Here is a 41,888-nt window from a genome sequence, read left to right as displayed (position 1 = left end):
ACAGCAAATCACCATAAGTAGGGAAAGGCCAGTATTTTTTCGCTGTCACTGTTTCTGCCTCATCGCAGGCCAGTCTCAATTCACACATTTTAACCAGAACCATATCTCTGATTACATTTGCTTCTTCCTGAACATCTTTTACATCACCCAACTTCAGAAGAATTTCTTCCAATGCATCAGTCGCTTCTGCCATACGGTCTGTCAGCCCGGAAAGTTTTTTTACCATGCCTGTTTCATATCTGCATGGCACACCTAAACCAAGTTCTTTTTTCGCGGAGGCTGTTTTCGCTAATTCCAGTGTATATTCTTCCACTGCAGGAATGATTTCGTTTTTCGCCATATCAACCATGGTACTTGCTTCGATGATGACAGTTTTACTGTAGTTTTCCAGAGTGATCTCATATCTGGAGCGAAGTTCTGCATAAGAAAAAACCTGATGATTTGTCAGCATATCTACATTTTTCTGATCCAGTACATGTACAACACAGTCAGGAGTCGTTCGATAGTTGCTCAACCCTCTTCGTTCTGCTTCAGCGATCCATGCGTCATCATAACCATTACCGTTGAAAATGATTCGTTTATGCTCTTTGATCGTCTTTTGGATCAACCCATGAAGAGCCGTTTCAAAATCTTGCTTGCCCTCCAGTTCATCTGCAAAAATCTTCAAACTTTCCGCCACTGCTGTATTCAGCATTATGTTTGCGCAAGCAATACTATCAGAAGAACCAACCATGCGAAATTCAAATTTATTTCCTGTAAATGCAAAAGGAGAAGTTCTGTTTCTGTCTGTTGTATCTTTACTGAATCTTGGCAGAACATTGACACCCAGCTTCATTTTTGTTTTTTCCACACCACTGTAAGGCATATCCATTTCAATTGCTTCCAGAATCGCATTCAGTTCATCACCAAGGAAAATAGATACAATAGCGGGTGGTGCTTCATTTGCTCCCAGACGATGATCGTTGCCAGCAGTAGCAACCGAAATACGTAACAAATCCTGATAATCATCCACCGCTTGAATTACTGCGCAAAGAAACAACAAAAACTGTGCATTTTCATAAGGGGTATCTCCGGGAGAAAGCAGATTCATGCCTTGATCTGTAGAAATAGACCAGTTATTATGTTTACCGCTGCCATTAACCCCCGCAAAAGGCTTCTCATGGAGCACGCAAACCAAACCATGTTTTTCTGCCACTTTCTGCATGATTTCCATCGTTAACTGATTATGGTCTGTTGCAATATTGGTTGTAGTATAAATAGGTGCCAGTTCATGTTGAGCGGGAGCAACCTCGTTATGCTCTGTTTTTGCAAGAATTCCCATTTTCCAAAGTTCTTCATTTAAATCTTCCATATAAGCCGCTACTTTTGGTTTAATAACGCCAAAATAATGATCATCCAATTCCTGACCCTTTGGTGGTTTTGCGCCAAATAGCGTTCTGCCTGTAAAACAAAGATCACGGCGTTTTTCATACATTTTTTTATCAATCAGAAAATATTCCTGTTCGGGTCCTACAGCTGTATGGATGTATTTTACGTCATTATTTCCAAACAGACGCAGAATACGAAGGGCCTGTTTGTTCAAAGCTTGCATGGAACGAAGCAAAGGAGTCTTCTTATCCAGCGCTTCCCCGCCATAAGAACAGAATGCAGTAGGAATACAAAGTGTTTTTCCTTTAATGAATGCACAGGAAGTAGGATCCCACGCCGTGTACCCTCTAGCTTCAAAAGTAGCTCTCAGACCGCCGGAAGGGAAAGAAGATGCATCCGGTTCCCCTTTAACCAGTTCCTTGCCGGAAAATTCCATAATGACGCCGCCATCAGGAGAAGGTGTAATAAAACTGTCATGTTTTTCCGCAGTGATTCCTGTCAACGGTTGGAACCAGTGTGTATAGTGGGTAGCCCCATTCGCAATTGCCCAATCTTTCATTGCAATCGCTACAGCATTTGCAACACCACTTTCCAGTTTTGCACCTTCATCAATTGTTTTTTTCAAAGAGTTGTATACATCAGCAGAAAGCCTTGCTTTCATCACTCTGTCATCAAATACCATACTGCCAAAATAGGCAGGAACTACTTCTTTATTCTTCATAATAATTTCCTCTCTTTCTAACTAAAAAGCTAAAAAGACAAAGGCATTTATCCTATGTAACCATAAGATAGACGCCTTTGCCCAAAAACAATAGTTCATTGAGGTATGAACAGGTAAAAAGAAAAAGCGCCTTTGAGAGTATTGTTCTCAAAGACGCCTTTGCCTTTATGGATGCTATAATACACCGTTCAAAAAACATTTGTCAATGCTACGCACTATAATTCTTTCTGAGATTAGGTATCAGAAATTCTGAATTTACAAAGATGCTATGCAGGATTATACTTTAGATGAGCAAAGACGTTCATTTTCATGCAGTTTCTGTATCAAAATGACGTCTTTTCCCATTATTTCTAGTATATCTGAAAAGGAGGAGTGTCCATGAAAAAACGCACCTATAATGTTATGCTTTTATCTTCTTCCTCAACGTTTCATGCTGTTATAAAATCTCTTCTTGCTCCCTCCAATTATCCTTCTATCTGCTCTGCTTACAGTGTGCAGATTGCAAAAGAGTTTTTACAGAAACAGCACTTTGACCTAGTTCTTGTGGATACTCCTCTGTCAGATGCCTCCGGGAAATTATTTGCTCTGGAAGCATGCAAAGAAAAAAGTACGATCGTTTTACTTTTTGTAAAACAGGATCTTTTAGACGAAGTCAACAACGAAGTGATCGAACATGGCATTTTTACCCTTGCCAAACCAACTTCCAAAGCAGCTATTGCACAGGCTCTGGCATGGATGACCAGCGCAAGAGAACATTTACGGATCTCTGAAAATAAAACATACCTGCTTGAACAGAAAATAGATGATATCCGTATCATCAACCGTGCAAAATGGCTTCTCATCAGCGAACTGAAACTAAGCGAATCTGATGCTCATCATTATATTGAAAAACAGGCAATGGATCGCTGTACTTCAAAACGAGAAATCGCAGAAGATATCATAAAAACGTACTCTCTTTGAAATACTTCGCTTATTCTACACTTACGAAGGTGTAGCAGAAGAAGCATACTTGTATATCTGTCCTAAAAAGTCCACTTTTTCAGACACCTTCCCTATAAATAAAAAACAGGAGAATCATCTCCTGTTAAATAATCTCTTTCAATTGTTCTTTTAACACTACAAAATCTTCTTTAACTGTAGTATACACATCTTCCCTTCTTAATGTCTGATATGTATGAGCGGTGATATCTCTCATACCAGCCGCTGCTTTCCAGGGGATTCCGGAATACTCTTTACGGATTTCTTCCGTAACATTCTTCACCAGTTCACCAATGTTGATTACAGTCATGCCTAATTAGCACTGTATCTTCATACACTTTAATTCTCGTCTTGCCTCCGCAAAACGGACATCGTACCCAAACAGATTCCTCCCTGTTATCTTTCAAATTTATACACTCCTAATCACAGCGTTGCTCTGCATCAAGTGACTGGCTTTGCTCATATTTTTTTAAATATAAGTGATTCAACATTGATTTATCATTGTGTTTTGCCGTTTATACTAAGAAAGTCAACAACAACTTTCTTTTATGGCAAAGACGAAAAAGATTTTAAAATCAATCTACCTTTACAGTCCAATTATAAGGATCTTTCTTGATACCCCACTGGATTCCTGTCAAAGTATCATAAATTTTCCGTGTCATTTCACCAATTTTATTATAATTAACTACCACCTTTTCTTCTCCCCATGCAAAACCACCGATGGGGGTAACTACAGCCGCAGTGCCACACATAAACGCCTCTTGCACCTCTCCATTCTTACACGCTTCCAGAAGTTCATCCACAGTAATTTTCCGTTCTTCAACTTTCATTCCCCAGTCTTGTGCTATAGTAAGAATCGATCGTCTTGTTACGCCAGGCAGAATCGAACCGTTCAATTCCGGAGTGACCAGTTTTCCATCCCACACAAACATCACATTCATTCCGCCGCCTTCTTCTACATACTTTCTTTCTACACCATCTACCCAAAGCACCTGAGAATACCCCTTAGCTTCGGCTTTTTCTCCGGCCCTTGCTGCTGCCGCATAATTGCCTCCGCACTTCGCATAGCCAGTACCTCCGCGAACCGCACGCACATCATCTTTTTCAATCAGAAGTTCCACAGGCTGCAGCCCGTTTTTATAATAACTGCCTACTACACAGGCAATAATCATAAATGTAGCATGATGAATCCCATGCAAAGAAAGATCCTCATCCGTAGCAAACAGAACAGGTCTTATATATAAAGAGGTACCATACTGGTCGGGAACCCATTCTTTTTCTACAGAAAGAAAGAGTTTCAGAGCAGTCATGACCATTTCCTCATTCAATTGGGGCAAACAGAGTCTTTCTGCCGAATCATTCATACGGGAAATGTTTGCATCCGGTCGGAACATCTGCACCTGCCCGTCCGGTGTACGATAAGCCTTTAGTCCTTCAAATACTTCCGCACCATAATGGAAAACCACTGCCGCCGGTGATAATGCAATGTTGTCAAACGGAACAATACGGGCATCATGCCATCCTTTTTCATCATCATATTCCATCAGAAACATATGGTCTGTAAAAGCTACCCCAAAAGGTACTTTTGAAGGATCCGGCTTTGTTTTAGGATTCTTTGTTTCTCTTACTTGCACTTTCATAAAATCATCCTTTTCTTTTGTATTTTCTAAATTTATTCTTCTGTATAGGAAAAGCCCGGCATCAGCTTCAGTTTGAACAGATTCTTTTCATGAAGCCAGTCGATCTTTGCTTTCTTTTCCTGATCTTCAATTTTGCCTGTACGAATATAACGATCCAGTTCATCATAAGTAAACCCGAGGTTTTCCTCATCTGTTTTCCCACTCAGCCCATCAACAGGGACTTTATGGGTCAGAGTTTCTGGTAATCCCAGTATTTCTCCTATTTTTTTCACTTCTGTTACCGTCAACTCGCACAGGGGACTAAAATCCCCTGCCGCATCGCCATATCTTGTGGAATAACCCACCCAATCCTCTGAAAGATTGCAGGTATTTGCCACTCTGCCATTCATGCTCTGAGAAACCGCATAAAGTGTTGCCATACGGATACGGGCAGGAAGATTTGTTCTGCTCTGTACAGAGGGTTCAAATCCATGCAATTCTCCCAGAATCCCATCCACGGCTGCTTTGATATTGATTTCATAATGCTTAATACCCAAATGACGCACAAGAAGATATGCCATATCAATATCCGCTTGTTCTCCACAAGGCATCAGTACGCCGATCACCCTCTCTTTCCCCAATGCTTCCACGCAAAGGGCAGCTGTAACAGAGCTGTCTTTTCCACCGGAGATGCCAACAACAGCGTTGCAGTTTCTCCCATTTTCTTCAAAAAAACTTCTGATCCATGCAACACATTGGTCTTTTACTTTTTCCGCATCAAACATTCTTCCACCTTCTTCCTTCAGTCATTGATCAGGCTGATCTTCATTGTACGTTCTTCCAGAACATCCAGCAAAACCCGAACCGTATCCAGTGATGTGAACATCGTCACATTGTTTTCACTGGCACAGCGGCGAATCGCTGCGCCATCCTCATTATGAATACCAGAAAGGATCGCTCTGGTATTGATCACATAGCTGACATAACCTGCACGAATAGATTCCAGCACATCTTTACTGCCTTCACTCAGTTTTCCGCGCATTCTGGTACGAATACCATTTCCTTTCAGAAAATTCGCCGTACCAATGGTAGCCTCTATATTGAAGCCCATATCATAAAAACGACGAATCAGCGGTAATGCTTCTTCCTTATCCTCATCCGCCAGTGTAACCAATACCGTGCCATAGTTTTGCACCTTAATCCCCGACGCCACCATCGCCTTATACATAGCACGATGCAGTTTATTATCATAACCAATCGCTTCCCCCGTAGATTTCATTTCAGGAGAAAGATATGCATCCATCCCTTTCAGTTTGGAGAAGGAAAATGCAGGAGCTTTTATATAATAGCGTTTCTTTTCTTCGCCATAAGTTTTGAAAAATCCCTGCTCTGCAAGGCTTTTCCCAAGGATCACATTGGTAGCCATATCTGCAAGGGGGTATCCTGTTGCCTTGGAAAGGAATGGCACCGTTCTGGAAGAACGGGGATTTACCTCGATAATATATACATTCTCTTCCTTATCCACAATAAACTGAATATTAAACAAACCAACGATACCGATTCCCATGCCCATTCTTTTTGTATAATCAATGAGTTTTTCTTTCACTTTTTCAGAAATACTGAAAGGCGGATAAACACTGATGGAGTCACCGGAATGAATACCAGTCCGTTCTACCAGTTCCATAATCCCGGGAATAAAAACCCGTTCCCCATCACAGATGGCGTCCACTTCCACTTCCTTTCCCTGAATGTATTTATCCACCAGCACGGGCTTGTCCGCATCGATGGCCACTGCAGTCTCAAGATAATGGCATAAATCCGCCTCTTTGGAAACGATACGCATGGCTCTGCCCCCCAGAACAAAACTGGGGCGTACCAGAACTGGATAACCAATCTCCTCCGCAGCCCGGATACCATCTTCGATACTGGTCACTGCCCGTCCTTTTGGCTGAGGAATATGCAGTTCAGAAAGCAACTTTTCAAAAACATCTCTGTTCTCTGCTCGTTCAATTGCATCGCAGTCTGTGCCAATGATCCTGACACCTCTCTGGCAAAGAGGCTCAGCCAGATTGACAGCAGTCTGTCCGCCTAATGTAGCAATCACGCCTTCCGGCTGTTCCAGTTCAATAATATGCATGACATCCTCTACACAGAGCGGTTCAAAATACAGCTTATCGGAACAGGTATAATCTGTGGAAACTGTTTCCGGATTGTTATTGATGATGATCGCTTCGTAGCCTGCTTCCTGAATGGTCTGCACCGCATGAACAGTGGAATAATCAAACTCCACCCCCTGCCCGATACGGATAGGGCCTGAGCCAAGAACGATGATCTTTTTCTTTTCTGAAATGATCGATTCGTTTTCTTCTTCGTAGGTAGAATAAAAATAAGGAATATAGCTGTCAAATTCAGAAGCACAGGTATCGATCATTTTATAAACAGGGAAAATATTTTGCTGTTTCCGCAAATGATAGATCTCGATTTCTTCTCTGGCCCAAAGTTCTGCGATTGTTTTATCTGCGAACCCCATTTTCTTTGCTTCTTTCAGCATTTCCATATTTCCGTAGTTTTCTCTGATTTCTTTTTCCTTTTCTGCAATATTCTTTAATTTTCTCAGGAAAAACCGATCAATGGCAGTGGCATTATAGATCATTTCCACATCACAACCCAAACGCAGCAGCTGTGCAATGGCATAAATGCGATCATCAGTGCCAATTTGGATATAATCCAACAGTTCTTCCTCTGCCATTTTATCGAATTTGCTGTTATAGAGATGATATAAACCGATTTCCAGAGAACGAATGGCTTTCAGCAAACTTTCTTCAAAGGTTCTGCCAATGCTCATCACCTCTCCGGTAGCTTTCATCTGGGTGCTTAAAGTATTATTTGCATCCGTAAACTTATCAAAGGGGAAACGAGGCATTTTTGTTACCACATAATCCAGTGCCGGTTCAAAAGAAGCAGGTGTATTGGCGATTCGGATCTCATCCAGCGTCATGCCCACACCGATTTTTGCAGAAACACGGGCAATGGGATAGCCACTGGCTTTGGACGCCAGTGCAGACGAACGGGATACACGCGGATTGACCTCAATCAGATAATACCGGAAGGATGCTGGATCTAATGCAAACTGCACATTACATCCGCCTTCGATCTTCAGAGCACGGATGATCTTCAGCGCACTGTCTCGCAGCATATGGTACTCCTTATTGGTAAGCGTCTGTGAGGGACAGACTACGATGGAATCTCCTGTGTGGATCCCCACCGGATCCAGATTTTCCATATTACAGATGGTGATCGCTGTATCATTGCTGTCACGCATTACCTCATATTCAATTTCCTTATAACCCTTGATGCTCTTTTCAATCAGCACCTGATGAACGGGGGAAAGGGATAGTGCATTTCGCATCAGGGGAATCAATTCCCTCTGATTATCTGCAAAACCACCACCGGTTCCACCCAGCGTAAAGGCAGGACGCAATACCACAGGATACCCGATGGTTTCTGCTATTTTCATACCTTCCTCCAAAGAATTGGCTACATCAGAAGGCAGAACCGGCTCATCCAGTTCCTTGCAGAGTTCTTTGAATAATTCACGATCCTCTGCCCGTTCTATGCTGCTGCTTTTCGTTCCAAGCAGTTCTACCTGACATTCCTGCAAAACACCTTTTTTCTCCAACTGCATCGCAAGATTCAGACCTGTCTGTCCACCAATTCCCGGCAAAATGGCATCAGGGCGTTCAAAACGAATGATCTTTGCCATATATTCCAAAGTCAAAGGCTCCATATAAACTTTATCTGCAACAGAGGTATCTGTCATGATCGTTGCAGGGTTGGAATTGCAGAGAATAACCTGATACCCCTCCTCCTTCAGCGCCAGACATGCCTGTGTGCCGGCATAATCAAATTCCGCTGCCTGTCCGATCACGATTGGACCAGAACCAATGACCAGTATCTTTTTTATGTCAGTTCTTTTCGGCATTGTCTTTCCCCTCCTCCATCATTTTGATAAATATATCGAACAGATACCCGCTGTCCTGTGGTCCAGGCGCACTTTCCGGATGATATTGCACACTAAATATACAATCTCTCTCGCATTTTACACCTTCTGCCGTGCCATCCAGCAGATTGATATGTGTGATCGTTAAATCTGTACCTTTCAAACTTTCCAGATCCACAGCGTAGGAATGATTCTGAGAGGTGATTTCGATTTTATTCGTCTCCAGATTTCGCACAGGATGATTCCCGCCGCGATGACCAAATTTCATTTTGTAGGTTTTTGCACCATAAGCCAGAGAAATGACCTGATGTCCCAGACAAATCCCAAAAATCGGCAGTTTTCCGCGCAGTTTTCGAACTGTTTCGATCACAGGCTGTACTTCTTCCGGATTACCCGGACCATTGGATAAAAACACACCATCTGGAGAGAGTTTTTCAATCTGTTCAGCAGGAGTATTCCAGGGTACAACGATCACATCGCAACCTCTTTTATTCAGAGAACGGATAATATTATGCTTCATGCCACAATCGATCGCAACAACACGATATTTCCCGTCATTTACCTTTGCATACCACAATTCTTTGCAGCTGACCCTTGCCACCTCGCCGGAAGGCATCGGGCTTTCCGAAAGAATCCGCAGACCATCTTCCAATGACAATGCCGCATCTGCCAGCAAAGCTTTTCTGCTGCCATGATCGCGGATAGAACGAGTCAGTTTTCTGGTATCGATGCCGGAAATACCAACGATACCATACTCTTTCATTACTTCTGAGAGTGTTTCCCTACTTCTGAAATTGGACGGCTCATGATTATACTCCCGTACGATCAATCCGCCGATCGTAGGAATATTCGTCTCATAATCATCCTTCGCCATACCGTAGTTTCCGATAAGAGGATATGTCATCACCACCGCCTGATCTGTATAGGAAGGGTCAGAAAGAATTTCCTGATAGCCCACAACCGATGTATTGAACACGATTTCACATACTTTCTGTCCTGATGCCCCAAAGGAATATCCATAATATTCACTGCCATCCTCTAAGATGATTTTTCTGTCAAAGGTTTTCATGTTTGCTGCTCCTTTCCTCTCCATTGATTTTATGTATTTCGGAAAGTTTCTGTTCAAATCTGTTTTTCCCTGTATCTTTTGGTATTTCTGTGGGATATGCGCCGCTGAAGCATGCATTGCAGTAATAACAGTTCCCCGATAATTCCCGCAGGCTTTCCATAGGCAGATACCCCAGAGAATCCGCCCCAATCATCTGACAGATTTCTGTTTCTGAATGATGACAGGCAATCAGGTGGTCTTCAGAATCAATATCCGTTCCATAATAGCAGGGATGCAGGAACGGAGGTGCAGAAATACGAACATGGATCTCCTTTGCACCGGCATCCCGTAAAAGCTTAACGATACGACCACTGGTAGTTCCTCTGACAATGGAATCGTCGATCATGATCACTCTCTTCCCCTTCACACTTTCTTCCACAGCACTCAGCTTGATCTTTACCTGATCGATCCTTGCATCCTGCCCAGGCGAAATAAAGGTTCTGCCAATATATTTATTTTTGATCAAACCAATACCATAGGGGATACCCGAAGCCTGACTGTAGCCCAAGGCCGCATCCAGCCCGGAATCCGGCACACCAATCACAATATCCGCCTCTGTCGGATATGTTTTTGCCAGAATTTCTCCAGCCCGCAGTCTTGCCTTATGCACAGAAATACCATCGATAACAGAATCCGGTCTGGAAAAATAGATATATTCAAAAATGCACAGGTGTTTCTTTTTTGTTCCGCAATGTTCTCGTCTGGAAACCATCCCGTCTCTGCTGAAAACAAGGATTTCTCCCGGTTCTACATCCCGAATAAAATTTGCACCAACAGCCTGTAGGGCACAACTTTCTGACGCCACCACATAGGCACCGTCTGCCCTTCTGCCAAAACAAAGGGGACGAAAGCCATAAGGATCTCTTGCACAAATCAGCTTCTGGGGAGACATCAGTACAAGAGAATAGGCTCCCTCCAGCACATTCATGGCTCGACTGAGCGCTTCCTCGATAGAATTGGTTTTCAATCGTTCTTTTGTAATGATATAAGCAATCGTTTCCGTATCACTGGTACTGTGAAAAATCGCACCATTCAGTTCCAGTTCATTTCGCAGAACTTCAGCATTGCATAGATTGCCATTATGCGCCAGCGCCATTCTTCCCTTCTGGTGATTCACCTCAATAGGCTGGCAGTTGTTGCGGTTTGTTGCTCCCGTTGTACCATACCGTACATGGCCAACCGCCATGGTTCCTTTCGGAAACTGCTGCAGAATATCCTTTGTAAAAACTTCATTGACCAGACCAAGATCCTTATGGGAGAAAAACAATCCATCCTCACCTACGACAATCCCGCAGCTTTCCTGCCCACGGTGCTGCAGCGCATATAATCCATAATAGGAGATACCTGCCACATCCATCGGCTTTTCCGACAGCACGCCAAACACACCGCATTCTTCTCTGATACTCATTCTTCTCCCTCCTTTTTCTGTTTCATCATTTCTGAGATGCTCCTTCTGCCATTTCAGCCTTTCCAAGCAATTTGCAAAGCAGGCCCGCAGCCGCTTCTGTATCCGCCGGATCACCAAAAGCAGAAAAACGGAAATACCCTTTCCCACAGGCACCAAATCCTTCTCCGGGAATACCAACTACCTGTATTTTCTGCAGCAGATAATCGAAAAATTCCCATCCGCCCATGCCATCCGGGCATTTGATCCAGATATAAGGAGAATTTTTGCCGCCGGTATACCAGATCCCTGCCTGATCAAAGGCATCCATCAGCATCCTTGCATTTTTCTGATAAACCTGAATATCCTGTCTGGTCTGTGCATAGCCTTCCGGTGTAAAAACTGCTGCTGCACCTTTCTGAAGAATATAAGAAACACCATTCGTTCTGGTTTCTCTGTTTCGCGCCCACATAGTATTCAGATTCATTTCCATTCGGATCAATGCCTCCGGCACAACAGTGTATCCCAGCCTTGTTCCTGTAAATCCCGCCATCTTTGAAAGAGAGCATATTTCAATCGCACAGGTATCGGCTCCTTCGATCTCATAGATACTATGAGGAACGGAAGGATCCGAAATAAACACTTCATAGGCCGCATCAAAAAGAATGACTGCTCCCTGCGCATTGGCATAATCTACCCATGCCTGCAGTTTTTCCCTGTCAAAGGCCGCCCCAGTCGGATTGTTGGGAGAACAGATATAAATGATGTCCGCCGTAATATCTGCAGGAGGTGCAGGTAAAAATCCGTTTTCTTCGCCGGAATTCAGGTGAACAACCTTTCTGCCTGCCAGAATATTGGTATCCACATATTCCGGATAAGCAGGTTCCAGAACCAGCACCGTGTTGTCTTTAGCAAATAGTTCCAGAATATCTCCCAGATCATCGCACGCACCACTGGATATAAATATCTCATTCGGTGAAATCGCAACATGATACCTGCGGTAATAGGCGGAAATCGCTTCCCGCAGTTCCGCTGCCCCTCTCTCAGGCATATATCCCTGAAAGTTTTGCATCGTTGCCTGATCTTCTACTGCCTGATGCAAGGCCTGAATCACCGCTTCGCAAAGCGGACGGGAAACATCCCCAACCCCCATAAGATATATTTTTTTATCCGGATGTGACTGTCGATATTCATCTGTTTTACGATAAATTGTATTAAAAAGGTAAGTATCCTTTAATTCCTGATACTGTTTATTCGGAGTCAGCATGATATAATCCCTCCTTCTTGTCCATAATAAGTATTTCATTCATGTTATCTTTCTGCAGACAGCGACTTTTCCACCTGCCGTTTTAAAGCTGCATCAATAAACCCTTTGAACAGGGGATGAGGTTTGTTCGGTCTGCTTTTAAATTCCGGATGATACTGCACACCAATATAAAAATCTCTATCTGTCAGTTCAACAGCTTCCACCAGGCTTCCATCCGGAGAAGTCCCACTGATCGTCAGTCCCTTTGCCTGCAGCAATTTGCGATAATGATTGTTAAATTCATAGCGATGACGATGACGCTCACTGATCTCCGTCATTCCATAGCACCGCTTCATGGTCGTTCCCTCTTTGATTTCGCAGGGATACGAACCCAAACGGAGTGTACCGCCCTTATCCACTTCGTCACTTTGCCCCGACATAAAATCAATGACTTTATGCAGACACTCCGTATCGAATTCACCGGAATTGGCATCAGCCAGTCCTGCTACATTTCTTGCATATTCGATCACAGCAATCTGCATACCAAGGCAGATACCAAAATAAGGCACTTTGTTCTCTCTGGCGTATTTTGCAGTCAGGATCATACCTTCAATCCCACGGCTGCCGAATCCTCCGGGCACAATGATGCCATCTACCACAGAAAGTATTTCATCAACCGTTTCTGCCGTCATTTTTTCTGCATCCAGCCAGCGGATTTTTACATGGGAATTATAACAATAACCCGCATGACGCAACGCTTCTGCCACAGAAAGATAGGCATCATGCAGTTCCACATATTTCCCTACCAATCCAATCGTGACTGTCATAGGCCTGTTTTTGATCCGCTCCACCATCTGTATCCATTCACCGAGCTCTGGTACAGCTGTTTCCAGATGCAGTTCTCTGCACACTACTGCAGAAAAATTTGATTTTTCCAGCATCAGAGGTGCTTCATACAGATTGGGCAGCGTAATGTTTTCAATCACACAATCAGGTTTTACATTACAGAACAGAGCAATTTTCTGAAAAATCGTTTTTTCCAAAGGTTCATCGCATCGAAGAACGATAATATCAGGATTAACACCCATTCCTCTTAATTCTTTTACGGAATGTTGCGTTGGCTTCGATTTGTGTTCTTCAGATCCTTTCAAAAAAGGCACCAGTGTTACATGGATAAAGAGACTGTTTTCCTGCCCCACTTCCAAAGAAATCTGACGAACCGCCTCAATAAATGGCTGAGATTCAATATCGCCGATGGTACCGCCAATTTCAGTGATGACCACATCAGCATCGGTGGTTTTCCCCAGACGATAGACGAACTCTTTGATCTCATTGGTGATATGAGGGATAACCTGCACCGTTGAGCCCAGATATTCTCCTCGTCTTTCTTTATTCAGAACATTCCAATAAACCTTACCTGTGGTAAGGTTGGAAAATCTATTCAGGTCTTCATCAATGAAGCGTTCATAATGTCCCAGATCAAGATCCGTTTCTGCCCCATCCTCTGTCACATACACCTCTCCGTGCTGATAGGGACTCATAGTTCCTGGATCAACGTTAATATATGGATCCAGTTTCTGGGCAGCCACCTTCAGCCCTCTGGCTTTCAGCAATCTGCCAAGAGATGCTGCGGTAATGCCTTTGCCCAAACCGGAAACCACACCTCCCGTTACAAAAATATATTTCGTCATCATAGGATTCCTCCTGTTTTTTACTCCCATTCTACTGTTGCAGGCGGTTTTGATGTAATATCATAAACAACTCTGGTGATGCCTGCCACTTCGTTCGTAATACGATTGCTGACTTTTTCCAGAACTTCATAAGGCAATCTTGTCCATTCCGCTGTCATAAAATCATCCGTAGTAACTGCTCTGAGAGCAACGGTATACCCATATGTTCTGGCATCTCCCTTCACGCCCACGCTACGCAGGTCTGTTAGCACTGCAAAATACTGATTGGTCATGTTTTCCAGCCCATCCCCGGCAACTTCTTCGCAGAAAATGGCATCCACCTCTCTTAGAATATCCAGTTTTTCTTTTGTAACCTCACCAATCACTCTTACCGCAAGGCCAGGACCCGGAAATGGCTGTCTCCACACCAACTGATGCGGAAGTCCCATCCGCTCTCCCAGTTTTCGCACCTCGTCCTTGAACAGTTCCCGCAGAGGTTCCACAATCGCCTCGAAAGCGATCACATCAGGAAGTCCCCCAACATTGTGATGGCTCTTGATGGCCGCCGCATCCCCTTTGCCGCTTTCCACCACATCCGGATAGATCGTACCCTGTGCCAAAATGTCCATTTTGCCCAGTTTCTTCCCTTCGTCTTCAAATACACGAATGAATTCTTCACCAATAATCTTTCTCTTTTTTTCAGGTTCTGTTATCCCTTTCAGCTTTGTCAGAAACCGTGCTTCCGCATCAATGCGGATCAGATTCATACCAAAGGTTTCCCGAAAAGTCTTTTCCACGAAGTCGCCTTCATTTTTTCGCAGCAGCCCATGATCCACAAATACACAGGTCAGATCATCTCCGATGGCTTTCTGCAGCAGCACTGCTGCCACAGAAGAATCCACGCCTCCGGATAACGCCAGAAGGACCTTTTTTCCTGCCAGTTCTCTGCGGTACCGTTCGATACTGTGCTCCAGATAATCCTCCATTTTCCAGTCACCTCGACAGCCACAGATTTCAAACAGAAAATTATACAGCATTTGCTTCCCATAAACTGTATGATTCACCTCCGGATGGAACTGTACGCCATATAGCTTTCGTTTCGCATCCTCCATTGCCGCACAGGTGCATTTTTCCGTCACGGCAACCGTCCGAAAGCCCTCCGGCAGCTCTGCAATATAGTCCGTATGACTCATCCAGCAGACGTTTTCCTCAGGAATGCCTTCAAACAACATACTTCCTGTCACAAAAACTCTCGTCTTCCCATATTCGCTGCAGGCTTCTGAACTTTTCACCTGACCTCCCAGAAGATGTGCCATCAGCTGATCCCCATAGCAAATACCCAGAATAGGGATACCTAACTCAAAAATCACCGGATCACATTGGGGAGAGTTTTCTTCATAAACACTATTGGGACCTCCGGTAAAAATGATCCCTTTATATCCGTTTTCTTCTATTTCATCAGCAGTAATATGGTCATATCCTCTGATCTCCGCATATACATGCTGTTCTCTCACTCTTCTTGCAATCAGCTGGTCATATTGACCCCCAAAATCCAAAACCAGAATCTTTTCATTCATTTTTTCACCTACTTCTTAAAGGTCGATTTCAACGCCGTCTCTGGTCATATCTGCCAGCAGAGGCTTTATCTTCTGTAAAAAGGCATCTACCTGCTCAGGGCATCTGCCGATATATTTTTCCGGCGAAAGCAGGTTTTCCATTTCCGCCTCTGTCAATCCGAATTCTTTCCTTTCTGCCAGACGGGATAGCAGATCACACGCCTCACCATTTTTCATCTTCGCTGTTGCTTCATGGGAACAAACCCGAATCATTTCATGAATCTCCTGTCTGTCGCCGCCCTTTTTCACAGCTTCCATCATCAGGTTTTCCGTAGCAATAAAAGGAAGATATTCCTTTACTGTTTTTGCAATGATTCTTTCATTCACATGCAGCCCGTCTGTAACATTCTGTGCCAGACGCAGAATGGCATCGGCACAAAGAAAACCTTCCGGCATGGAGATCCGACGGTTCGCAGAATCATCCAGCGTTCTCTCCAGCCACTGCGCAGAGGCCGTCATAGATGCATTGGCCGCATCTGCCATCAGGTATCTGGCCAGAGAACAGATACGTTCACTACGCATTGGATTTCTTTTGTATGCCATAGCAGAAGAACCAATCTGATTTTTTTCAAAGGGTTCTTCCAACTGACGGTCATGCTGTAAAAGACGAATGTCATTTGCCATGCGATAGCAGCTCTGCGCAATGGCAGAAAGACAGTTCAAAATACGACTGTCCACCTTTCTGGGATAGGTCTGTCCACAGACATCAAAACAATCTTCAAATCCAAAATCCGCAGCAATTCTCCGGTTCATTTCATCAATTTTTTCTGTATCTCCTTCAAACAATTCCAGAAAACTGGCCTCTGTCCCTGTTGTTCCTCGGCATCCCAGAAATTTCATATGATCGATCAGAAAATCCATTTCTTCCAGATCGGAAAGAAAATCCTGCAACCAGAGGGCAGCACGCTTCCCAACAGTCACCAGCTGGGCTGGCTGGTAATGGGTATAGCCCAGTGTTGGCAATGCTTTATATTTTTCTGCAAAGTCAGCAAGATTTGCCATAACCCGTAAAAGCCCTGTACGCAGATGGTACAGAGCATCACGATAAAGAATCAGATCTGCATTGTCTGTCACATAACAACTGGTTGCCCCCAGATGGATGATACCAGCGGCGGAGGGAGCCACCTTTCCGAAGGCATACACATGCGCCATAACGTCATGACGGACTTCTTTTTCCCGCAGACTGACACAGTCATAATCTATATTTTCAATGTTATTTTCCATCTCCAGGATCTGGGCTTCCGTGATCGGAAGTCCCAGTCCTTTCTCCGCTTTTGCCAGCGAGATCCACAGTCTGCGCCACGTCTGATAACGGGTATCTGCAGAAAACAGTTCCAGCATATACGCGGAGGCATAACGAGAGGATAAGGGGGATTCATATTTATGTTTCATGGAAATTCTCCTTACTTTCTGATAATAATGCTGTCCCGCTCCGGGCCAACAGAAATATAGGTAATCGGACAGCCAATGGCTGTTTCAATAAAAGACACATAGTCCTTCGCCTGTTTTGGCAGGTCATCCCAGGTTCTTACGCCAGAAATATCACATTTCCAGCCATCAAAATATTCGATCACAGGCTTTGCCTCCTGCAAAGCAACAGGAAACGGGAACTCGTCCGTCTGTTTTCCTCCCAGCATATAATGCGTACAGACAGGGATCTTTTCCATATAACTGAGTACATCCAGCTTTGTCAGTGCGATCTCCGTTGCAGCCTGTACTTTTATGCCATACTTTGTTGCCACAATATCGATGGGACCTACACGGCGTGGTCTGCCTGTCTTTGCCCCATATTCAAAACCGGCCTCTCTCAGCTGAATCGCTTCTTCACCAAACATCTCACAGACAAAAGGTCCTTCTCCGACGCAGGTGGAATAGGCTTTCACTACACCAACCACATCGCTGACCTCTGCAGAGGGCAGGCCGGAACCAATCGGGATATATGCTGCTGTTGTATTAGAAGAAGTAGTATATGGATAAATCCCATAATCCAGATCCCTAAGAGAACCAAGCTGTGCTTCAAACAGAATGCCTTTTCCTTCCTTTTTTGCTTTTTCCAGAACCGCAGTTGTATCACAGATAAAGGGTTTTATTTTTTCACAATAGGCATTCATCCACATTTCCAGCTTTTCTTTGGTATAAGGTTCCGCACCGTATACCTTTGTCAGCGTCAGATTTTTCCACTCCAGAAGATCCATCAGATGGGCCTTCAATTCTTCAGGATAAAACAGTTCCCCCGCCAGAATCGTTTTCTTCTGAAACTTATCGGAATAAAACGGTGCAATCCCCTGCTTAGTAGAACCAAATTTTTTCTCCTGCAGCCTTTGTTCCTCCAACGCATCCAGCTCTCTGTGCCAGGGCAGAAGGATCGAAGCTCTGTCACTGATTTTCAGATTCTCAGGTGTGATTCTGACACCTTTTTCTATAACTTCCTGCATCTCCAGCCAGAGGTTTTCCGGATCGAGAGCAACGCCATTTCCAAGAATATTCAGTACATCCTTACGAAAAACACCCGAAGGAAGCAGATGCAGCATAAACTTGCCATATTCATTTACCACAGTATGTCCGGCATTGCCGCCGCCCTGAAAACGAACAACAATATCATATTTTTCTGTCAGCAGATCAACCATACGCCCTTTTCCTTCGTCGCCCCAGTTGATACCGACAATTGCACAATTTTTCATAGACTCATCTCCTTAGATATGCTGCAGCAGACGCCCCATAACTTCCGTATAGGCATCCTCTACGCCGCCTAAGTCCCTACGAAATCTGTCTTTATCCAACTTTTCGCCGGTTTTCATATCCCACAGACGACAGGTATCCGGACTGATTTCATCTGCCAGCACGATCGTTCCATCCGCCAGTCTGCCAAATTCCAGTTTGAAGTCCACCAGAGTGACTCCACATTCTGCCCAGAATCTTTTTAGTTCTTCATTCACTGCAAAGGCATATTTTTTAATCGTTTCCATTTCTTCTGTTGTAGCCAGATGCATGGCAACTGCATGGGCCTGATTCAGAAGAGGATCTCCCAGGTCATCATTTTTATAGGAAAACTCAACCGTAGGGGATGCAAAAACGATTCCTTCTTCTACCCCATACCTCTTGGAAAAAGAGCCCGCTGCAATATTACGCACAATGACCTCCAAGGGTACAATGGAAACCTTTTTTACCAGTGTTTCTCTGTCACTCAGTTCTGTTACATAATGGGTGGGAACCCCTGCTTTTTCCAGTCTCTGCATCAGCAGATTACTCATTTTATTGTTGATGACGCCCTTGCCCTCGATGGTACCTTTTTTCAAGCCATTGAAGGCTGTAGCATCATCTTTATAAGAAACGATCAGAAAGCGCTGGTCATCCGTACGATAAACCTTTTTTGCCTTTCCTTCGTAAATCTGTTTTCCTTTTTTCATTTGTATTCTCTCCTTTTATTTTCCGCTGTCACCGTAGTTTGCCAGAACTCTTGCCGAAGGATCATCTACATTACAACCTTCCCATTCTTTATTCGGCATCCAGAAGTCCACGATCATTTCTCCCTGCCCGGGATAATATTTTTCAAAAATTTCCCGATACAGCAGAGATTCTTTTGTAAAAGGCCGCGCGTGTGTATATTTTTTCTTTTCTTCTTCCAACGCAGCGTCTGTATAACAGCCTTCCGCATATTCTTTCAGGTAATCCACCATAGAATGACCTACCGCATCAGAAAAAGCTGCTTTTTCCCGCCAAAGGATTTCTTCAGGAAGATAATCTCCTTCAAAGGCATGACGGAGCAGATATTTTCCCTTTCCGTATTTGTTCCGTTTCATTTCCGGATCAATAGCCATGACATATTTCACAAAATCCAGATCCCCAAAGGGAACTCTGGCTTCCAGTGCATTTACGGAAATACAGCGATCCGCCCGCAGAACATCATACATATGCAGTTCCCGGATACGTTTTTCCGCTTCTTTCTGGAATGCCGCTGCATCAGGTGCAAAATCAGTATATTTATATCCAAAGAGTTCATCAGATATTTCCCCTGTCAGCAAAACACGAATATCTGTCTGTTCATGGATCGCCTTACAGATCAGATACATGCCCATGCTGGCACGGATAGTCGTAATATCAAAAGTCCCCAGAAGATGGATGACCGTTTCCAGCGAAGACAGCACATCCTCCTTGGTGATAATGATCTCCTGATGGTCACTGCCGATATACTCTGCCACCCGCTTTGCATATTTCAGGTCGATGGCGTCTTCGCTCATGCCAATGGCAAAAGTGCGGATAGGCTTTTCACTTTTCTTTGCCGCAATGGCGCACACCAAAGAAGAATCCAGACCACCGGAAAGAAGAAATCCTACTTTTGCATCCGCAACCAGTCGTTTTTCCACACCGGCGACCAGTTTGTCATGGATATTTCTGCTGACAGTTTCCAGATCATCAGAATGTACAGTGTCCACCTTTGCAATATCGCAGTAGCAGATAAATTTTCCACCTTTATAATAATGACCGGGAGGAAAAGGCATGATTTTTTCAACGATGCAGGTCAGGTTTTTTGGTTCACTGGCAAAAACGATCACGCCCTTTTCATCATAGCCGTAATACAAAGGGCGGATACCGATGGGGTCTCTGGCCGCGATATATTCCTGCGTTTCGCCGTCATAAAGGATACAGGCAAACTCGGCATCCAGCTTGGCAAACATCTCCACACCATACTCCTGATACATAGGAAGCAAAATCTCACAATCAGATTCACTCCGGAAAGAATATTTTTCAGAAAGTTCCTCTTTCCACTTCTGAAAACCATAAATCTCACCATTACAGACCACATAGCTGCCATCCATCTCAAAGGGCTGCATACCAGAGGGAGTCAGCCCCATGATGGAAAGGCGATGGAATCCCAGCAGCCCATTGCCTGTATCAACAACATGACTGGCATCAGGCCCACGGGAAATCGTCTGCATGAATCCCGTCATAAATAGTTCTCTTGTTATTTCTTTTCCGCAATAACCCATGATGGAACACATTTCTCATCCCTCTTTTCTCTATCCAAAAGCCCGCTTAATTCACACTGAACAGCAGATCGCCATAAGTAGGGAAAGGCCAGTATTTCTTTGCTGTCACTGTTTCCGCTTCATCGCAGGCCAGTCTCAATTCACACATTTTTACCAGAACGGTATCTCTGATTGCATTTGCTTCTTCCTGCATATCCTTCGCATCACCCAATTTCAGCAAAGCATCTTCCAATGCGTCAGCAGCTTCTGCCATTCGTTCTGTCAGTCCGGAAAGCTTTTTCACCAGTTCCGTTTCATATCTGCAAGCTAAACCTGCTCCCAGTTCTTTTTTCGCTGCGGCCGTCTTTGCCAGTTCCAGAACATAGCTTTCTACCGCGGGAATGATTTCATTCTTCGCCATATCTACCATGGTATTGGCTTCGATGATCACTGTTTTGCTGTAGTTTTCCAGCGTGATCTCATATCTGGAACGAAGTTCCGGATAGGTAAATACCTGATGTCCAGTCAGCATATCCACATTTTTCTGTTCCAGCACACAGGGAATACAGTCAGGAGTCGTTCTATAATTGCTCAACCCTCTTCTTTCCGCTTCAGCGATCCATGCGTCATCATAACCATTACCGTTGAAAATGATTCGCTTGTGCTCTTTGATCGTCCTTTGGATCAGCCCATGAAGAGCCGTTTCAAAATCTTCTTCGCCTTCCAGTTCATCCGCAAAAATCTTCAGGCTTTCCGCTACCGCTGTATTCAGCATCATATTTGCACAGGCAATGCTGTCAGAAGAACCAACCATGCGGAATTCAAATTTATTGCCTGTAAATGCGAAGGGAGAAGTTCTGTTTCTGTCTGTTGTATCTTTATTGAATCGGGGCAGTACCTTTACCCCCAGTTTCATTTTTGTTTTTTCCATTCCTCTGTAAGCCGTATCGGTTTCAATGGCTTCCAGAATAGCATTCAGTTCATCCCCAAGGAAAATGGATACAATCGCAGGTGGTGCTTCGTTTGCCCCCAGACGATGGTCATTCCCAGCCGTTGCAACGGAAACGCGCAGCAGATCCTGATAATCATCTACAGCTTTGATAACTGCACAGAGGAACAGAAGGAACTGTGCATTTTCATAAGGTGTATCCCCAGGAGAAAGCAGATTCACGCCCTGATCTGTAGAAATGGACCAGTTATTATGCTTGCCACTGCCATTTACGCCTGCAAAGGGTTTTTCATGCAGCAGACATACCAGACCATGCCTTGAGGCTACCTTCTGCAAAATTTCCATGGTCAGCTGGTTGTGATCTGTAGCAACATTCGTCGTCGTATAAATCGGAGCCAGTTCATGCTGCGCAGGCGCAACCTCGTTGTGCTCTGTTTTAGCCAGAATACCTAGCTTCCAGAGTTCTTCGTTCAGATCCTCCATATAGGCTGCAACTCTGGGTTTGATAACACCGAAATAATGATCATCCAATTCCTGTCCTTTGGGCGGCTTTGCACCAAAAAGCGTTCTGCCCGTAAAACGCAGGTCTCGGCGTTTTTCATACATTTCCTTATCAATCAGGAAATATTCCTGCTCAGGGCCAACGGCTGTTCGGACACATTTCACATCTTCATTGCCAAACAGACGCAGGATACGCAATGCCTGTTTATTCAGTGCCTGCATAGAACGCAGTAAAGGGGTTTTCTTGTCCAGTGCTTCCCCGCCATAAGAACAGAAGGCAGTAGGAATGCACAGCGTTTTTCCTTTGATGAACGCACAGGAGGTAGGATCCCATGCTGTATAGCCCCTGGCTTCAAATGTGGCTCTTAGACCGCCAGAAGGAAAAGAAGATGCATCCGGTTCCCCTTTGATCAATTCCTTGCCGGAAAATTCCATAATTACGCCGCCATCAGGGGACTGTGTGATAAAGCTGTCATGTTTTTCTGCAGTAATTCCAGTCAGAGGTTGGAACCAGTGTGTATAATGGGTTGCACCATTGGCAACCGCCCAATCTTTCATTGCAATTGCTACAGCATTTGCTACACCGCTTTCCAGTTTTGCACCCTCGTCGATAGTTTTTTTCAAGGACGCATAAACATCTGATGAAAGCATCGCTCTCATCACTCTGTCATCAAATACCATGCTTCCAAAATATGCAGGAACCGTTTCTTTTTTCATCATAATTCCTCCTTCTTTTTCATTAAAAAAGGCAAAGGGATCCTTCTCATGTCATCATAAGAAAGACGCCTTTGCCTTTGCCCGGAAATAGTAGTTCATTGAGGTGTGAACAGGTAAATAAAGAAAAGGCGCCTTTGAGTGTGTGATTCTCAAAGACGCCTTTGCCTTTATGGATCGTATAATACACCCGCCACAAACATTTGTCAACTCCTCACACTATAATTTTTTCTGAGATAAGGTATCATTAATTCTGAATTTACAAAAATCAAATACGGCATTATACTTTAGGTAATGAGCAAAGGCGTTCATTTTTATACAGTTTCTGTATCAAAATGGCGCCTTTCCCCATTATTCGAGTACATCTCAAAAGGAGGGGTGACCATGAAAGATCTTGCATACAATGTTTTACTTTTATCTTCTTCCTCAACATTTCATGCTGTTCTGAAATCTCTTCTTCCCCCTTCCAATTATCCCTCAGTCTGTTCCGCCTACAGCGTACGGACTGCAAAAGAATTTCTAAATGAGCAGCAATTTGATCTGATCCTCGTGGATACCCCTCTGGCAGATGCCTCTGGCAAACTGTTTGCATTAGAAGCATGCAGAAAAAAAGGTACTGTCGTTTTACTCTTCATCAAACAGGACCTTTTTGATGAAGTCAATGACGAAGTTATTGAACATGGCATCTTCACACTTGCAAAGCCTACCTCCAGGTCCATCATCACACAGGCTCTGAAATGGATGGGCAGTGCAAGAGAACACCTGAGGCTCTCAGAGAACGAAACCCATATGATCGAACAGAAAATAGATGACATTCGTATAATTAACCGCGCAAAATGGCTTCTGATCAGTGAATTGAAAATGAACGAAACAGATGCTCATCATTATATTGAAAAACAGGCTATGGATCGCTGCCTTTCCAAGCGGCAGATTGCGGAAGACATCATCCGCATGTATTCCCTTTAGCTTTTATGATCATTCTATTCTCTCCTTCAAATATAAATTGTAATAGTGGACAGCAAAAAGGCTTCCGGCAATTGCCGGAAGCCTTTTTGTCATTCCTACTGTACCAGCGCCTGCATCATATTGTCTGCAAAAGCATGTGCCCGTTCCTCAATGCCATCCACCTTCAGAATGCTCATCGGATCATTTGCCGTTTCCACCATGGAAAAGCGTGCCGGCAAACGAAAGGTTTTATTCATGCTAAGGGCACTGATCACTTGTTCTGCCACAATATTTCCGCCACTGTACCCGGAAACCACGATGGCATAAACCGTCTTTTCATAAAATGCCGTTTTGCGGAATAGTGCTGTTAATCGGTTAATAAATGCCGTGATATTTGCACTGAGGGCATCATTATAATTGGGGCACAGAAGCACCAGCGCATCACATTTCAGAATAGCTGGATAGACCTGCTCCGCAATGACACCACCATAATAACAACTGGATTTTTCGCTGTAGTGCATGCACATACGATACGGACAGCCGCTGCAATCCTGAATTGTCCCGTTTCGGAGGGATATTTCCTGTATTTCACAGTCATGAAGATTTCCCTTTACCATATTCCAGAGGGCTGATGTATTGGAAGTATGAAAATTGCTGGCATGAAGAACAAGGATATTGGTTTTTTTCTTTGGTCTGGGTTCAAAAGCCATCACCCTCTCCAGCATTTCTCTGGAGGCAATATGATATGCTGTCAGATTATCCGTTTCCAGCCGCATAGCCTGTATATTAAAATTCTGCAGAGATTCCGTTCCCTCTACCATGGCTCTGCCGGGGAATGCACAGCCTGCCTGATTTGCAGTAAACATGAACTCTCTGGCAACAGATTTTGTATATAGTTCGCTTTCCCCATCAACAATCATGCCCCCTACACTGCCTTCCAGCATATCTGTATGGGTACGCAGGATCTTCAAAAAATGGAAATACTCCAGATTGATCCCTGAAATCCCCAACGGGATCGCAAACAGAATCCTCTGATTTTTCAGCGGCGCAAATTCCTCTGCATATCTGATAACCTTACAATCATAGTCTTTCAGAATCTCTTTCAATAAAGCATTCAGCCGTTCCGTGCGCTTCGCATCAGAACATTGTGGATAAACCAAAGTCAGTTTTCTTTTCATAGGATCGCCTCCAGACTTTGATATGCTTTTTCTATACGCGAAAATAAGGCTTCGGGCAAAGGCAGTGCTTCCATCTCCAGCCCGTATTCTGTGGTACGGTTTTTGCAGCCCATATAAACACCACCAAGAAAATTAGAACTATAATGCCATTCTCCACGCAGGGTAAGCAGAATGGATATCGCCGCTGAAGAAATGGCCGGTGCTACATAAGGCTTAAATCCCAGTTCTCTGGTTCGCAAATTCGCTTCTACGGCAAGGTGTGTCAGTTCTCTTGACAAAGCATCGTCATAGTGTTCAATGCTATTGGCGATCACTAAGTTCTCCCCATGAGGACCGTATGCTCTTCCCTCTGTCAGAAAGGAAGCAAAACGGGCATCCTGTTTGGCATAATAAGCCGCTCTGGCATTCATTACGCCCAGCCCATAGCCCTGTATCTGCTCTGGCAGGAGTCCTTTTCCATCAAATTGCCCCTCCATATTCTCATTGGAAGCAAGAAACGCTGCTTTGCAAAGAGGATCTACCGGATCGGAAACAACAGCAAAAAGCCCCTTAAATTCTGCTATTCTCGACTTCTTTGCAAAAAAAGAAATCAGTTCTTTATTGGCTTCAAACTGTGCCATCCGTACATCCTTTATATCACTTCCCACAGGAGGAATCCCTTTCGATGCACAGAACACAAATACATCACAATCAAACAGTTCCTCTTCTTTCAGAATGACCACTTCCGGCAAGGCATCATATGCCCATGGATATGCCGCCTGATTCAGCTCACTTTCCCATCGTCTGCAAACTGCATCATTTACATCATAAATCCCCAGTTCTGTTATACAATCCCCACCCAGCAGTTTCAAAGTGGTCAGAACCATACTGCCTACATCTCCCAATGCCAGAAGATGTACTTTCTTTCTGGGTTTTACTTCCTTTTCCATTCGTTTTTTCCATTCTTCCATGGTGCCATAGGACAGATTCACCAATGTGGCCTGCCCTTTCTCTATCGCATCGATCAGCACACATTTTTCTGCGACAAAGAGTTTTTCAGCCTTTCTGTCCAACTGTTTCTGATCCAGCCAGAAAAGTCCTTCTTTCGCCAACTGCCCCAGATCGGTCAGGCGACAACAGCCTTTTGCCTGCTCCATCGGGCGTTCTACAGGAACGAGTATGCCGTTTTTCCACATTTCGCATTTCATATCCATTCCTCCTTAGTATCTTTATTTCACAAGATTCTGCAGGCGGATCAGTCGTTCTATATCATTCATCAGATAAACCGATGCCGAAAGGTGCTGATCATACTGCATACAACTTCCTTCATCGGGGCATCTGGGAGAAATCACTGCCTCGCTTAATCTGCCCAATGTCAGACTGCGTGCAAAGATGCGCTGATATTCCTCCTCCAACACCTGTAATATTTCTTTTGTATTTTGTAAACATGTCATCGATAAGTCATAAATTGCTTCCCGTGGTGCATCTTCAATGAACCCGGGCATCACATAAGGCAGTTCCAGGTTGACCGACGGCAGAAGATTCCCTATGATTTCGCTCTCCCGCTCTACACTGTCCCCTCCGATAAAGGGATACATAGATGTTTCCGTGAACCATACCCGCAGAGAAGGAATGAAATACACACTTTCTGCCGTTCTTCTCTGTATCTCCATCAGATCTCTGCCTCTGCCGGAAAGCACGCCTACAATAATACGGTCGATCTCCACATTTTCCTGTTTGAAAATTGGATCCAACTCTCGGATGCGATACCCTTTATGCAGCAGATCATCCACAAGGATCGCCTTTCTGTGGAAGGACCGGATCGTTCGCACCTGACAATCCAAGGGCAAATACTGCGGAAATTCCTTGATACGAAAAGACCGAATATCCGGCCGGAATGCTTTTTCTGTATGAAGCATCTTTGTTACCGTATTTGGAATCACGATCCCTTTCAGTATCTTGCCAAAAGGTACACACATTTTTTCACCCAGAATACGCACCGGCAGCGTTTCCTTCGGCACCTGATTTGCCTTTGTAATGCGGTCAATCAGCTGATTCTGCAGAATACCTGCATCAAAGGAAATAACCAGTTCTCCTGGATACAGCTTTGTCAGTGCCGCCTGCAGTCTCTGATGGGATTCCCGCAGGGTACGCAATACTCGTTCATTTCTATGAAAGGGTTCTTTCAGTGCTGTCTGCATATTGTGATAAAGGGTGATCGGATTTTTCATATCCACAACAAAAATCTCCCTTTCCCCTTCATGTTCCAGAGGAACGAAGCCCTGCCGCAGAAGAACTTCCTTCTGTTTTCTTTCTACCCTGCCTCCAGCAGGACTGAACACAGCATAGGTAAAATCTTCACCAAGACACTTTGCCAGTGCTTCCGTCAGAAGGATCTGACGAAGGTCATCGATTTTCGAATGTTCCCTGATCCAGCAATCAGTGAAAAGAACGATCTTGCCAGAAGTATGCTCCCGAATATACGCCGCCGTATCCATATCTCCAAATTCGACATACAGTTCTGTTGTAGATATATGTCTGTAAATCATGACCGCATCCACCTGTCTTTTCTGTCCAAAAACCAATGTGATACGACTGTTCTTCTCATTCAAAGCAGAAAAATATGGTCCTTTCCAATCCATATTTTTCTGCAGCAGTTCCCAGCCTTCCGCGCCCGAATAATGCCTGATTTCTACAGATTCTATTTCCAGCAAGTGCTTATACTGAGGTTCCCGCAAATACAGTCCATACTGATAAATATAGTTCTGTGCCATCGGATCGATCAGATGGGATATATCTCTGTTCTGGTCGATATTCTCACGGATACGGGTAGAAGAAATATCTTCGAAATATGCAGGCAATTTCAGTTCCAGAACCGTATTCTCAATACATCCATATGGATTATCTTTTTTCACCGTAGCTTCCATTCCGCTTTCCCGCAGAAAAAGAATATGTGGAAAGGTCTGAATGGAATCTTCCATTACAGGCATCCGATAAGAAGATGCATTTTTAACCACATCACTGCCGGCAACCATATAAACCTCTTTTTCGGGAAACAATTGTCGCAGTTGTTTCAGATCCATCGAATTTGCAATATTCACAGGGATATTTTCCGGAAACAGATAAATGTTTTCTTCATCAGCAACGGAAATTTCCATAATTTTGCGTCGTACCAGATGGGGCTGCGTTTTCTTCGACCAGGAAAATTCATCCAGTGCCAGATATACGGTAAACCCCATATCTCTGATTTCTCTGGCAATCTCCTTATGTCCCAGAGAAAAGGGATCATAGGTGCCAGGAAAAAAGGCGATTTTCTCTGGTTCCACAAAGGTCATTTCCCCATTCTCAAACAAATATGCACTCAAAAAATGATAAATATGATTCCATGTCATCGTATCATTGAAAAAAGTCAATTCTGCCGTTTCATGTCTTGCAGAAAGTAACAGAAGCTTTTTGCCGAGAATCGCAAAAAAATCTTTTTTCTCCTCTATGGAAAGCATTTTTCCAGCAAACAGTTCATGTCCTACCACATAAAACGCTTCTCTGCTCACATTTTCCTGATAACTGGAACATCCCTTCAGAAGCATTCCCAGCATCTGTTTTTTTCGATTCTGATATATAGTTTCCTTTTCGTCAAATCGTTCTCTGTATGCGCCATAACTGCGCAGCATAACTCCCAGTGTATCCAGTGCAACACCTGCCACACGGTCATTGGTGCTGATTAACAAACAATATAGATCCAGCAGAAATTCGTCCAGTTCCCTTGGATGCAGATACATGACAAACCTGCCCAGATATTCCGGAATATATTTTGAAAATTCAAAAGCACCGATTTCCAGACCTTTCATCAGTTCAATGGTGATTTCATTCAACTGATCCCCTGAAAGAAACGGTGCCAGCCGCACCAGCGTTTCTCCGGCAAAATGGCGTACTGCTACCTGCTCACTGACTTTCAGCAAATTAGAAAGATGAGCCGCCACATGCAGAAATGGCATAGGATTCCCCCTTCGAATGCGTTCATACAGCAGTTCAATATGGATAATCTTCAGTTTCCATGGCGTCGCCGCCTTCAGGTTATCCAGGAAAATATCCGAAACAATGGATTCCTCCTGCCAGATACGTTCTTCCGGAAAGGATTTCAAAAGATCTCCTGTATCCCATTTTTCCGCAATACAATACTGTAGATACTGTAGCGCAATATTTTCTTCTGTAGGTATAGACTCTGCAATAGAACAAATCTCTACCGCAAAATCCTTTGCGTCTATCTCCTTTAATACAAGAAGAATTGCCGCTCTTGTCTCCTGAGGTGCTGCAGACCCATGCTTTCTCAAAAAAGATAATAACAGACTTTTATCTCTCTGCGACAATTCCTGCTCTAAAACGGATTCTATCGTATCGATCAGGATAAAAACTGTATCCGCCGACTGTTCCGGATCCTGATAATATTTCAGAAGTTCCGCAGCATATTTCTCCCAATCCTTTTTTCGGCAGTTTTCTGCCAGAGCCTGCACCACACGCTTTAATCCATAGCCCAGCCAACGGCGATGCCGATCTGTCATTTTATGGTCGGGATAAATGATCTGCTCCAGATACATTCTCCAGAGAACAAAACTGTCGGTTTCCGCCATTACAGGTATGGCATCTTCAGGAAGTTCCTTGGAATACTCTATATCATATCCGGCAATCAATACCCCCAGCAGATCCGCTGCCTGTCGGCGAATGTCCCCTTCTTTGTGAATCATCCATTCATACAGCAAGGTACAGACCATCTGTTTCTGCTTCTGACTCATATAGGTATGGTACTCTGAAAATATATTCAGATAGGCACGGGAATCTTTCCAGTCTCTGCTGCTTCTGGCAGCCTCCAAAATTTCCCCGAAAGAAATATCCCTGCTCAGTTTATGCATCAAGCGAATATTGTGATCCACTGCCATATTTTTGAATACTTCCACTGTTTCTCCAACTGTCAGCAAAGCCTTCTCTTTCTGATGGACAGGCACCAGTTCTTCACGGCTCAGGTCTGTATTGACCCCGAGACTTTTCATGTATGCTTCAAAATCCTGTAACCGGGAATATACATGGCGATAGCGTTTTTCCTTGGCATCATCAACATTGTCGAGTTTTTCCAGTATGACACGGAAGGAATCTTCCAAAGAAAAGAAGCCCATCATTTCTTTGCCATTTTGATATCCCTGCTTCTTTACCCGAAAATCAGCATAAATCAGAATCAGAGATTCCACTGGTAAATTTTCCAGTTCCAAATCCCACGTGGAATGATTCGCTGCTATGGTACCGATCTCAAACAGTCCATGTCTCCGAAACCACTGATCCGTATAATAATAATGCAGATAAGGGATTCGTTTCATTTCCATATCCCGGCAGCCATATTTGCCAATATCATGTCCTGCTGCTGCGCCGGAAATCAATCCCAAATCAACGGGTACACCCGCCTTTTTAAGCTGCCTGCCAATATGCATGGCTACATGATGTACCCCTGCCACATGGGCCAATGTATCAAAGGGCATAATTTCTCTGCCAATACGCATAAGCTCCTGCACATAATCCATCCTGAATGACTGCAGGAAGCAAATATACTGTTCCAGATACGGGCTCTCTCCGATTTCCTCTGCGGTTGCAAAACGAAAATCTCTTGTCCTTTCATAAGGGAAATTCTCCTTTTCCCACTGTAAAAATACACGCAGTACCTCCAGATAAAACATAACCGCGGCATTCGTTCCTTCATTGAGACTGATGTCTTCTCTTCCATCAAAAAGCCTTTTCAGGATCCAGTCATAAATATGCGACAACCAGCCCTTTTCCGGCCTTTTATCTGCCAATGTATCCATAGCATCAGAACAAAGAAGCACGACTGATTCGCAGGATATTTCTTCCTGCAAGATGGCATCGATACCTGCACTCCACGATTCCTTTTCCAGCAAATATAGAATGTCCTTCCTTTTGCATGCGGTTTTTTCCAGAAAACATTTTTCTGTCAAAGCCTCCTGCAATGCTTTAAATATTGCAAAGGTTTGTTTTTTTCTCATTTCAACACCCCCTCATTTTCCCCAATTATATTGTCCCACATATTTCATTTCAATAGATAATTTTCATCATAATTATATAAATTTCTTATGGCTTTATTCATTTTACCTTATATTCCACTTTTTAAACTGCTACTTCGCAAACAATAATATGCAATTTGCGCAATAAACACAATTTTAATCAATATAGTAAATTTATCCAATTTAAATTTCCATTTTTCGCATCACATCACTATTTTTCATCAGATAATTTATGTATCCCATAAAACAGCCAAATAGCCTTCCTAAAATCTATAGATTTTTCAACCACATATCCAATTTCTAAAACCGATCCATTCATTTTCTGAATAGTTTTAACAAATCAAAATATTTCACAATAAAATAATTTATTCCAATTTCAATATTCCCAAAAAAAATCGAAAAAAACAGAATAATTCTGTCAAAATCCAGAAACGTCGAAAAAAGTGCCAAAAAGACATCTATCCACTTGAAACGGACATTTCATTGCATTAAAATGAGTCTCGGAATGATTCCAATACAATTTTTTTAAAAAAGAAAGTCCTCTCTCATCTGCGCATGGAGAGAGCGAAAAGGAGGCAAGATTTTTATGACAACATTTTTAATTGGTTTGGCAATCCTGTTGATTGGCGGTTTTCTGTACGGTAAGTTTGTGGAAGGAATCTTCAACCCAGATGACCGACAGACCCCTGCTCTGAAATATGAAGATGGTGTAGACTATGTTCCCATGAACAAATTCAAAAATGCACTCATTAACTTATTGAATATCGCAGGCACAGGCCCAATCTTCGGTCCCATCCAGGGTATCCTGTTCGGTCCCATCGCGTTCATTACCATTCCTGTTGGTTGCGTCATCAGCGGTGCAACTCATGACTATCTGAGTGGTATGATGTCTCTCCGTCAGGATGGTACACAGATGCCCGGTATTATGCGTAAATTTCTTGGCAACAAGGTATATCATGTTTATAATATTTTCCTTTGCTTTCTGATGCTTCTGGTCGGCGCAGTATTTACATATACTCCTGGCGACCTGTTTGCTGGCCAGATTGCTGGTCTGCAGGGTGTCAGTATCTGGACATGGGTCATTTATGCCGTAATCCTTGCATACTACCTGATTGCCACATTATTCCCCATTGATAAGATCATCGGTCGCATCTACCCTATCTTCGGTGCAATCCTGCTGTTATCCGCAGTTGGTGTATTCGGCGGTATTTTCGTAAAAGGTTACGAACTGACAAATCTGGATCTGTCCGGCGGCTTTACAGGTCTGTTTCATATGTATCCCATGTGGGATGCAGCAGGCAACACTGGTGCAGGCACACCATTCATCCCTGTATTCTTTGTAACAGTAGCCTGTGGTATCACATCCGGCTTCCACTCCACACAGTGTACCTTGATTGGCCGCAGTGTCCGCTCTGAAAAAGAAGGGAAATTCACATTCTATTGGATGATGATCCTGGAAGGCCTCATCGCCATGATCTGGGCTGCAGCAGCTATGGGTATTTACAACGCTGGTTCCGTAAATGGCGCAACAGCCGTTGTCGGTGAAGTAGCAAAAGATATTCTGGGTCCCGTAGGCGGTATCATTGCGATCCTCGGCGTTATCGTTCTGCCCATCACTTCCGGCGATACAGCCCTGCGTTCCTGTCGTCTAATGGTAGCAGATTATCTGCATATCGATCAAAAAAGCACGCGCAATCGCGTTCTTGTTACTTTAGGTATGTTTATTCCTGTTATCTTTATTCTTGTTTACGCAAAAACAAACGCAGAAGGTTTCAACATCCTGTGGAGATATTTCGCCTGGGCAAACCAGTCCATCGCTGTATTCGCATTTGCAGCCATCAGCATCTATCTAAGTGCGAAAAAGGGTGCCCCCGGCTATGCTCCTCTAATTTCTCTGATTCCCGGCACCTTCTATCTGTTTATCATTTCTTCCTTCCTGCTGAGCCAGAAAATCGGGTTCGGTCTTGGTCTGCATACTTCTTACATCATTGCAGGCATTCTGGCAGCACTTTATTTCTTTGGCGTAATCCGTGCAGGCAAAAACTACGCGGCAAAGCGTACAGAAGAATAATTCTTCCTTACAAAAGATTTTAAAAATACAAAAGAAAAAACAGCCGGATTTTTATAATCCGGCTGGAATTTCTATCTATCTTATTTCAGAATAATTTATGTATTTCCAAATCAGTTTAAATACAAAACCGGTCTACCTATTTTTGTAAATCCCTTGCAATATTACGAATTTTCGCTTTCAGGCTCATTGCATTACTCACAATAACACCTCCAAATATTGTCTAAGCACTTTAGATACACGAAGTTGCTTCGCATACTGGTATAATTTATTTAAATCCTTTTTAGGACTATCGGCATAGGCTTTCAGTGCCGCTAAAAATGTTTCTGTACCAATTCTGCTACGACTCCGGATTGCATCGCAAATTGTTCTCTCCAAGTCATAAACAGGAACCAGATTACCTGCAGGAGTTTTCATCTCTGTTTTGCCTAATTCAAATAATTCCGGCTTGATATAGTACACTTTACACTCTGTTCTAATCATTGCTGATGGTACAATTCCAGATGGAGCTGTAATCGTATGTTCAAAAGGAGTTCTATCAGAAATAGCATGTAAAAACAGAGCAGTTTCATGAGAAAAAATCACATACTCTGAGCGCTTACTAATAGACAGCATTTCGTCCTGAAGTTCCTCTTCAAGGATATACTGGCCTTTTGCAATTCTATGAATTTTTTCTTCTTTGAACATCTTTGAAAGCATTGCTCTCGAAATGCCTTTCCCCTCTGCAATCTTTGTTGTAATAATTCCACCATTTTCCTGTGCAATATCAGTCAATATTTTCATATAATCCATTTTATCACCCCTTAGCAACAATCTAATAATACTATGTTTAATATTTCGACCATTGTCAATAGAGTTCATTGACAATCAGGGAACATCATTCATAATATTTTGACCATTGTCAACAGGATTACTCTTTATCATCGAACATATTCTAAAGATTCTATTTTCTTCCTTCCCTCCAATTCTTCTTTTTCATAAAAATCACTGCTATCCAAAATCACTGCATCTTTTTCATCCAGATTCAATAACGCATTTAACTCTGCAAGTCGCTGGTTCTTTTCTTTTAGTTCTGTTTCCATTGCAAATGGTTTTCCTAATTCTGCTTTAGCATTCACTTTTGCACTATAGTAATTTCCTATTGTCACCGGAGCATTGAAAAGGGATTCCATCAAGTAGGCTTTGATATTCCTGATATCTGACGGCGATGCCTTCATACACTCCAGTATGTATTCGATATGAGTATAGTCCAGCTGGTTCATGCGTTCCTGCACCAATGCAGTATAAACCTGTTTCTTCCCAATTTTCATAAATTCTTCCTGCGTACATAGAACCTCTACGATCAGTTCTACAATTTCGCCTAAATCTGTGTTATACGGATGCTGCTGTATCAGATAATCGTAAGAAATTCTCTCCTTCACATGCTGCCTGTATCCATCAATCACATCCATCATTTCATTTTGGGATTGATGGAAAGATAGATTTGTTTTACTATAGTCAGTCTTTCTATTTTTAGTATTATTCCCTTCTGTTTTCCCGAAGTCTTGACTTCTATTTTCCAGAAAACTAGAAGTCTGCTTTTCCGAAGTCTTGACTTCTGATTTATCGTATTCCAGACTTCTGATTTTCCGAAGTCTAGGATTCTGATTTTCCACATTCTTGACTTCGACTTTACTGTAGTCTGGAACTTCTTCACTGCTATCTTCTTCTATAACCCTTGTAAAATTTTTTACAAAAATCATAGTTGGTTTTCCTTGTCCTTGTTTTTTCCTCTCGATCAGACCAATGTCCTTCTCCAATTCCTTCAATGCTTTTACAGCTTTGTCCTTCCCGCAATTAAAACTTTCACAAATATCCTCTATCGTAAAATAAATATAAATTCTTCCTGCACCATCCCTCCAACCATTCTTGGAAGACAGAACCAGCCTGTCCATCATCATGCCGTACAATACCTTTGCTTCCAGTGATAATGTTCTGAACAACGGATCACTCATCAAAATCTTCTGTATCCGAAAAAAGGCATACTGTTCAGCTTCCATCCCATAATGATAATCGAATATAATTTCTTTCACATTCTCCCTCCCCATAAAAAAAAAGCACCTCCTAAGTATTGAACTTCTAGCAGGTACTTTTTTGTGATTATAGATTTATTTGTTATTTAGCCTTCTACCTCTAATGTTTAATGCGGTTTTGCATATCAGAATGCCTCCACGGAAGCGAAGAAGTCCACGGACATGTTCAATAAATGCCAGTACCTGGATGAGATCACCGGCGGCAGAGGCGTTACTTTTGCTACCGGCACACCGCTGAGCAATAGTATGACCGAGCTTTATAGCAAATTTACCGAGTACACAAATCCATCCACCGTACTTGGATAAAGCGGTAACAAGATTAACATAAAAGAACATACATCTACTATTCCAAATAGCAAATCACACATACTTGTAATATTAGATTTATTTTCTTTTTCAGCAATAGAAAGTAATTTGTCTCCCGATAACAAATCATCAATTGTTACTGAAAAATAATTCGATATCTCCTTTAACGAGTCAATATTTGGATATCCTCTACCTGATTCCCATTTCGAAATGGCAGTTCTAGATACATATAAAGCTTCCGATAATTCTTCTTGCGTAAGCCCTCTGTTTTTTCTAAGTTCTTGAAGTTTTTCATGAAATTCCATGGCATAATCTCCAACTTAATTTTCTGGTTTATAACACAACATAACAACTGCTTTATAAATACAAAACAGTCCTGCACTAAGTAACACTGAACCAACGATATCCGTAAACCAATGAACGCCTGAAACTAACCTTCCTATCACCATAAATGCAGAAAAAATACTTGTTAAAATGCAGATCATTTTTTTGACTGATACATTTTTTAATCTCAGATTCACTTGAAAGATTAGCGTTGGCATAACACTTAATACAAGCAGTGTTGTTGATGACGGGTACGAAGCTTCCATAAATCCTTCAATAAGTATTGGTCTATAATTAATAGGAATCATTTCAAAAACAAGGTAACCAAATATTACTATAATGTAATATATCCCCAAGTATACAATATCATAGTCTACTTTAAACAGACTTCTTCTCTTAATTAACTGAACCATCCCAATTACACCAAATATCATACAAACGAATAACGGTATCAAACCCAGCCAGTCTGTGATGGCATAGACTGTCATATGCACTCCCGTCAATTTGTGGAACCAGCGATTAAATGATGCAAAGCCGATATCTGTTCCATTTTGTCCGATGGGTTGTACATCCACTACCTGTATCAGTGCTGTCCAAACAGCAAATGCTACAATTAATATACTTCCTACAAATAATACTCGTTTTCCATTCTTTTTCATTATACTATGTCCTTTCTCCTTCTGTTTTACCTTTCGGTCATATCAAAAGTAACAAAAGACATAAAAATATAAAGAATCATCACTTCACATGCATGACACGATTCGTATCATTCCTATAAATACAGTTATTTTAATGGTAACCAGCTCTATAAATTCAAATTTATCTCTTTCTTTTATTATATACGATGCAGTGGTTTTTTCAAAGAGTGCCGCACTATTGACTGATATACTCCCTTGGATTTACTTCTTCTCCATTGACCAGTACCCCCAGATGCAGATGTGCCCCTGTCACTCGTCCCGTTGCACCAACTTCTGCAATGACCTGTCCTGCAGCAACACTCTGCCCTTTTGTCACAAAAATATCACTGCAATGGGCATACAATACCGTCACACCATCGCCGCAGTCAACTCGAATATGATGACCATAACCAGTTTTGGAAAATACCACAGAGGTCACCACTCCGCCAGATACAGCATTGATCTGTGACCCTGTCGGATACGCAATATCCAGTCCTTCATGGAAGGCTTTGCTGCCGTTCAACGGGTCTGTTCTCCAGCCAAATTCAGAAGAAACAGCACTGTTCCAGTTCTTCCCCACAAAGGGAGAACCCCAGATACCATTGCCGGAGAAAACAAGGTATTTGAATACATCACTGACATACTTCGGATTGCCATAGCCACTCCATCCCAGTTTCTTCTGCATCATTCTTGAAAATTCCTGTGCATTGGCTTCTGTATATCCACCGTAATTCTCTATTGCCCAGGAAATATAGCCATTGCCATAGTTATACCCCTGCAGGGCAAGACTCAGCTTTTCTGTCTGTGTCGGAGCCGAACACCCTGCTCCCTTCAGGCAGTCTGCCAGATAATGAATCCCAACCTCAATGGAATACTCCGGATCAGTGATCCCATTGGGTTCATTGGGGTATTTCGTATTGTACGGGCATTCACTGGCCTGCATCACATCTGGCACTCGCCCTCCACTTTCAGCCATCATAACGGCATTTATGACATCCACAAAATGAGAAATGCCATATTTTTGAGCATATTTCTCCACTAATGTCCCATATTTCAAAACATCATCGCTGACCTGAGCTGATACACTTCCGAATCTGCTGCCATGTAAAAACAGCTCCAGATTAGAGGCATACATCTCTGCCAGTTCCTTCTGTTCTTCTGTCAATTTAAAAATATGGTCTGCGAAATAATCAGCATCACCAAGGAAACGGATCTCATATGTATTATCGAGGGGTTTTGCATATTCAAACAAATCGTTACTATGAGCATGGATAATTTGCTGAATATCCTCTACACTGATTTCATCAGTTCCCTTTTCCACACAGTACTGACATAGGATCGAAGTGGTGTCAACAGAACTATAGTTGAAATCATCCATGATTACAATTTCTTCTCCTTCTGCTGTGCGATCCATCAGCTCCTGCAGCAAATCGTCGTGTACTTCATCTATCGCAGACCATACCGCAGTCCGATATCGCTGGATATTCTGCATCATCACAGCGTTATCATTCCAGGCGGTCGTAAGTTGAAAACTGCCGAAAATAAACGACGGCAGCATACACAAAAAAAGCACGGGCAAAATCAAAAGAAATGCCGTGCTACCAAGTATCATACCTATATTCTTTTTTTGCTGCCAAACCAGATCTGCAGCTGCGATCGGACCGGAAATACCATATTTCAGTGCAGTCGCTGTCCTTACCGCATCCTGCAATGCATGATCATTTCCGTTATCCATATTTATATTCCTTTCTGTTTTTCCCAATAAAAAAAGTCGTTCCTATCAACACGACCTTTTTTACTTTAATTAGAATGAAGTTTTTTATGAGGGGGATTTTTGCTTCTGTAAAGTTAGCTATCATTAACTTTATATATACTATACCAATCCCCATCATTTTTGTCAAGATTATTTTTCCAAAATTTTCATTTATATTTTATCCTTTCTCTTTGGTGCATCCGGTAATTTATTTTCAATATGTTCCCTATAATGGATCTTGCCATCTTCCTTCATATAAGGCTCTTTTACGACTGTCGGCTGTGCGTACTGATGATACCACTTGGAACCATCTACAGCCGTTACTGTTTTATAATCCCCCTGAGATGGAGGCATATATTTCTCTGTAGAATACATAGCGAAATTTACACTGCCGCCCAATTCCTTCGACGTTTCCGTACCTGTGATACGACCGCCGCCGATCTCCATATGGGTATACTGGGCAGAGGAATCTATAGAAGAATTAAAATTCTCTCCTTTTTCCATACTGATCCCGCCACTTTCAGGAGGGGGTGTCTGATGGTCGGGGAAAGGAGCAAAGAAACCATCAGACACTTCTGTTCCAGAATCGAAGGGTTCCATGCCGATATTCTGCTGATACTCTGCCAGTACCTGCTCTATGGAGGTCTGCATCCCTTCGAAGGAACTATCGGAATTTGTACTTGTACTCTGATTATCAAAAACACTATTCATCACAGACTCAGAACTCTTTTCCATGCCTGCTGTTGTTCTTTCTCTTTGGGCAGGAGCTTTATCAATGCCCATATAGGACTGGAATGCCTGTACGGCATCATCGCCTTTGATAGAGCCCATACGGGCAATATCGCCTTTTGCTACCGTACTGATAACATTCGTAGAAAATCCCCCACCGTTCTGGATGGAGGAGTTATATACTGACCTTGCGATATTCGAAGCAATACTGTCACTTTTGCCTGTGATATTACTGATTGCATTCTGGTTGAACTGTCTGCCAACTACGCCTGCCAAACCTCCCTGCAGAACTGTTTCGCTACTGGAGCTGTTATAACTGCTGCTACCAGAGGAAGAACCTCCGCCGATTGCTTTTCCTGTCATACCCAATCCTCTCATGGCTATAGCTGCTTCACCCAACACGGAACCGCCTGTTATGCCTACACTGATCCCCAGCATCTGCATGAAGTTATCGATCTTCTGAGATATTTTCAGAAAACCAATGGCACAAAGGAACCAAATCAGGAAGTTGCCGTTTTCCAATGAAAGAGGATTGGAAATGAAGTTGGCAAACATCGATGTAAAGATACGCAGGCACCAGACATTCATTAGGATCATAAAAATCTGCCTGCCCAGCATCCTGCACCAGCTCCGAAAGATATTGATGGTGTTCATGGAACCACCCATAGAAAACGCCATCGGTGCTGTATAAACCAGAACACCCAATAACACATATCTTTCTGCTGCTTCAAACAACAGTTTCAGATAGTTCCATGCCAGCATCACCAGAAGGATCAGTGCAATGAGTGCAATAGACCCGTTCAGGGATACTCCAAGGATCGTCAGCAATACGGAATTGAAATCCGCAAAATTAATAGGCGGAAGCTCCTCCGACATCATCCAGCCAAAGGGCGTTCCGCCTATTTTAAGTACAATATTCAATATATCATCTGCAAAGAGAGCCAGAAATAAGAAAAGTATCGTTCTGCTGGTCAGACTGACCGGACTTTCTGCTTCCCCACTGTGCATGATCCCAAAATTCCGAAGAAGCTGGAAAATCAGATTCAGCATCAATAATCCAACTGCCAAAGCAACAATGATACTGTAAAAAGTCTCTGCTGCTGGGAAGTATCTGAGGAATGTTTCCATGTCACATCCCAATGCCCCCAATACAGAGGTATTTATCATATCCAGAATGTTCATCACCTGCTCGGCGATCCATTCCACGATACCGTCAAGAATGCCCAAGGATATCCCTCCTTTTCAAATAAAAAATCTCCTCTTAGTAAATACTAAAAGGAGATTTGATTTTTAGTTCTGTTTTAAAAATTGGAATTTACCGGTACTCCTTAATCATCATTACAATAACGAAAGTTAAGAGTATTGAGGAGACCAAAATCGTTTTTATACCCCAGATATTCGATAAGACTCCTCCGATTCCGGCTCCGATTGCAAAAATTATAATTATACTCCAAAAATGAAGTGCTTTATATAAAGATTCCTTATCCTTATTCCGGAGGTAATGTGATAAGCTTTCTGTTCCACTTCTTAGATTCCCTATACACATAGTGCTCGCATATCCGTATCCATGTACTTTTCTAAAAGTTTGCACCTGCATAGCACATGAAAAGGAAACTAACATATTTGCAATCATATTTAATTTGAGCGGTATAAATCCGACAAGGCCAAGCATTAGTATTTCTATAAACAGAATGATTTGTCTCCAGTGTATGCCCTTACTGTTCTTGAACTTGTTTTCAATTTGCTCGGCAATAAAAATTCCTGCAGCAAATGAAAGTAAAGGAAACATATAATGAAACCCCATAACCGCATTGCCTTGCATAAAATTCTGACTCATCAGAACAACATTACCTGTTTGAGCATTTGCAAAAACATGGTCTCTCATATTGTAAGTATATGCATCCTGAAATCCACCTGAAAATGACAAGACAGCACTTAATCTAAAGCTCTCTGATGTTTGCAATGTGAATAAACACCTCCATAAATTCTTGTTTATCTAACTGATTTAAGTTTATCATGTTGTCTGCTACCAATCAAGATTAGAGCTAATCAAGGTGTCCATGTACCACCGGAGAAGAATGGTGTGATATAGGACATAATAAAGCCAAGACCGTTGATAATCGCCCATGTGATAACAATACGTTTCAGCCATGCCCTTGATTCGTCTACTGTTCTGCCACTGCGAGAGAAATTCATCATCAAAAGTGCAATGGCTGCAGTAACAATGGCTGCAATGGTAGAAATACCAACAACCTGCCCATAAACATCAGACATGATCTCTGATGCCTTCTCCCAGATCGTAACATTGGCATAGACCGGCTCAATCATATAAGCAAGCATTGTTATCATGCAAAAAAACAGATAACACACCTGCGGAACGCTAAACATTTTCTTCTCATCTCTATACTTTTTCATAAATTCCCTCCTATTTTTAGGCGCAAAAAAACACCCGAACCAACATCCAGGTGTTTTTGCAATTGATATAAATTTGGTACTATCATTATACTATTTTGGGAATCTCACGTCATCTCATAAAAGTCAAATTTCGTTATCAATTTAGTCTAATTTATCATTTTTTTGAAGACAACGATTTTGCCATTTCTAAAAGAATTCTTTTATCTTCATTATCCATAGTTCTGAAGCTCATAATCAGTTCTGCCTCATGTTTTGATATGCCATCCATTCTTTTGGGATTATCCTCTTTTCCAATCAAATAATCCACTGTAACATCAAAATACTCAGCAATCTTGCAAAGCGTATCTATAGCAGGCTCATTTCTCCCACTCTCATAATTAGCAACGGCAGTATATCCATAAGGTGCAAAACTTTCCCTACATAATCTTCAACAGTCTCCTCTGCTGTTGTTAATTTCGAATAATCCATTGGAACAATGAAATTTTTAAGATAAATCAAATCTGGTCTACCTAATCCTTGTTTTTTCTTTTCAATAAGGC

At 42.8% G+C, this 41,888-nt stretch carries 29 protein-coding genes and 3 pseudogenes; 3 read left to right on the top strand and 29 right to left on the bottom strand.

The genetic code is table 11. The features are described from left to right. The coding region (locus ACJMLT_RS04710; RefSeq protein ID WP_405727329.1) for a glutamine synthetase III family protein at positions 1–2,089 on the bottom strand (2,089 nt) is incomplete at its 3' end. A gap of 378 nt (positions 2,090–2,467) precedes the next feature. On the opposite strand from ACJMLT_RS04710, the gene ACJMLT_RS04705 reads away from it, so the two are divergent. After that, positions 2,468–3,049: an ANTAR domain-containing response regulator gene (locus ACJMLT_RS04705; RefSeq protein ID WP_405727326.1), complete on the top strand. Its 582-nt coding sequence runs from the start codon at positions 2,468–2,470 to the stop codon at positions 3,047–3,049. A gap of 124 nt (positions 3,050–3,173) precedes the next feature. Here ACJMLT_RS04705 and ACJMLT_RS04700 read toward each other — a convergent pair whose 3' ends face one another. The 15 genes from ACJMLT_RS04700 to ACJMLT_RS04630 form a co-directional block, all read right to left on the bottom strand. Continuing rightward, a complete protein-coding gene (locus tag ACJMLT_RS04700) occupies positions 3,174–3,377 on the bottom strand; it encodes a HepT-like ribonuclease domain-containing protein (RefSeq protein WP_405727323.1) in 204 nt (67 codons plus the stop codon). Then, a complete protein-coding gene (locus ACJMLT_RS04695) occupies positions 3,355–3,474 on the bottom strand; it encodes a cysteine-rich KTR domain-containing protein (protein ID WP_405727320.1) in 120 nt (39 codons plus the stop codon). The genes ACJMLT_RS04700 and ACJMLT_RS04695 overlap by 23 nt, the downstream gene beginning before the upstream one ends. A gap of 168 nt (positions 3,475–3,642) precedes the next feature. Next, entirely contained in the window at positions 3,643–4,707 is a 1,065-nt protein-coding gene (locus ACJMLT_RS04690; RefSeq protein ID WP_405727317.1) for a branched-chain amino acid aminotransferase, read from the bottom strand. A 32-nt stretch (positions 4,708–4,739) separates the two neighbouring features. Next, positions 4,740–5,471: an NAD(+) synthase gene (gene nadE / locus ACJMLT_RS04685; protein ID WP_405727314.1), complete on the bottom strand. Its 732-nt coding sequence runs from the start codon at positions 5,469–5,471 to the stop codon at positions 4,740–4,742. Positions 5,472–5,488: 17 nt separating this feature from the next. Beyond that, positions 5,489–8,668, bottom strand: a complete 3,180-nt coding sequence (carB, locus tag ACJMLT_RS04680; protein WP_405727311.1) for a carbamoyl-phosphate synthase large subunit — start codon at positions 8,666–8,668, stop codon at positions 5,489–5,491. Further along, positions 8,652–9,755, bottom strand: a complete 1,104-nt coding sequence (carA, locus tag ACJMLT_RS04675; RefSeq protein ID WP_405727308.1) for a glutamine-hydrolyzing carbamoyl-phosphate synthase small subunit — start codon at positions 9,753–9,755, stop codon at positions 8,652–8,654. The genes carB and carA overlap by 17 nt, the downstream gene beginning before the upstream one ends. Continuing rightward, the gene (gene purF / locus ACJMLT_RS04670) at positions 9,742–11,202 is read right to left on the bottom strand and encodes an amidophosphoribosyltransferase (RefSeq protein WP_405727305.1); all 1,461 of its coding nucleotides are present in this window, start codon (positions 11,200–11,202) and stop codon (positions 9,742–9,744) included. The genes carA and purF overlap by 14 nt, the downstream gene beginning before the upstream one ends. Positions 11,203–11,227: 25 nt before the next feature. Next, the gene (locus ACJMLT_RS04665; RefSeq protein WP_405727302.1) at positions 11,228–12,445 is read right to left on the bottom strand and encodes an LL-diaminopimelate aminotransferase; all 1,218 of its coding nucleotides are present in this window, start codon (positions 12,443–12,445) and stop codon (positions 11,228–11,230) included. A 44-nt stretch (positions 12,446–12,489) separates the two neighbouring features. Next, positions 12,490–14,115: a CTP synthase gene (locus ACJMLT_RS04660; protein ID WP_405727335.1), complete on the bottom strand. Its 1,626-nt coding sequence runs from the start codon at positions 14,113–14,115 to the stop codon at positions 12,490–12,492. 20 nt (positions 14,116–14,135) lie between these two features. Then, positions 14,136–15,671, bottom strand: coding sequence for a glutamine-hydrolyzing GMP synthase (gene guaA, locus ACJMLT_RS04655; RefSeq protein ID WP_405727299.1), 1,536 nt, complete (start codon positions 15,669–15,671; stop codon positions 14,136–14,138). Positions 15,672–15,686: 15 nt separating this feature from the next. Then, positions 15,687–17,102 carry an adenylosuccinate lyase gene (purB, locus tag ACJMLT_RS04650; protein WP_405727296.1) on the bottom strand — a complete coding sequence of 472 codons (1,416 nt, stop codon included), beginning with the start codon at positions 17,100–17,102 and terminating at the stop codon, positions 15,687–15,689. Positions 17,103–17,113: 11 nt separating this feature from the next. After that, entirely contained in the window at positions 17,114–18,391 is a 1,278-nt protein-coding gene (locus ACJMLT_RS04645; protein ID WP_405727293.1) for an adenylosuccinate synthase, read from the bottom strand. A 12-nt stretch (positions 18,392–18,403) separates the two neighbouring features. Then, positions 18,404–19,117: a phosphoribosylaminoimidazolesuccinocarboxamide synthase gene (gene purC, locus ACJMLT_RS04640; protein WP_405727290.1), complete on the bottom strand. Its 714-nt coding sequence runs from the start codon at positions 19,115–19,117 to the stop codon at positions 18,404–18,406. Between the two features lie 15 nt (positions 19,118–19,132). Beyond that, a complete protein-coding gene (asnB, locus tag ACJMLT_RS04635) occupies positions 19,133–20,710 on the bottom strand; it encodes an asparagine synthase B (protein WP_405727287.1) in 1,578 nt (525 codons plus the stop codon). Positions 20,711–20,744: 34 nt separating this feature from the next. Next, complete coding sequence (locus tag ACJMLT_RS04630) at positions 20,745–22,844, bottom strand: glutamine synthetase III family protein (RefSeq protein ID WP_405727284.1); 2,100 nt, start codon at positions 22,842–22,844, stop codon at positions 20,745–20,747. Between the two features lie 381 nt (positions 22,845–23,225). Between ACJMLT_RS04630 and ACJMLT_RS04625 the strand changes: the two genes are divergently transcribed. Then, complete coding sequence (locus ACJMLT_RS04625) at positions 23,226–23,807, top strand: ANTAR domain-containing response regulator (protein WP_405727281.1); 582 nt, start codon at positions 23,226–23,228, stop codon at positions 23,805–23,807. A gap of 95 nt (positions 23,808–23,902) precedes the next feature. Here ACJMLT_RS04625 and ACJMLT_RS04620 read toward each other — a convergent pair whose 3' ends face one another. Genes ACJMLT_RS04620 through ACJMLT_RS04610 form a run of 3 tightly spaced genes read right to left on the bottom strand, consistent with a single transcriptional unit; the run spans position 23,903 to position 30,987 of the window. Then, on the bottom strand, positions 23,903–24,964 hold the full coding sequence (locus tag ACJMLT_RS04620; RefSeq protein WP_405727278.1) for a flavodoxin family protein: 1,062 nt from the start codon (positions 24,962–24,964) through the stop codon (positions 23,903–23,905). Continuing rightward, positions 24,961–26,151, bottom strand: coding sequence for a lactate dehydrogenase (locus ACJMLT_RS04615; RefSeq protein ID WP_405727275.1), 1,191 nt, complete (start codon positions 26,149–26,151; stop codon positions 24,961–24,963). The genes ACJMLT_RS04620 and ACJMLT_RS04615 overlap by 4 nt, the downstream gene beginning before the upstream one ends. A 21-nt stretch (positions 26,152–26,172) precedes the next feature. Then, a complete protein-coding gene (locus ACJMLT_RS04610; RefSeq protein WP_405727272.1) occupies positions 26,173–30,987 on the bottom strand; it encodes a nicotinate-nicotinamide nucleotide adenylyltransferase in 4,815 nt (1,604 codons plus the stop codon). 604 nt (positions 30,988–31,591) lie between these two features. On the opposite strand from ACJMLT_RS04610, the gene ACJMLT_RS04605 reads away from it, so the two are divergent. Further along, the gene (locus tag ACJMLT_RS04605; protein WP_405727269.1) at positions 31,592–33,076 is read left to right on the top strand and encodes a carbon starvation CstA family protein; all 1,485 of its coding nucleotides are present in this window, start codon (positions 31,592–31,594) and stop codon (positions 33,074–33,076) included. Between the two features lie 195 nt (positions 33,077–33,271). On the opposite strand, the gene ACJMLT_RS04600 is transcribed toward ACJMLT_RS04605, so the two are convergent. The 10 genes and pseudogenes from ACJMLT_RS04600 to ACJMLT_RS04555 form a co-directional block, all read right to left on the bottom strand. Next, complete coding sequence (locus ACJMLT_RS04600) at positions 33,272–33,865, bottom strand: type IV toxin-antitoxin system AbiEi family antitoxin domain-containing protein (RefSeq protein ID WP_405727266.1); 594 nt, start codon at positions 33,863–33,865, stop codon at positions 33,272–33,274. 128 nt (positions 33,866–33,993) lie between these two features. Then, positions 33,994–35,145, bottom strand: coding sequence for a DUF6017 domain-containing protein (locus ACJMLT_RS04595; RefSeq protein ID WP_405727263.1), 1,152 nt, complete (start codon positions 35,143–35,145; stop codon positions 33,994–33,996). A gap of 260 nt (positions 35,146–35,405) precedes the next feature. Next, positions 35,406–35,756: pseudogene (locus ACJMLT_RS04590) on the bottom strand (helix-turn-helix domain-containing protein); the annotation flags it as partial. 15 nt (positions 35,757–35,771) lie between these two features. Then, entirely contained in the window at positions 35,772–36,434 is a 663-nt protein-coding gene (locus ACJMLT_RS04585; protein ID WP_405727260.1) for a phosphatase PAP2 family protein, read from the bottom strand. Positions 36,435–36,648: 214 nt separating this feature from the next. After that, positions 36,649–38,187: a lysozyme family protein gene (locus ACJMLT_RS04580; RefSeq protein WP_405727257.1), complete on the bottom strand. Its 1,539-nt coding sequence runs from the start codon at positions 38,185–38,187 to the stop codon at positions 36,649–36,651. A 1,266-nt stretch (positions 38,188–39,453) separates the two neighbouring features. Further along, positions 39,454–40,161, bottom strand: a pseudogene (locus tag ACJMLT_RS04575) (hypothetical protein); the annotation flags it as partial. A gap of 88 nt (positions 40,162–40,249) precedes the next feature. Further along, complete coding sequence (locus ACJMLT_RS04570; protein ID WP_405727254.1) at positions 40,250–40,897, bottom strand: YoaK family protein; 648 nt, start codon at positions 40,895–40,897, stop codon at positions 40,250–40,252. Positions 40,898–40,983: 86 nt separating this feature from the next. Continuing rightward, positions 40,984–41,349: a fimbrial protein gene (locus tag ACJMLT_RS04565; RefSeq protein ID WP_405727251.1), complete on the bottom strand. Its 366-nt coding sequence runs from the start codon at positions 41,347–41,349 to the stop codon at positions 40,984–40,986. 154 nt (positions 41,350–41,503) lie between these two features. After that, positions 41,504–41,698: a hypothetical protein gene (locus ACJMLT_RS04560; RefSeq protein ID WP_405727332.1), complete on the bottom strand. Its 195-nt coding sequence runs from the start codon at positions 41,696–41,698 to the stop codon at positions 41,504–41,506. After that, positions 41,695–41,888 (bottom strand): annotated as a pseudogene (locus tag ACJMLT_RS04555) (hypothetical protein); the annotation flags it as partial. The pseudogene ACJMLT_RS04555 and the gene ACJMLT_RS04560, both read right to left, overlap by 4 nt.

The organism is Anaerotignum sp. (assembly GCF_045122575.1).
GTDB lineage: Bacteria > Bacillota > Clostridia > Lachnospirales > Anaerotignaceae > Anaerotignum_A.
This window is presented reverse-complemented; position numbering and strand designations above follow the sequence as displayed.

What these genes read in the sequence shown, in the direction of transcription:
- ACJMLT_RS04705 (WP_405727326.1), top strand. Translation starts at nt 2,468, where the DNA reads ATGAAAAAACGCACCTATAATGTTATGCTTTTATCTTCTTCCTCAACG.
- ACJMLT_RS04700 (WP_405727323.1), bottom strand. Translation starts at nt 3,377, where the DNA reads ATGACTGTAATCAACATTGGTGAACTGGTGAAGAATGTTACGGAAGAA.
- ACJMLT_RS04690 (WP_405727317.1), bottom strand. Translation starts at nt 4,707, where the DNA reads ATGAAAGTGCAAGTAAGAGAAACAAAGAATCCTAAAACAAAGCCGGAT.
- nadE (WP_405727314.1), bottom strand. Translation starts at nt 5,471, where the DNA reads ATGTTTGATGCGGAAAAAGTAAAAGACCAATGTGTTGCATGGATCAGA.
- carB (WP_405727311.1), bottom strand. Translation starts at nt 8,668, where the DNA reads ATGCCGAAAAGAACTGACATAAAAAAGATACTGGTCATTGGTTCTGGT.
- carA (WP_405727308.1), bottom strand. Translation starts at nt 9,755, where the DNA reads ATGAAAACCTTTGACAGAAAAATCATCTTAGAGGATGGCAGTGAATAT.
- purF (WP_405727305.1), bottom strand. Translation starts at nt 11,202, where the DNA reads ATGAGTATCAGAGAAGAATGCGGTGTGTTTGGCGTGCTGTCGGAAAAG.
- ACJMLT_RS04665 (WP_405727302.1), bottom strand. Translation starts at nt 12,445, where the DNA reads ATGCTGACTCCGAATAAACAGTATCAGGAATTAAAGGATACTTACCTT.
- ACJMLT_RS04660 (WP_405727335.1), bottom strand. Translation starts at nt 14,115, where the DNA reads ATGACGAAATATATTTTTGTAACGGGAGGTGTGGTTTCCGGTTTGGGC.
- guaA (WP_405727299.1), bottom strand. Translation starts at nt 15,671, where the DNA reads ATGAATGAAAAGATTCTGGTTTTGGATTTTGGGGGTCAATATGACCAG.
- purB (WP_405727296.1), bottom strand. Translation starts at nt 17,102, where the DNA reads ATGAAACATAAATATGAATCCCCCTTATCCTCTCGTTATGCCTCCGCG.
- ACJMLT_RS04645 (WP_405727293.1), bottom strand. Translation starts at nt 18,391, where the DNA reads ATGAAAAATTGTGCAATTGTCGGTATCAACTGGGGCGACGAAGGAAAA.
- purC (WP_405727290.1), bottom strand. Translation starts at nt 19,117, where the DNA reads ATGAAAAAAGGAAAACAGATTTACGAAGGAAAGGCAAAAAAGGTTTAT.
- asnB (WP_405727287.1), bottom strand. Translation starts at nt 20,710, where the DNA reads ATGTGTTCCATCATGGGTTATTGCGGAAAAGAAATAACAAGAGAACTA.
- ACJMLT_RS04630 (WP_405727284.1), bottom strand. Translation starts at nt 22,844, where the DNA reads ATGAAAAAAGAAACGGTTCCTGCATATTTTGGAAGCATGGTATTTGAT.
- ACJMLT_RS04625 (WP_405727281.1), top strand. Translation starts at nt 23,226, where the DNA reads ATGAAAGATCTTGCATACAATGTTTTACTTTTATCTTCTTCCTCAACA.
- ACJMLT_RS04620 (WP_405727278.1), bottom strand. Translation starts at nt 24,964, where the DNA reads ATGAAAAGAAAACTGACTTTGGTTTATCCACAATGTTCTGATGCGAAG.
- ACJMLT_RS04615 (WP_405727275.1), bottom strand. Translation starts at nt 26,151, where the DNA reads ATGAAATGCGAAATGTGGAAAAACGGCATACTCGTTCCTGTAGAACGC.
- ACJMLT_RS04610 (WP_405727272.1), bottom strand. Translation starts at nt 30,987, where the DNA reads ATGAGAAAAAAACAAACCTTTGCAATATTTAAAGCATTGCAGGAGGCT.
- ACJMLT_RS04605 (WP_405727269.1), top strand. Translation starts at nt 31,592, where the DNA reads ATGACAACATTTTTAATTGGTTTGGCAATCCTGTTGATTGGCGGTTTT.
- ACJMLT_RS04600 (WP_405727266.1), bottom strand. Translation starts at nt 33,865, where the DNA reads ATGGATTATATGAAAATATTGACTGATATTGCACAGGAAAATGGTGGA.
- ACJMLT_RS04585 (WP_405727260.1), bottom strand. Translation starts at nt 36,434, where the DNA reads ATGAAAAAGAATGGAAAACGAGTATTATTTGTAGGAAGTATATTAATT.
- ACJMLT_RS04580 (WP_405727257.1), bottom strand. Translation starts at nt 38,187, where the DNA reads ATGGATAACGGAAATGATCATGCATTGCAGGATGCGGTAAGGACAGCG.
- ACJMLT_RS04565 (WP_405727251.1), bottom strand. Translation starts at nt 41,349, where the DNA reads ATGAAAAAGTATAGAGATGAGAAGAAAATGTTTAGCGTTCCGCAGGTG.